47 protein-coding genes, 1 tRNA gene, 1 other RNA gene, 1 pseudogene and 1 CRISPR repeat array (1 of these 51 only partly in view) are annotated in these 45,945 nt (G+C 37.4%); of the genes and pseudogenes, 22 read left to right on the forward strand and 28 right to left on the reverse strand.

Going from position 1 to position 45,945, the window contains the following annotated elements; all coding sequences use genetic code 11:
• Both cobA and H6F45_RS03240 read right to left on the reverse strand, forming a co-directional pair.
• On the reverse strand, positions 1 to 161 hold the 5' end (the start) of the coding sequence (gene cobA, locus H6F45_RS03235; protein ID WP_096565043.1) for a uroporphyrinogen-III C-methyltransferase. It extends 586 nt beyond the left edge of the window; only the first 161 of its 747 coding nucleotides appear in the window; the start codon lies at positions 159 to 161; its stop codon lies off the left edge, out of view.
• Complete coding sequence (locus H6F45_RS03240) at positions 154 to 885, reverse strand: sirohydrochlorin chelatase (RefSeq protein ID WP_190346431.1); 732 nt, start codon at positions 883 to 885, stop codon at positions 154 to 156. Before H6F45_RS03240 ends, cobA begins: the two co-directional genes overlap by 8 nt.
• A gap of 48 nt (positions 886 to 933) precedes the next feature.
• On the opposite strand from H6F45_RS03240, the gene H6F45_RS03245 reads away from it, so the two are divergent.
• Positions 934 to 1,122 carry a hypothetical protein gene (locus H6F45_RS03245; RefSeq protein ID WP_096565039.1) on the forward strand — a complete coding sequence of 63 codons (189 nt, stop codon included), beginning with the start codon at positions 934 to 936 and terminating at the stop codon, positions 1,120 to 1,122.
• A gap of 105 nt (positions 1,123 to 1,227) precedes the next feature.
• Here H6F45_RS03245 and H6F45_RS03250 read toward each other — a convergent pair whose 3' ends face one another.
• Entirely contained in the window at positions 1,228 to 1,608 is a 381-nt protein-coding gene (locus tag H6F45_RS03250) for a DUF4359 domain-containing protein (protein WP_137666386.1), read from the reverse strand.
• 117 nt (positions 1,609 to 1,725) lie between these two features.
• Here H6F45_RS03250 and H6F45_RS03255 point away from each other — a divergent pair.
• Positions 1,726 to 1,798, forward strand: a tRNA-His gene (locus H6F45_RS03255).
• Between the two features lie 350 nt (positions 1,799 to 2,148).
• On the opposite strand, the gene H6F45_RS03260 is transcribed toward H6F45_RS03255, so the two are convergent.
• Positions 2,149 to 2,697 (reverse strand): peptidoglycan-binding domain-containing protein, encoded by a 549-nt coding sequence (locus tag H6F45_RS03260; RefSeq protein ID WP_096565035.1) that lies wholly within the window; start codon positions 2,695 to 2,697, stop codon positions 2,149 to 2,151.
• Positions 2,698 to 3,428: 731 nt separating this feature from the next.
• Between H6F45_RS03260 and glgB the strand changes: the two genes are divergently transcribed.
• The gene (gene glgB / locus H6F45_RS03265) at positions 3,429 to 5,720 is read left to right on the forward strand and encodes a 1,4-alpha-glucan branching enzyme (protein ID WP_190346432.1); all 2,292 of its coding nucleotides are present in this window, start codon (positions 3,429 to 3,431) and stop codon (positions 5,718 to 5,720) included.
• On the opposite strand, the gene H6F45_RS03270 is transcribed toward glgB, so the two are convergent.
• The 4 genes from H6F45_RS03270 to tyrS form a co-directional block, all read right to left on the reverse strand.
• A complete protein-coding gene (locus tag H6F45_RS03270) occupies positions 5,680 to 6,378 on the reverse strand; it encodes a hypothetical protein (protein ID WP_242052548.1) in 699 nt (232 codons plus the stop codon). The two genes, glgB and H6F45_RS03270, sit on opposite strands and share 41 nt — an antisense overlap.
• Positions 6,379 to 6,584: 206 nt before the next feature.
• Positions 6,585 to 7,298, reverse strand: a complete 714-nt coding sequence (gene pyrF / locus H6F45_RS03275; protein WP_190346433.1) for an orotidine-5'-phosphate decarboxylase — start codon at positions 7,296 to 7,298, stop codon at positions 6,585 to 6,587.
• Between the two features lie 443 nt (positions 7,299 to 7,741).
• A complete protein-coding gene (locus tag H6F45_RS03280; protein WP_190346434.1) occupies positions 7,742 to 8,362 on the reverse strand; it encodes a Uma2 family endonuclease in 621 nt (206 codons plus the stop codon).
• A gap of 134 nt (positions 8,363 to 8,496) precedes the next feature.
• On the reverse strand, positions 8,497 to 9,762 hold the full coding sequence (gene tyrS, locus H6F45_RS03285; protein ID WP_190346466.1) for a tyrosine--tRNA ligase: 1,266 nt from the start codon (positions 9,760 to 9,762) through the stop codon (positions 8,497 to 8,499).
• Positions 9,763 to 9,875: 113 nt separating this feature from the next.
• Here tyrS and H6F45_RS03290 point away from each other — a divergent pair, with 113 nt between their 5' ends.
• The gene (locus H6F45_RS03290) at positions 9,876 to 11,798 is read left to right on the forward strand and encodes a PBP1A family penicillin-binding protein (RefSeq protein ID WP_190346435.1); all 1,923 of its coding nucleotides are present in this window, start codon (positions 9,876 to 9,878) and stop codon (positions 11,796 to 11,798) included.
• 177 nt (positions 11,799 to 11,975) lie between these two features.
• Here the strand turns inward: H6F45_RS03290 and H6F45_RS03295 are convergent, their stop codons facing one another.
• From H6F45_RS03295 to H6F45_RS03305, 3 genes are all read right to left on the reverse strand, one after another.
• The gene (locus tag H6F45_RS03295) at positions 11,976 to 12,299 is read right to left on the reverse strand and encodes a DUF1825 family protein (protein ID WP_096565025.1); all 324 of its coding nucleotides are present in this window, start codon (positions 12,297 to 12,299) and stop codon (positions 11,976 to 11,978) included.
• Between the two features lie 127 nt (positions 12,300 to 12,426).
• A complete protein-coding gene (locus tag H6F45_RS03300) occupies positions 12,427 to 12,594 on the reverse strand; it encodes a hypothetical protein (protein WP_190346436.1) in 168 nt (55 codons plus the stop codon).
• Positions 12,595 to 12,630: 36 nt separating this feature from the next.
• Entirely contained in the window at positions 12,631 to 13,038 is a 408-nt protein-coding gene (locus tag H6F45_RS03305) for a universal stress protein (protein ID WP_137666379.1), read from the reverse strand.
• 89 nt (positions 13,039 to 13,127) lie between these two features.
• Between H6F45_RS03305 and H6F45_RS03310 the strand changes: the two genes are divergently transcribed.
• Positions 13,128 to 14,330 (forward strand): phosphoglycerate kinase, encoded by a 1,203-nt coding sequence (locus H6F45_RS03310; RefSeq protein WP_190346437.1) that lies wholly within the window; start codon positions 13,128 to 13,130, stop codon positions 14,328 to 14,330.
• Positions 14,331 to 14,393: 63 nt separating this feature from the next.
• Here H6F45_RS03310 and H6F45_RS03315 read toward each other — a convergent pair whose 3' ends face one another.
• The 3 genes from H6F45_RS03315 to H6F45_RS03325 form a co-directional block, all read right to left on the reverse strand.
• Positions 14,394 to 14,822, reverse strand: a complete 429-nt coding sequence (locus H6F45_RS03315; protein WP_190346438.1) for a PIN domain-containing protein — start codon at positions 14,820 to 14,822, stop codon at positions 14,394 to 14,396.
• The gene (locus tag H6F45_RS03320) at positions 14,819 to 15,187 is read right to left on the reverse strand and encodes a hypothetical protein (RefSeq protein WP_190346439.1); all 369 of its coding nucleotides are present in this window, start codon (positions 15,185 to 15,187) and stop codon (positions 14,819 to 14,821) included. The genes H6F45_RS03315 and H6F45_RS03320 overlap by 4 nt, the downstream gene beginning before the upstream one ends.
• A gap of 155 nt (positions 15,188 to 15,342) precedes the next feature.
• A complete protein-coding gene (locus H6F45_RS03325) occupies positions 15,343 to 16,419 on the reverse strand; it encodes a hypothetical protein (protein ID WP_190346440.1) in 1,077 nt (358 codons plus the stop codon).
• Positions 16,420 to 16,509: 90 nt separating this feature from the next.
• Here H6F45_RS03325 and H6F45_RS03330 point away from each other — a divergent pair, with 90 nt between their 5' ends.
• The 4 genes from H6F45_RS03330 (at position 16,510) to H6F45_RS03345 (ending at position 21,319) form a co-directional block, all read left to right on the forward strand.
• Complete coding sequence (locus H6F45_RS03330; RefSeq protein ID WP_190346441.1) at positions 16,510 to 17,094, forward strand: Uma2 family endonuclease; 585 nt, start codon at positions 16,510 to 16,512, stop codon at positions 17,092 to 17,094.
• Between the two features lie 52 nt (positions 17,095 to 17,146).
• Positions 17,147 to 18,334, forward strand: a complete 1,188-nt coding sequence (locus tag H6F45_RS03335) for an AAA family ATPase (RefSeq protein WP_190346442.1) — start codon at positions 17,147 to 17,149, stop codon at positions 18,332 to 18,334.
• Positions 18,331 to 18,888: a DUF4276 family protein gene (locus H6F45_RS03340; RefSeq protein ID WP_190346443.1), complete on the forward strand. Its 558-nt coding sequence runs from the start codon at positions 18,331 to 18,333 to the stop codon at positions 18,886 to 18,888. The genes H6F45_RS03335 and H6F45_RS03340 overlap by 4 nt, the downstream gene beginning before the upstream one ends.
• A gap of 388 nt (positions 18,889 to 19,276) precedes the next feature.
• Positions 19,277 to 21,319 (forward strand): serine/threonine-protein kinase, encoded by a 2,043-nt coding sequence (locus H6F45_RS03345; RefSeq protein ID WP_190346444.1) that lies wholly within the window; start codon positions 19,277 to 19,279, stop codon positions 21,317 to 21,319.
• A 132-nt stretch (positions 21,320 to 21,451) separates the two neighbouring features.
• Here H6F45_RS03345 and H6F45_RS03350 read toward each other — a convergent pair whose 3' ends face one another.
• The 6 genes from H6F45_RS03350 to H6F45_RS03375 all read right to left on the reverse strand — a co-directional run bounded on the left by H6F45_RS03350 (position 21,452) and on the right by H6F45_RS03375 (position 25,130).
• Complete coding sequence (locus H6F45_RS03350; RefSeq protein ID WP_190346445.1) at positions 21,452 to 21,886, reverse strand: type II toxin-antitoxin system VapC family toxin; 435 nt, start codon at positions 21,884 to 21,886, stop codon at positions 21,452 to 21,454.
• Positions 21,883 to 22,104 carry a hypothetical protein gene (locus H6F45_RS03355; protein WP_190346446.1) on the reverse strand — a complete coding sequence of 74 codons (222 nt, stop codon included), beginning with the start codon at positions 22,102 to 22,104 and terminating at the stop codon, positions 21,883 to 21,885. Before H6F45_RS03355 ends, H6F45_RS03350 begins: the two co-directional genes overlap by 4 nt.
• Before the next feature lie 39 nt (positions 22,105 to 22,143).
• Complete coding sequence (locus H6F45_RS03360) at positions 22,144 to 22,392, reverse strand: DUF5615 family PIN-like protein (protein ID WP_190346447.1); 249 nt, start codon at positions 22,390 to 22,392, stop codon at positions 22,144 to 22,146.
• Positions 22,389 to 22,721 (reverse strand): DUF433 domain-containing protein, encoded by a 333-nt coding sequence (locus H6F45_RS03365; protein ID WP_190346448.1) that lies wholly within the window; start codon positions 22,719 to 22,721, stop codon positions 22,389 to 22,391. Before H6F45_RS03365 ends, H6F45_RS03360 begins: the two co-directional genes overlap by 4 nt.
• Positions 22,722 to 22,787: 66 nt before the next feature.
• Complete coding sequence (locus tag H6F45_RS03370; RefSeq protein WP_096565013.1) at positions 22,788 to 23,105, reverse strand: hypothetical protein; 318 nt, start codon at positions 23,103 to 23,105, stop codon at positions 22,788 to 22,790.
• 327 nt (positions 23,106 to 23,432) lie between these two features.
• Positions 23,433 to 25,130: an NYN domain-containing protein gene (locus tag H6F45_RS03375; RefSeq protein WP_190346449.1), complete on the reverse strand. Its 1,698-nt coding sequence runs from the start codon at positions 25,128 to 25,130 to the stop codon at positions 23,433 to 23,435.
• A gap of 389 nt (positions 25,131 to 25,519) precedes the next feature.
• Between H6F45_RS03375 and H6F45_RS03380 the strand changes: the two genes are divergently transcribed.
• On the forward strand, positions 25,520 to 26,551 hold the full coding sequence (locus H6F45_RS03380) for a VOC family protein (RefSeq protein ID WP_190346450.1): 1,032 nt from the start codon (positions 25,520 to 25,522) through the stop codon (positions 26,549 to 26,551).
• Between the two features lie 209 nt (positions 26,552 to 26,760).
• Positions 26,761 to 27,576 carry a DUF1838 domain-containing protein gene (locus H6F45_RS03385; RefSeq protein WP_190346451.1) on the forward strand — a complete coding sequence of 272 codons (816 nt, stop codon included), beginning with the start codon at positions 26,761 to 26,763 and terminating at the stop codon, positions 27,574 to 27,576.
• Positions 27,577 to 27,817: 241 nt separating this feature from the next.
• A CRISPR array of direct repeats spans positions 27,818 to 29,617; the repeat unit is 37 nt; unit sequence GTTGCAACATTAAATAATCCCTATTAGGGATTGAAAC.
• On the opposite strand, the pseudogene H6F45_RS03390 reads toward H6F45_RS03385, so the two are convergent.
• From H6F45_RS03390 to H6F45_RS03405, 5 genes and pseudogenes are all read right to left on the reverse strand, one after another.
• Positions 29,618 to 29,950, reverse strand: a pseudogene (locus H6F45_RS03390) (XisI protein); the annotation flags it as partial.
• Positions 29,938 to 30,354 (reverse strand): XisH family protein, encoded by a 417-nt coding sequence (locus H6F45_RS03395; protein WP_137666372.1) that lies wholly within the window; start codon positions 30,352 to 30,354, stop codon positions 29,938 to 29,940. The gene H6F45_RS03395 and the pseudogene H6F45_RS03390, both read right to left, overlap by 13 nt.
• Positions 30,355 to 30,583: 229 nt before the next feature.
• Positions 30,584 to 30,706, reverse strand: a complete 123-nt coding sequence (locus H6F45_RS26870) for a hypothetical protein (RefSeq protein ID WP_265586260.1) — start codon at positions 30,704 to 30,706, stop codon at positions 30,584 to 30,586.
• Positions 30,687 to 31,055, reverse strand: coding sequence for a pentapeptide repeat-containing protein (locus H6F45_RS03400; RefSeq protein WP_096565005.1), 369 nt, complete (start codon positions 31,053 to 31,055; stop codon positions 30,687 to 30,689). Before H6F45_RS03400 ends, H6F45_RS26870 begins: the two co-directional genes overlap by 20 nt.
• Before the next feature lie 482 nt (positions 31,056 to 31,537).
• Positions 31,538 to 33,100 (reverse strand): hydantoinase B/oxoprolinase family protein, encoded by a 1,563-nt coding sequence (locus tag H6F45_RS03405; protein WP_190346452.1) that lies wholly within the window; start codon positions 33,098 to 33,100, stop codon positions 31,538 to 31,540.
• A 202-nt stretch (positions 33,101 to 33,302) separates the two neighbouring features.
• Between H6F45_RS03405 and H6F45_RS03410 the strand changes: the two genes are divergently transcribed.
• A complete protein-coding gene (locus H6F45_RS03410; protein ID WP_190346453.1) occupies positions 33,303 to 34,178 on the forward strand; it encodes a M48 family metallopeptidase in 876 nt (291 codons plus the stop codon).
• On the opposite strand, the gene H6F45_RS03415 is transcribed toward H6F45_RS03410, so the two are convergent.
• A complete protein-coding gene (locus H6F45_RS03415; protein WP_190346454.1) occupies positions 34,129 to 34,299 on the reverse strand; it encodes a hypothetical protein in 171 nt (56 codons plus the stop codon). The two genes, H6F45_RS03410 and H6F45_RS03415, sit on opposite strands and share 50 nt — an antisense overlap.
• Before the next feature lie 46 nt (positions 34,300 to 34,345).
• On the opposite strand from H6F45_RS03415, the gene H6F45_RS03420 reads away from it, so the two are divergent.
• The 10 genes from H6F45_RS03420 (at position 34,346) to H6F45_RS03460 (ending at position 45,019) form a co-directional block, all read left to right on the forward strand.
• Positions 34,346 to 34,972, forward strand: coding sequence for an alpha/beta hydrolase (locus H6F45_RS03420; RefSeq protein ID WP_190346455.1), 627 nt, complete (start codon positions 34,346 to 34,348; stop codon positions 34,970 to 34,972).
• Between the two features lie 159 nt (positions 34,973 to 35,131).
• Positions 35,132 to 35,344 (forward strand): DUF2555 domain-containing protein, encoded by a 213-nt coding sequence (locus H6F45_RS03425; RefSeq protein WP_096564997.1) that lies wholly within the window; start codon positions 35,132 to 35,134, stop codon positions 35,342 to 35,344.
• A gap of 253 nt (positions 35,345 to 35,597) precedes the next feature.
• On the forward strand, positions 35,598 to 36,725 hold the full coding sequence (locus H6F45_RS03430; RefSeq protein WP_190346456.1) for a DUF262 domain-containing protein: 1,128 nt from the start codon (positions 35,598 to 35,600) through the stop codon (positions 36,723 to 36,725).
• The gene (locus tag H6F45_RS03435) at positions 36,719 to 37,816 is read left to right on the forward strand and encodes a DUF3696 domain-containing protein (RefSeq protein ID WP_190346457.1); all 1,098 of its coding nucleotides are present in this window, start codon (positions 36,719 to 36,721) and stop codon (positions 37,814 to 37,816) included. The genes H6F45_RS03430 and H6F45_RS03435 overlap by 7 nt, the downstream gene beginning before the upstream one ends.
• 16 nt (positions 37,817 to 37,832) lie before the next feature.
• Positions 37,833 to 38,618, forward strand: a complete 786-nt coding sequence (locus tag H6F45_RS03440; protein WP_190346458.1) for a hypothetical protein — start codon at positions 37,833 to 37,835, stop codon at positions 38,616 to 38,618.
• Positions 38,618 to 39,844 (forward strand): bifunctional phosphopantothenoylcysteine decarboxylase/phosphopantothenate--cysteine ligase CoaBC, encoded by a 1,227-nt coding sequence (coaBC, locus tag H6F45_RS03445; protein WP_190346459.1) that lies wholly within the window; start codon positions 38,618 to 38,620, stop codon positions 39,842 to 39,844. Before H6F45_RS03440 ends, coaBC begins: the two co-directional genes overlap by 1 nt.
• Complete coding sequence (locus H6F45_RS26875; RefSeq protein ID WP_277876951.1) at positions 39,813 to 39,944, forward strand: hypothetical protein; 132 nt, start codon at positions 39,813 to 39,815, stop codon at positions 39,942 to 39,944. Before coaBC ends, H6F45_RS26875 begins: the two co-directional genes overlap by 32 nt.
• 257 nt (positions 39,945 to 40,201) lie before the next feature.
• Positions 40,202 to 40,591: a transfer-messenger RNA gene (gene ssrA / locus H6F45_RS03450) on the forward strand.
• 814 nt (positions 40,592 to 41,405) lie between these two features.
• A complete protein-coding gene (locus H6F45_RS03455) occupies positions 41,406 to 43,124 on the forward strand; it encodes a diflavin flavoprotein (RefSeq protein ID WP_137668904.1) in 1,719 nt (572 codons plus the stop codon).
• Between the two features lie 182 nt (positions 43,125 to 43,306).
• Positions 43,307 to 45,019 carry a diflavin flavoprotein gene (locus tag H6F45_RS03460; RefSeq protein WP_096572529.1) on the forward strand — a complete coding sequence of 571 codons (1,713 nt, stop codon included), beginning with the start codon at positions 43,307 to 43,309 and terminating at the stop codon, positions 45,017 to 45,019.
• Positions 45,020 to 45,047: 28 nt separating this feature from the next.
• Here H6F45_RS03460 and H6F45_RS03465 read toward each other — a convergent pair whose 3' ends face one another.
• Both H6F45_RS03465 and H6F45_RS03470 read right to left on the reverse strand, forming a co-directional pair.
• Entirely contained in the window at positions 45,048 to 45,251 is a 204-nt protein-coding gene (locus H6F45_RS03465; protein ID WP_096564985.1) for a proteinase inhibitor I4 serpin, read from the reverse strand.
• 303 nt (positions 45,252 to 45,554) lie between these two features.
• Positions 45,555 to 45,945 (reverse strand): RNA-guided endonuclease TnpB family protein (locus H6F45_RS03470; RefSeq protein ID WP_190346460.1); only part of this gene is annotated, 391 nt, incomplete at its 5' end.

Consider the following 45,945-nt stretch of genomic DNA (forward strand, 5'->3'; position numbering starts at 1 on the left):
GCGTTGATTTTTTCAGCTTGGGGATTGATCATTGCCAAAACCGGCGGACTTACCAAAGCATCATAAATAACTACATCCGCACATTCCAATAAACTTTTACCCTTGAGAGTCATGAGTCCAGGATCACCAGGACCAGCACCGATTAAATAAACCTTACCCAAAAACTTTTTCCCCTTCTGTTGCTAAATCCCAGATTATATCAGCTAGTTCTGCGCTGACTCCTAAAGGTGGTGCTAATTGCAACTTTACCCCAGGAAATTTTAATTTTAGCTTTTCTAAAGATTCGGCGATCGCATCAGTTATTCCCCCAGCGAATAAAAAATATGGCAAAATTGCAATCTGCTGATTACCAGCAGCTACTAATTCTTTTATCTTTGTTTCTAAACTGGGAGATACAGACCAATAAGCCGTTACTGCTCCCAAACTCCTAGCTATATCTTCTACTGGTTGTTGAGAACCAGAACGACGACTACCATGAGCTAAGAGAATTGATACTTCTGCTTTTATAGTAGCCATTGTTGAAGTCAGCAGTTTTGCTAAATTTCCATGACTTCCTACATAAGCTTTAATCTCAATCTGGATCTTTTCACCCAGTGCTGTTTGTGCAAGTTCCACTTCTGCGGGAATATCTGACATGACATGAACTCCCGGTAGCAGAAATAAAGGTATAATTTTTAGGCATTTGCAACCAAAAGCTAAAGCCTTTGGCGCGAAATCTTGAATTTGCTGGTTTAATGGTTGAGTATTTAGCTCTAGGGTAGCTATCCCTACTAAATGTTCACTATCTGGTAATTTCAGACTGAGCAGCTTTGCTAGTTGCTGCATAGCAATATTTGGACGCGGATCACGACTACCGTGAGATACTAAAAGATAAGCAGATGACATAGGCTGACGATGTGATTAACTAAAAATTTAGGTTAAGGAGTATTTATTATGAAAGAATTTATGCACTCTTTAGAAGAATTAGTGGACAAACTAACACTAGGTGCTATTTTAGAGATGTTAGAACGAATCTGCCACAAAAAAGCAGAAAATCTCAGAACTCACTGGAATGATGAAGAAAACGCCAAGTTATGGGAAAAAGCAGCTAAACAAATCGAAAATATCAATGTCGATATTTGAAAAATAGGGAGATGGGGAGGAAGGGGAAGTAGGGGAAGTAAGGGAGGTTAATAACCCAGTCACCAGTCACCAATCACCAGTCAGCAATCACCAGTCACCAATCCCCTATTTCTTTTCTGCTTTATAAGTATAAAAGTTGTCAAATGCGCCTACTGTTTCAAATTTGTAACCAGGTATTAAATTATCAATTTTTAAATCAGTAGTATAAAGACTAAAAATAATATAGTTCTGTCTTTTTGTGGTGGCAGAAATAATATCTCTAATTTTCGGTTGAGCGGAATCAACCAGCTGGTTGCAATTAAATTGTATCAGATTTTGCAAAAAATTCGGTGTTTTTTGACAAAAATCTGTTTTTAAGTAAGTTTTCAAACGTTGTACTGCATACTCTTCATATTTAGGCTGTTGTGGATTTGTGGTAGCCATCGTCACTCCCAAGACTGCTATTCCTGCTGCGCCTACAGATGCAATTAAAGTCAATACTTTCATATATACCAGGTTGTGATCTAATGACTACAGTTTAAAGACTACAAAAAAATTAGTCAATTTCAGTCAAAAAAAATCTTGATCATTTTTTAAAGTCGTGCTATGCTCAGAGAGTAAATGGCGAGCGTAGCCAAGTGGTTAAGGCAGTGGATTGTGGTTCCACCACTCGCGGGTTCGAGTCCCGTCGTTCGCCCTGGTAATAAATTATTATTTTCCGTGGGTTCAAGCAACGCGAGGAAAGAAAACAAAAAGGAAAGTAAATTAATATTGGCTCTGTTTTTACTCAGTGCTGACTAATACAATAGACCTCTCCAAAATAGAATGTATTAATTTGTCATAAGTTGTAGGGGCGAAGCTTATGGGTGATAATTTAACGGAAAAATCAGACATCTAGATATCCCATAAGCTTCGACCCGCCCCCATAAATAGGTTCCATAATTTCTTTTCTGGAGATACAGCATAAGTATCGTTAATTAGTAGGGGACTGGTGACTGGGGACTGGTGACTGGGGGGAATAAGATACTACTTCTTCCCTCCTGCCTCCTAAATTGACAACTCCCACCAAGTTTTTTGACCAACAATACCATCTACTAATAAATTACGTTGACTTTGAAAAGCTTTAATAGCTGCTTCAGTAAGAGGTCCAAATATACCATCAACTCGAATACCATAGCCATTAGATACCAATAAACGCTGCATAATTCTTACAGACATACCAGAACTACCAAAACGTAAAGTTGGCATGGGTTGTCTGTTATGTGCTGGGTATCGTGCTAATAGCTGCTCTTTTGTAGGGATATCCTGAGCATCAGCTAACTCAAAAGATATTGAGGACAGGTGCTTTTGTCGAATTTGTTTTAATATATGATCCCGCTGATGTGCCAGTGCTGAAATTTGAGGTTTGTCCCTTCCGTCTACTGTCATAAATTCAGGTGGTGTGATTTGAGAAATAGAAGTTAATTGAGATAACTGACTATTTTTTGAATTATGCACGCCATTTTCCGTTGTCAATGGTCGCTGCTCCGGCAAATGGGGCAAATTTGGTTGTGTGGTGCTTAATACGCCCGTCATTAGCAGGCCAATTTCAGTCATTTTAGTTTATCTGATATTTTGTACCTATAAGGATAAACCAGGAGTAGACAAACAAATAGTGTGAAACTGTAACTCTCGTCCAACAAATTATTTTATGTAAGCTAAAGTAATAAAGGAGACAAATAATTACAGTGTAAAAACTTATTTATTGGGAAATTTGATTAATGATAGTAAACGATGATTCTATCGAAGAAAAGAGGTTTTTAGGTTAATTTACTTTTCTTTACATACTTTGGTTGTTTCCTGTCTTTCTACTTATCAATTGTCAATTGTCAATTATCAGTTGATAACAGTAATATCTAAATGCAAATTGTCAATTTTTGTGTAGTATATATTACTATGTTGTATTTACACAATTAAGCTATTGCTGAGTCATATTTATAACGTTTTATCACTTTATCACTTTACCAGTCCAGGAATTATTAGTTAATTTTAGCAAAAAAAATATTGACAAAAAGTTTATTTTACCCATAGTACAGCAACATAATTGCAACAATTGGGTGTAAAACCGGACTGAGTCCCGCAAAGCTAACACCTTTTCAGGCAAAAATTTTTTGAAGCGGTTATCATCACCGTTACCAAAATACCTCTTCCAGTCCCCATTTCCCAATAAGATACATTCTGGTGTTAGGATAACCGTGACGACAAAAATGCAAATAAATGTAAACAATATATATTAAGTTCTTAAAAACTGAATTTAGTTAATCACCTTATTTCCAGTAGGTAGCTTCATGTCCATCAGTACCATCGCTCCTGAGCAGGTTAATCGCATTGTTGGGAATCAGCATCATGATCCGTTTGAGGTACTAGGTTCACATCTTATAGAACAGGAAGGTAAAAAAGTCTGGGCTGTGCGAGCTTACCTCCCAAATGCCAGCGCAGTTTATGTAGTAGTTCCAGAAGGACGCAAAGAATATCCCATGACAACGGTGCATCATCCCCATTTTTTTGAATGCACCATAGAAACACCAGAACTTAACAACTACCAATTACGAATCAAAGAAGGAGAGCATGAGCGAGTCATTTATGATCCTTATGCCTTTCGTTCTCCCCATTTAACAGATTTTGATTTGCATTTATTTGCAGAAGGAAATCATCACCGCATTTACGAAAAATTGGGAGCGCATCTTACAGAAGTTGATGGTGTCAAAGGTGTTTATTTCGCCGTTTGGGCCCCCAATGCTCGCAACGTTTCTGTTTTGGGAGACTTCAACCACTGGGATGGACGCAAACACCAAATGCGGAAAGGACACACAGGGGTTTGGGAATTATTTATTCCTGAACTGGGTGTGGGAGAACATTACAAATATGAAATCAAAAATTTTGACGGACACATTTACGAAAAATCTGATCCCTACGGTTTCCAACAAGAACCACGTCCCAAAACAGCATCTATTGTCAGTGACTTAAATGCTTACAGATGGACTGATGAAAATTGGATGGAAACCAGGAGACATACTGATCCCCTCACCCAACCAATTTCCGTTTATGAAGTGCATTTAGGGTCTTGGTTACACGCTGCTAGTGGCGAACCAGCAAAATTGCCCAACGGCGAAACAGAACCAGTAGTTATTGCTTCAGAACTCAATCCTGGGGCGCGTTTCCTTACCTATCGGGAACTAGCAGCCAAACTCATCCCCTATGTCAAAGACCTGGGATATACGCATATAGAATTGTTACCCATTGCCGAGCATCCCTTTGATGGTTCTTGGGGTTATCAAGTCACAGGTTACTTTGCTCCCACTTCCCGGTTTGGCAGTCCTGAAGATTTCATGTATTTTGTAGACCAATGTCACTTAAATGGTATTGGTGTACTGGTAGATTGGGTTCCTGGACATTTCCCTAAAGATGGTCATGGTTTAGCTTTCTTTGATGGTACTCATCTTTATGAACACGCTGATCCCCGCAAAGGTGAACATAAGGAATGGGGAACTTTAGTATTTAATTACTCCCGCAACGAAGTTAGAAATTTCTTAGTTGCTAACGCCCTGTTCTGGTTTGATAAATACCATATTGATGGCATTCGTGTTGATGCGGTTGCTTCGATGCTTTACAACGATTATTGCCGTAAAGATGGCGAATGGCTACCTAACCAGTACGGTGGTAGGGAAAATTTAGAAGCGGCTGATTTTCTGCGTCAAGTAAATCACAACATCTTTAGTTATTTTCCCGGAGTCCTTTCCATTGCCGAAGAATCTACTTCTTGGCCTATGGTGTCTTGGCCTACCTATACAGGTGGTTTAGGGTTCAACCTGAAATGGAACATGGGTTGGATGCACGATATGTTGGATTATTTCAGCATGGACCCTTGGTTTAGGCAGTTTCATCAAAACAATGTCACCTTTAGTATGTGGTACAACCACAGTGAAAACTTCATGTTGGCATTGTCACACGATGAAGTTGTACATGGTAAGAGCAATATCATCGGTAAAATGCCCGGTGATAGATGGCAGAAGTTAGCTAATGTGCGGACTTTATTTGCTTATATGTTTGCTCACCCTGGAAAGAAAACCATGTTTATGAGTATGGAGTTTGGCCAGTGGAGTGAGTGGAATGTGTGGGCGGATTTGGAATGGCAGTTATTACAACATGAACCCCATCAACAGTTAAAAGCATTTTTTAAGGAGATAAATCATCTTTACCGTTCTGAACCTGCTTTATATACTCAGGATTTTGCGCGGGAAGGGTTTGATTGGATTGATTGTAGCGATAACCGTCACAGTGTAGTTTCTTTTGTCCGTCGTGCTAAAGATTCTGATGAGTTTGTAGTTGTGATTTGTAATTTTACACCTCAACCCCATTCTCACTATCGCATCGGTGTACCAGAGAAAGGATTTTATACTGAGTTGTTCAATAGCGATGCGCGTAAATATGGCGGTAGCAATATGGGCAACTTAGGAGGAAAATGGACTGATGATTGGTCTTTACATAATCGTCCTTATTCCTTAGATTTGTGTTTACCACCTTTGGGAGTTTTGATTCTCAAACTGGATCAAGAAAAGACTGCGGAAGCACTGAGTTAAGGTTTAAACTGGGATGTTGCGGGGAGTAGTTTACACTTCCTGCTTCACAATCCCGTAACCAAAGTTTAACACCTTGAGCGATCGCCCCCTGACTACTATCTCTTGGTGGTGCTATAAGTGGTTTTACTGGATATTCACCAGTTTGAGTAAACATCATCACCACCTGCCAACCCAAAGTAGTTTTCGTCAAAAACAACCTGTGGAACTGTTGCAACTCCACCGCCTTTTTATCTATATACTGTCGTTCCAGAGTTGTAAAAAAAACCTGCTCAACCCCTTGGGAAGCATAATTATTAGTATTATTAGCAGTATTATTAGCAGTATCAATACCAGGGTTTAAAGGTAAAGGTTGAAACTTCGGCTTACCTGCCACCAAAATATAAGGATAGATATCAACACTGCGACTCAGACGACGGGATCTTTGAATAACACGGTTAGCATAGCTAGGTAAATCTAACATCAACTGAGTAGTTAAACCTTCTAAACCTTGCTGAGAACAAGAACTACTCATTTTGGAATCAACAGGTTTAGGAGAGAGTTTTTTGGCGAAAACAGGAGATATAAAGACAAAAGACAGAAAAAGCCACAAAGGAAAAAGAAATACTAAATCCTTAAAAACAAACCAGCCATTTTTTCTTCCTTCATCTTGAAAATTCATCAAATTCAAAAAATCACATCTTGTAAAAAATATTATCGCATAACTTGGGCGGGTAAGACTTGTACTAAGCTGATCGACGCTTGTACTGAGCAAAGTCGAAGTATGCCCACTCCACAAAAATCAGAAAACACCAGCAAAAAATCTCTTTAAAACTTCATCCTTCTGGGTTCTCTGCGCTTCTGCGTGAGATTTAACAAAGTTGTTCACTAACCCAAATTTAACTCCTCACAAATCTTATCCCAAGCCAGAACCGGATCAGCAGCAGCAGTAATAGGTCTACCGATCACCAAAAAATCAGCACCGGCTTGAAAAGCTTGAGAAGGGGTGAGCGATCGCTTTTGATCACCCTTATCAGCCCAACTCGGACGCACCCCAGGACAAACCAGCAAAAAATTCTCACCGCAAGTATTCCGCAACTGTGCCACCTCTTGGGGAGAACAAACCGCCCCATTCAAACCCGCATTTTTTGCCAAAAGTGCCATTTCTAAAGCAAATTCCGGCAATTCCAGAGGTATTTTCAAATCAAACGCCAAATCTCGCGCCGAAATGCTAGTTAACACAGTAATAGCAATTAACTTAGGCGGTTTAGTTCCCGCTTTTTCCGCTCCCACCTGCACCGCTTCTACAGCAGCCTTCAAGCAATCATTACCACAAGTGGCATGAATTGTCAACAAATCCACCCCATAACCAGCAGCAGCACGACAAGCACCGGCGACAGTATTGGGGATATCGTGAAACTTCAAATCTAGGAAAATCCGCTTTTGGCGAGATTTTAGCACATCCAGAATAGCCGGACCTGTGCTAGTAAACAATTCTAAACCAACCTTCCAGAACGTGACTTGGGGAAGTTTATCCACAAGAGCGATCGCACTTTCTAAATCTGATACATCTAAAGGTACAATAATTTTTTCATCATTCATAATTCTGGTTGTTACATTCAGTTATAGTAGTCCTATTAAGGGTGAAAATGTCAACATCTCATGATATCTTCCATCCGCGGAATTTATCTAACACGTAAAGACGGGTGTTCAAAACCGGATAATCATTTTTTGGCAAGGATTTGAGGATGTCTTTGACAATCTTGGGAAATGAATTTATAATCATGATCCAATCAATATTTTGATATAGCTTGCTCAAATTTTAATATATTTTGGGCTATTTTTATCACAGATTTCTTAACATTCAACACTTCTGACCTTAGAATTATCTTCCACTAATTTTATTAATGGGTTAGAATCTCTACAAAATGGGTTAGAATCTCTACAAAAAAGATATTTAATTAACAAAATTGTAGAAGATAACATATTGTTTGATTTATCTCCTATTTTCAGAGAATATGTGAGAAATTTTTGTGAAGATTAATCTACATCATCCCCGCCTGAAAAATCTGATTTGCAGTTAAATTTAATTCAGAAAAAACTTGAGAAATAACCCGTTCATCATCTCTAAATTTACTGATTTGATATTCTCCATCTACCAAATTACAAACAGAAATAGTAGGTTGTTTGGGATTACCAATAAAATTACGTCCTCCTAAAGCTGCATAATCTATAATCCAATATTCAGCAATACCCATTTCTTCATAATCAGCGTACTTTAAATAATAATCATCACGCCAATTAGTGGAAACAACTTCGATGATTAAAGGTATGGAAGCACCATGACTAATAACTGATTGTTTTTTCCATAATTGTTCATTAGCTAAATTAGCACGATTTAAAACTAACAAATCGGGAAAATAACCAGAATCTTTACCTTCTGGTCTAACTATAACTTGATTAGGTATCACATACGGAAGATTTAACCCATCAATTTTAGCACTAATTTTGATAGTTAAAAACCCTTTAACTTCTTCATGATCTCCCACCGGTTGCCCCATTGTGACAATTTCTCCATGATGTAATTCATAACGTATATCGGAATTGTCAGGAAGCCAGTTAACAAATTCCTCAAAGGTGACAATTTTATTTAGGGTTTGAATCATGACTGTGAACAATTATTGATGATGAAAATATTATAACAGCAGGGTGCGTCAGATATCAAAAGTATATTTATTGACATGACTTCTACCGTCTGACGCACTCTACGAGTCCCGTACGGGTGAACGGCTATTCTCTCCTACTTTACTAACCGCACAAAATTTTTTTTACCCACCTGTAACACTTTACCATATAAATCATCAGGCTGAGAAAAAATTAAATCCACATCATTAATCTTATCACCGTCTATCCTGACTCCACCCTCTTGAATTTTCCGTTTACCTTCGGCGGTACTTTTACACAAACCGGTAGCACCGAGAATATAAGCTAATTTAGCGGGAAATTGAGGAATAGCAGCCACAGAATACTCTGGTAATGCTCCCTCCTTACCACCACTTTTCGCCGCTTCTCTAGCCTCATTAGCCGCTTGTTCACCGTGATATTGACGGACAATTTCCCAGGCTAAAAATTCTTGGCGATCGCGTGGATTTTCTGGCAGACTATGCAAAGGTAAATCCGTCAACAACTCAAAATACTGTGACAGTAAATTATCTGGCACAGCTTGAAGCTTTTGGTATTTCTGGGAAGGGTGTTCTGATAAACCAACATAATTACCTAAAGACTTCGACATTTTTTGTACACCATCAGTTCCAATTAAAATAGGTAACAGCAAACCAAACTGAGGTTTTAAACCAAAATGACGTTGTAAATCTCGACCTACAGCAATGTTAAACTTTTGATCAGTTCCCCCTAATTCCACATCAGACTCCACAGCCACAGAATCAAAACCTTGCATCAGTGGATACAGGAACTCATGGAGGAAAATCGGATTCTCTTTCTTATAACGTTCAGCAAAACCTTCCTTGGCCAACATCTGTCCCACCGTCATCGTAGACAGCAACTCCAGAATTTTCCCCAAATCTAGACGGGAAAGCCATTCCGAGTTGTAGCGTACCTCCAACCTCCCAGGTGTGTCAAAATCTAAAATAGGACGCACTTGATCAAGATAAGTTTGGGCATTTTGCTTAACCTCTGTCTCAGTCAACTGACGACGGACATCAGACTTACCCGTAGGATCACCAATTCTTGCGGTAAAATCACCAATAATCAAAACCGCCGTATGACCAGCATCTTGAAACGCCCGCAGTTTTCTTACTGGTATACTATGACCCAAATGAATATCCGCACCCGTAGGATCAATACCCAACTTGATCCTTAAAGGACGGTCAGCATTGAGCAACCGCTTTTCCAAACTTTCAGTTTCACTATCAGCATCATGAGGTTGAGGAAAAATTTCTGCCACACCACGATGTAGCCAAGAGAAATTCTGCGCCATACTAGCCATACTATAAGATTCACTATTAACTACACTTTGCACTTTAGAAATTAGGTTGGTAAAGTCCACTGGCAAATTATCCGTTTTCTGTCCTGCCAAACTACTATAATTGCAAAAAATTAACCGACTTTTTTCATTTCATCAATTACATTTATATTTATTAGTGAGGAAGTAAAACCGCCGTGTCTTCTAGGACTTTTGTAAACAAGCAATCCCAAGACCAGGCTTCATCTGGGTTTGAATTTTTTAAAGGCGTAGGTCAGGTAACTGGCGCTACCCTACTATCGCTCACACTGCTGTCAAGTTCTATTGCAGCGGGGGGACTGGTGGGACTGGCCATAAGTTTCCGCAACTTGCCAGACGTGAGACAGTTACGCAGCTTTTCTCCCACAGAAACCACATACATATATGACATTAAAGGTAAACTCATATCAAGCATTCACGGTGAAGCAAACCGCGAAGTAGTACCCTTAAATAGAATTTCCCCGAACCTCAAACGCGCTGTACTAGCCAGTGAAGACGGTCACTTCTACAGTCACCAAGGCATTAACCCTTCTGGTGTAGGAAGGGCTGTAGTAGTAAACTTGGCAGCAGGTGGTGTAAAAGAAGGTGGTTCTACCATCACCATGCAGTTGGTGAAAAACCTGTTTTTGTCTCATCGGCGGGCTTTTACTCGCAAATTAGCCGAAGCAGTTTTAGCCATTCGTTTAGAACAAATTCTGGAGAAAAACGAAATTTTAGAAATGTACCTCAATCAAGTATATTGGGGTCATAATAACTACGGTGTACAAACAGCCGCCCGGACTTATTTTGATAAATCAGCCGAGTTTTTAACCTTGGGTGAGTCAGCAATGATGGCGGGTTTGATCCAAGCCCCAGAAGAGTTTAGCCCCTTTGCCAGTATGAAAAAGGCAAAACAAAAACAAAAAGAAGTGTTAGGGCGGATGTTAGACTTGCGGTGGATCACCCAAAAAGAATATGATGATGCCCTCAAGGAAGAAATTAAACTAGGGAGAATTAGGTCATTTCAAGGTAGCGCCCTACCTTATATTAGCAATACCGTAGCCCAGGAACTGGTGAAAAAGTTTGGAAGGGATACAATGCTTAAAGGCGGGATGCGGGTACAAACCACCGTGGATGCCAAATTCCAGATGATGGCAGAATCAACTGTGAGTAAGTGGCACAAAAATTTACTAGGTCAAGGGTTGCGTGGAAATCAAATTGCTTTAGTTGCAGTTGATCCCCGCACACATTTTGTCAAAGCTCTAGTTGGTGGGGTAGATTCTAGAGCAAGTGAATTTAACCGCGCTACCCAAGCACTCAGACAACCAGGTTCGGCTTTTAAACCTTTCGTTTATTATGCTGCCTTTGCCACTGGTAAATATGCTCCAGATAGCACCGTATTAGATACCCCTGTTAGCTACCGAGATGGCAATGGTTGGTACTTCCCCAGAAACTACGATGGTGGGTTTAGTGGTGCAATGTCTATTCGTACCGCTTTAGCTCAATCTCGCAACATCCCTGTAATTAAGCTTGGTAAAGCCATAGGGATGAATAAAGTTGTTGAAACCTGTCGGACTTTGGGTATCATGAGTCCAATGGAACCAGTTACCTCCCTGCCTTTAGGTGCTATTGGTATGACTCCCTTGGAAATGGCCAGTGCCTACGCTACCTTTGCGAATTATGGCTGGCAATCACCAGCAACAGTAATAGTCAGAATTACAGATAGTAGTGGTAATGTGTTACTCGACAACACACCAAAACCCCAGCGAGTGCTTGATCCCTGGGCATCAGCAGCAACTATAGATATTATGCAATCTGTGGTTAGTAGCGGTACGGGTAAGGGTGCAGATATAGGCAGACCATCAGCAGGAAAAACAGGAACAACTTCCTCAGAAAAAGATATTTGGTATGTGGGTACTGTGCCACAACTCACAACTGCTGTCTGGGTGGGAAGAGATGATAACCGACAATTATCCAGTGGTGCTACAGGTGGTGGTATGGTTGCTCCCATCTGGCGTGATTTTATGGAGCAAGCCCTTAAAGGAGTACCATCAGAGAAATTTAAAACACCTTCCCAGTTTCCACGTCCTAAAGCAAATTAGAGTGAGGTAATGGGTAATGGGTAATGGGTAATGGGTAATGGGTAATGGGTAATAGGTGATACAGTGAGTGGATTTAGGATTTTGGATTGTATTTCATGAACTCCAATCTAAAATCTAAAATTTAAAATCTAAAATTTTTCCCAATCACCAATCACCAATCACCAATCACCAATACCCTCATACCTGTTTTTCCAACTCAGCTTTCATTCTTTGCAGAGTCATATTCATCTGCTCAAACATTTGTTGTGGTGTAACACCAAACTGATTTAGCTGAGTTTTTAGTTGCTGTATGGTCATTTGCGCCATAAAATCTTCTGATAGCTCGAACCGCTTCATAAAGACGCGATATCGGTCCATCATAGATTCCATCTGCTCAATAAACAGCTTTTTGCCCTCGCGGTCAAATTTGCCGTAGTTGTTGCCAAGTTGAATCAGTGCTTGGTAATCTTCAAAAAGCTGTTTGGCTTCGTGTTGAACTATTTCAGAGTCAAAGAATCCCATTTTACTTATATTCAACTGAGTGCTTGTACTCAGTAGCTGAAAGTTTTGTCTCTAGTCTTATTTTAGTCTAGAGGACTAATCTAGAGAACAAAATTCGCTGGAAGTACGGTTTTTTACAGAAATTTCACTACTTGACTGGGGATTGGGGACTGGGGACTGGGGATTGGGGACTGGTGACTGGTGACTGGGGACTGGGGACTGGTGACTGGTGACTGGGGACTGGGGACTGGTGACTGGGGACTGGGGACTGGGGACTGGGGATTGGGGACTGGTGACTGGGAATAATATTACCCATTACCCATTACCCATTACCCATTACCTGTTCCCTGATCTAAGGCACAATCAAAACAGGACAAGGTGAAAGATTGATCACCCTGGTTGTGACACTATCATTTGCGCCTTCATCAGTTAAACCCAGTCCGCGAAAACCCATAATAATTAAATCTGCTCCTATCTCGTCAGCAACATCACAGATAGTAAAAGCGGGTTTACCCTGTCTTTCTAATACTTCAGCCGTAATACCTTGCTGAGAAAATAAGGTTTGGGCATTTTCTAGGAGTTTAGCAACCACCTCTGGAGAACCCATGATATCGCCAGCATCTCCATTTGGGGAGGGTTCTTCCACTACTGACAGCAATACCAAACGACTGTTATATTTCTGCACGATGTTGGTAACTACGTCAGCAGCTTCTCGCGCTTCACGACTTTGGTCAATGGGAAATAGAACTGTTTTAAACATAAATTAATCTTCACACCCCTTACTCCGGTAAAATCTGGATGGTGATACTTTCCAAACAATAACAAAAAGATAATCAGGAGAATTTGGCTGTGTCGAAAAAAAGTTTAGCAAGTTTATCTGCTGCTGATATTTCTGGAAAACGTGCTTTGGTACGGGTTGATTTTAACGTGCCTGTTGATGATCAAGGCAACATTACCGATGATACTCGGATTCGGGCAGCGCTACCAACTATCCAAGATTTGACCCAAAAGGGTGCTAAGGTCATTTTAACAAGCCATTTCGGTCGTCCCAAGGGTGTAGATGAAAAATTGCGTTTAACTCCCGTCGCTAAACGTCTTTCTGAGTTGTTGGGACAAGAAGTGGTCAAAACTGATGACTGCATCGGTGATGATGTAGCTGCTAAGGTTGCAGCTTTGGAAAATGGCCAAGTGCTGTTATTAGAAAACGTCCGCTTTTACAAAGAAGAAGAAAAGAATGATCCTGAGTTTGCTCAAAAATTAGCAGCAAACGCTGATTTTTATGTAAATGATGCTTTTGGTACTGCACACCGCGCCCATGCTTCTACTGAGGGTGTAACTAAGTATTTAAGCCCTTCCGTAGCTGGTTATTTGGTGGAGAAGGAGTTGCAATATTTACAAAGTGCAATTGAAGTTCCTCAACGTCCTTTGGCTGCTATTATCGGTGGTTCTAAGGTTTCCAGCAAAATTGGTGTGATTGAAACTTTGTTAGAAAAGTGCGATAAGTTGATTATTGGTGGGGGAATGATTTTCACCTTCTATAAAGCACGTGGTTTAAGTGTTGGTAAGTCTTTGGTGGAAGAAGATAAGTTAGAGTTGGCGAAGTCTTTGGAAGCTAAGGCTAAAGAACGTGGTGTAGCTTTGCTATTACCCACCGATGTGGTGTTAGCAGATAACTTTGCTGCTGATGCTAACTCTCAAACCGTCACCATTGAAGCAATCCCTGATGGTTGGATGGGTTTGGATATTGGTCCTGATTCTGTGAAGGTTTTCCAAGAGGCTTTAGCGGATTGTAAGACTGTGATTTGGAATGGTCCAATGGGTGTGTTTGAGTTTGATAAATTTGCTGCGGGTACAGAAGCGATCGCTCATACTTTAGCAGAAATCGGCAAAACCGGCACTACTACTATTATCGGTGGTGGTGACTCTGTAGCGGCTGTGGAAAAGGTTGGTTTGGCTGATCAAATGAGCCACATTTCTACTGGTGGTGGTGCTAGTTTGGAGTTGTTGGAAGGTAAGGTTTTACCTGGTATTGCAGCTTTGGATGAAGCGTAATTAAATAGGGGTGAAGGATGAAGTTTTTAGGCTTTGTCCTTCATTACTATTAAATTTTAACAACTATATATTTACTGTCCAATCTTCCATTTTTAAATCAGGAACTTTGATAAAATCTTGGTAATTTTGGGTTACTAAAATTGCATCATTAAATAATGCTATAGCAGCTATTCTTAAATCTTGTGTACCTATATTGATTTTTTGCTGACGTAGTTTTTTAAAACATTCACAAGCTCCCTCATTAAAATCTAATAATTTCATCTGACAAAAATAACGTTGAGTTGTTAGTAAATTCTGGTAAGCTCTTGGTAACAATTCTGGTTTAGTAGCACAGTTATGAATAATTTTTAATCTACCTTTTAATTGTTCTTCCAGTGTAACAGTCGTAATAAATATATTGTCAATTCCCACAACTTTGGCGCGTTGAGCGATATTAGAATTGCCGTGTTGAGAAAGAGTCACAATATTAGTATCAAGAATATATCTGCTCACGCTGTTTGGTTCTCCTCTAAAGAAGCTTCATAAGCAGCCATTTCTGCATCTAATTCACGGCGATTTTTAGCCATTTCTTCTACAAATTCGTCAAAAAAAGGATCGTCTTTGAAAATACCATCAAATTGTACAAATGGATCGGAAGTTTTCAGAGCTTTTTGTGTAATTTCTAACTGGGGTTCGACATATTTTTCAAAATATTGATCAAATAATTCTTGAATTACTCTTTGGCTTTCAATGTCTTCTGTTTCTACTTCCTTATCTTTAGAAAAACTGATTTTATTAATTTTTTCATCAACAATTCTATTAATCAATGATTCTAAATCTTGTAAAGTCATGTCGGTAATAGACTGATTATTTGGCATTTTAACCAACCCTCATAAATAGTTTTTTGTGAAACCAGTAACTAAACTTTACTTTATTGTAGCATACATCCTTACAAAAATCTAAACTATCTAGTAGTAATCAATAATTTATGGAACATAATGTTACTGTTAGGTAATATTTTTACTAGATTCGATCAATAAGTAATTGTTCCCAAGCATTCTTTGATAAAATCAACAATTATCTGAAAATCCTTAAAATCTTCAGTCTGTCTTCTTTCTTCACACATATATTTACAAAATCTCATCTTTTGAAATTCTTGAATTTTGTTTTCTTCTCCATACTCTCCATATTTAGTTTTTGGTAAATAAAATTGTTCTGTAAATAAATGATCAGGAAATAGATTTTCAATTCCTTTTTTAACTTTTCTATTTTTTTGCTGAGGTATTTTCCTAATTTTCAATAGATCATGATCTTCATTAGATTTATTAGTATCACAATCATACAGAAGTAATACTTTCCGAGTTAAAAATTTAGGATTAGAAAGTAAAACATCTCTAGTATTTTTCAAGCCACCATCACCAGTATTGATACTTTTACCTTCACCTATAGAAGTTCCTACCCATTCAATATCTACTTTTCCTAAAATTTCTTTTTCTCCTAATAATTCTAAGGCAGTTGTAATATAAATTGGGTCAGTTTCACCTTCTGTTAAAACAAGAGGTTTATCACCTTTTTCTACAGTTGCTTTCACCTCATCTTTAACAGCATTTATTTTTTTACAGTAATCATAAAACATCCCGTGTCCATGAACGGACATCAAGTAGCTACAGTAATCTTCCCAAACTTGAACCGTCCAATGATTTAATGTTTCTCGAAGATGTTGGTAGGTAGGATTTTGTTCGCCATAACGATCACTTAAAAAAAACTCAGGATCAGTGACTTCTGTATGAGCAGGTATATTATGATGTGCCATTATTTTTAATAAAGCGATTCCCTCTCCTTCCCACATTGTCAGGTGTTGAATTACATAAGATAAATTAGCGGGATTGGAAGAATCTGCAATAACAATTATACAAAATCCTAAATCATTTTCTTCTAGCGAATAACCTTTTTCAAACGCATCAATAATACCTTGCGCTTGATTTTCTTCTAAAACATTATCAATCCACCAATCAGGAAGTCTTGGTTGCGTTAATCCATAACCACACATAATCCAAAAACTACCCACTACATTTTGAGGATATTCTTCAAGTAATGATTTTGCTCTCAAGCAGCTAGTAATACCAATGTTAGGTAAATGCACTGTCATTTTCAAAAGTCCTATTAATATGTTATTATAATATCACCCAAGGAGAAAAATATGGAAGTACAAACCCGCATACATACTTACACCCCTGAAGAATATTTAGAATTAGAGGAAAAAGCACTTTATAAAAGCGAATATCGCAATGGAGAAATTATACCCATGACTGGTGGAACTGGTAATCATAATAAAATTACATTAGCTATTGCTGCTATTTTATTATATACACTCCGGCGCAAAAAATATGAAGTTTTTATGGCAGATATGCGTTTATGGATACCACAATTTAAAGAATATACTTATCCTGATGTAATTGTAACTGATGGACAAGCTACTTATACAGGTAAAAATAATACTACAGTGACTAATCCTTTATTAATTGTTGAGGTTTTATCTAAGTCTACAAGAAACTATGATCAAGGTGAGAAATTTACTTTTTATCGTTCTATTCCCCAATTTAAAGAATATGTTTTATTGGAACAAAATCAATATCAAGTCATGCACTATAGCAAAACTAATGAGGGTGAATGGATTTTTAGAGAATATAAATCGGAAAATGATATTTTTAAGTTAAAACATCTTGATATTGAAATTAGTTTAATTGATATTTATCAAGATGTTAACTTTGAAGATCAAGAATAAATTATGCTATTGACACAAATTGCTATTCAAAAAAATCTTTTAATGGTGAGTCATGAAAATCGAAAGTATCCATTTAAAAAACTTTAAAGCTTTCAAAAATGTGGAAATTAAAAAAATTCCCAAGATGTGCGTTTTTGTCGGTGCAAATGGTACTGGTAAAACAACACTTTTTAATGTGTTCAGTTTTCTCAAAGATGCTTTAACCGATAATGTTCATGTTGCTCTCACGAAATTAGGAGGAGGTCGAGGATTTCAGGAAGTAAGAAGCCGCAATTCAACCGGACCAATAGAAATTGAATTAAAATTTCGTCTAGCTGATAAATCACCCTTAATTACTTATTCTTTGAAAATCAATGAAGAAGATGGTCGTCCTATCATAGAAAGAGAGATTCTTCAATACCGAAGAGGTAGTAAAGGTCAACCTTGGAGGTTTATTGATTTTTCTAAAGGTAAAGGACAAGCTGTTATTAATGAACCTGATCAGATTATAGATGAAAAAGAATTAAAACGAGAAGACCACGAGTTAAAATCTCCAGATATTCTGGCTTTAAAAGGTTTAGCACAATTTGAAAAATTCCCTGCAAGTAAAGCAATTGGTGATTTACTTGAAAATTGGCATATTTCTGATTTTCATATCCAACAAGCGCGACTAGAACGGGAATCTAGTTATGCAGAACATCTTTCCAAAGAGGGCGAAAACTTAGCAATGGTGACAGAATTTCTCTATAAAAGACATCCTGTTATTTTCCAAAAAATTCTGGAAAAGTTAAAACAAAGAGTTCCTGGTATTAGTCAAGTTGATGCAAAAATTACTGAGGAAGGAAGAGTATTATTAAGGTTTAAAGATGGTGATTTTCATGATCCTTTTTTAGCAAGATATGTTTCTGATGGAACTATCAAAATGTTTGCTTATTTGGTGCTTTTATATGATCCTAAACCTCATCCTTTGTTATGTGTAGAAGAACCAGAAAATCAACTTTACCCTAAGCTTTTATATGAACTTGCAGAAGAATTTCGAGAATATGCACGTAAGGGAGGTCAAGTTTTTGTCTCCACTCATTCCCCTGATTTTTTAAATGGTTGCGAACTAGAAGAGGTCTTTTGGCTACAAAAAGAAAGAGGTTATACAGTAGTTAAACGAGCGAGTGATGATGAACAAATTACAACTTACATGAATCAAGGTGATCAACTTGGTTATTTATGGAGACAGGGTTTTTTTGAGGGAGCAGACCCACTATGATAGAACTTGTTTTCTTGCTAGAAGAACCATCTGCAAAAGCAATGATTGAAGGTATTTTATCTAAGATAATATTAGAAACAGATATAGTTGTTCGCTATATTGTTTTTGAAGGTAAACAAGATATGGAAAAGCAGATAATACGAAAACTTCAAGGATATAACAATCCTCATGCAAAATTTATAATTTTGCGTGATCAAGATTCTGGAGATTGTCAAGTTATTAAAACAAATCTGCAACAAAAATGTAAAGATGCAAATAAATTTCAATTTATTGTGCGTATTGCTTGTCGTGAACTTGAAAGCTGGTATATTGCTGATTTAGAAGCGGTAGAAAAGGCTTATAATAAAACCAATCTTTCTGTTTTGCAAACTAAAAAGAAATTCAGAAATCCTGATAATCTTGAAAGTCCATCAAAAGAACTAAAATCACTTGTACCTGAATACCAAAAAATAAACGGTTCACGAATGATAGCACCTTATTTAAATCTGGAAAATACACGCTCTCTAAGTTTTTTTCACTTTATCAATGCCATTAAAAGCATTATTCAGTCTTAAATTTTAACTTAGAAAAAGGTTATTTAAGATTGCTATACACCATGTTTCTGTTTCAAATAAAGCATTATTAGTCTACTGAATATCGGGATGGGGAAATTATAGCGATGACCGGGGGAACTGATAATCATAATAAAATTACATTAGCGATCGCAAACCAACACTTTATAACCCCTTGTTATCATATAGGAATAATACAGAAACTTGAACGGACTATGAGGGGTTTAGAAAATGATTATCTCCCAAAATACACAGAAGCGGATCTTATAGAAAAATGGCAATAACAGGTCAAATCGTATTATTCAAATTTCCCCAAACAATATTACCAATTTGTGCTACATTGTAAATACTTAATTATATTAATTATAAATGTATCTAACACTACATAGCCATGAATCAGATATGTTGTCTCAACCCAGGGTGTCATAATCCCTCAGTTCCCGAACATACCCAATTCTGTCCTAACTGCAACGTTGATATAGTCACACTGAAAGATCGCTATCGTCCGATTAAATCATTAGGTAGTGGGGGATTTGGCAAAACCTATTTAGCACAAGACATTGACAAACTTAACACCCAGTGCGTAATTAAACAATTTGCACCGCAGATTACTGGTACAAACGCCTTCCAAAAAGCCAAGGAATTATTTTTACAAGAAGCACAGCAACTACAAAAACTCGGTGAACATTCCCAAATTCCCACTCTGTTAGCTTATTTTGAACAAGATAACCGTTTGTATTTAGTACAACAATTCATTGACGGTGCAAATTTATTACAAGAATTAAAAAACCAGGGAATATTCTCAGAATTAAAAATCCGCGCCTTATTACAAGATTTATTAACAACCTTGGAGGTAGTTCACGAGTATGGCGTAATTCATCGAGATATTAAACCAGAAAATATTATGCGTCGTCGTAGTGATGGCAAATTAATATTAATTGATTTTGGGGCATCAAAACAACTCCAGGGAACAGTTATAACAGGAACATTAGTTGGTACTTTTGGTTATGCTTCCCTAGAACAAATGCAGGATGGGAAAGTATATCCTGCTAGTGATTTATATAGTTTGGGTGCAAGTTGTTTTCACTTATTCACAGGAGTTCATCCTTGGCAACTGTGGCAAGAAGATGGCTATGGATGGGTGAAAAATTGGCGTAGTCATTTACAAAAACCTATAAACTCTGACTTGGGGAGAATTTTAGATAAATTATTACAAAAAGATTATCAACAGCGTTATCAATCTGCCCAAGAAGTCTTACAAGATTTAAATCGTCCTCAAATACCGCCTACAGTACCTTATCAGCATCCACAAGTATCACCATCGCAACCGTTAAAAATAAAATCTTCCCGACGTGGTTTTTTGCAAGTTGCGGGTTTATTTTTTGGTGGTGTTGCTGTGTCCGTGGTTGGACAAAATTTATTGAAAAATCATCCAGATAAACCAATTCCTAAAGCAGAAACATTAACTCCTCCAGTCAAAGAAGAAACAGTAACTCCCTCCCCAATTGAAAAAACAGCACAATTACAGCAAACCCTCACTGGTCATTCTGGCGGGGTTAGTTCAGTAGCATACAGCCCCGATGGCCAAACCCTGGCCAGTGGGACTGGGGACAAGACTATCAAACTGTGGAATCCGCTCACAGGAGAGCTACTCCACACCCTCTCTGGTGATTCTAACTGGGTTAGCTCCGTAGCATACAGCCCCGATGGTCAAACCCTGGCTAGTGGGAGTTGGGACAAGACTATCAAACTGTGGAATCCGCGCACAGGAGAGCTACTCGACACCCTCTCTGGTCATTCTTACTCGGTTTATTCCCTAACATACAGCCCTGATGGTCAAACCCTGGCTAGTGGGAGTGGGAGTGGGGACAAGACTATCAAACTGTGGAATCCACGCACAGGTCAGCTACTGCAAACCCTCACTGGTCATTCTAACTCGGTTGTTTCCCTAGCATACAGCCCCGATGGTCAAACCCTGGCTAGTGGGAGTCACGACAACACTATCAAACTGTGGAATCCGCGCACAGGAGAGCTACTCCAAACCCTCACTGGTCATTCTAACGGGGTTTATTCCCTAGCATACAACCCCGATGGTCAAATCCTGGCTAGTGGGAGTGATGATAAGACTATCAAACTGTGGAATCCGCTCACAGGTCAGCTACTGCAAACCCTCACTGGTCATTCTTGGACGGTTAGTTCCCTAGCATACAGCCCCGATGGTCAAACCCTGGCTAGTGGGAGTGGGGACAAGACTATCAAACTGTGGAATCCGCTCACAGGTCAGCTACTCCAAACCCTCACTGGTCATTCTAGCTCGGTTTTGTCCCTAGCATACAGCCCCGATGGTCAAACCCTGGCTAGTGGGAGTGGGGACAAGACTATCAAACTGTGGCGGTTACGGTTTATAGCGCTGACGCACTCCAAGTTGAGATAAAAGTGCTGATTTTCTCATTCAACTTTCTAATTCGAGCATAATTGTAGACTATAAAAATAGTCTCATGTCTCTTGATACAAGTAAATATTTCCATCCTCAAGGAATTGCAGAACTTTGTGCGATCGCTCATACTTAAATCCAATCTTTGATCAGTTGAATATTTTGTATTTTTGGATAAATAGCATTGTACAATTTTGCATCAGCAGTGATAAATTTACAGTTTTCTCTAATGCTTAAAGCTAGGTAAAGACTATCGTAGACAGTTCTTTGATAATTCAGTGCAAACTGATAGGCATCTTTTAATAATTCATCGGCACGGAATACTTTTAATTGTATTTGTTGAAATAAATCAATTATCATCTCAGCGTCCTGATTTGTTAAACCTTGAAATCGCTGTATTTTCCAAACAATATTACCAATTTCTGCATAAATTAAGTCTGGAGCAATCAAGGTAATTTGTTGTGATTGATAAGCATCAAGAATTTTATTTGCCTCTAATGAATAATCTTGAGCAATAAACCATTTAATGGCTACACTACTATCAATGACAACTTTATCTGTGTTCATCTGTCTCTATCTTCTCGCAATAATTCTGTCAAATCAGAAAATTCACCATATTTTTGCTTTAAGTTTTCTTGAAAAATATGTATGTTTTTAACAAGTTCAGACTGTTCTATTTTGTTATGTTTAGCGAGACTTATTTGATTAATTTTTTCATCAACAATTCTATTAATTAAGGATTCTAAATCCTGTAAAGTCATTCCGGTAATAGACTGGTTTAGCATTTTGATCTACCTCCAGTAGTAATCTCAGTTTCTTTTAAGCTATAGTTTAACTAAACTGAGCTTTATTATAGTATACATTCGTATTAGGAAAAATTCATAAAACTTTTGGTATGTCACCAATAACCGTTGAGATACTTCCAGATAACGCAGCAGTTCTGGATCTAGTGTTCCTAGAGGGGGAGCATCTGGATCACCCACACGAACTATATCTATTGCTGGGTTAAGACGGAAGACAGCAAACTTTAGCTTTGGTGACAAATTTTCATCGAGTAAGAAACGGATCTTCATACAAGATTAAGTCGTTCCTGTTCTCGTTGCGCTTTAATTGCTCTCAAACGCTGTATCATTGGAGAGGGATTAGCAGCAGCTTCTTGATAACGCTGTTCCCTCCACCTAGCCAACCGCAGCATATAAGCATCTATTTCCGCACGATTATGGAGATAGTATGTAATAGTAGCATGAATTTTTTCTAAATTCAGTGATGGCAAATCTTCCAAAATTTGTTCTGGTGTAAACCCTTGCAAGTAATAATCAATCACATCATCAATACCGATTCTATGTCCCTTAATACGGATATCGTCTGGATCTAAAAATTCAAAATAATCCTCTATTTGCATAATTTCACCTTTATACTTGAGATTAGTTTAGTGGACATTTGATTTTCAAAATCAAGAATATCAGTTTTATTCGTCATTTTCACCTATTTCTCCATCTAATTCACGGCGATTTTTAGCCATTTCTTCAACAAAATCATCAAAGAAAGGATCGTCTTTAAAAATACCATCAGATTGAACTAATGGATGAAAATCTTTTAAAATTTCTTCACCGACACTTATAGCAGCATCAGTTGTCAATGATGCGACAATATTTTTCTCCATGTTGTTTTTAGCAACATTAATCTGATTAATTTTTTGATCAACAATTCTATCAATCAATGATTCTAAATCTTGTAAAGTCATTTCGGTAATAGATTGATTGTTTAGCATTTTTTCAATCTCCATAAATAGTATTTGTGAAAAAAGCAACTAAACTTGGCTTTATTTTAGCATACATCCTTACAAAAGCCTAAACCCTCTAGAACACCGATTCATTAATCGTAAGGGCGAAGCATTCGGGTGATAACCTATCACTGAAACCATTGATATTCTGTCCGAATGCTTCGCCCCTACAAGGTAAAAACAGATTACCTAGCATTACTGAATCGACGTTCTAGTAGTATTCAAAAACTTATTAGATATCTCCGAAAATTAAATATGCGTAATTTGAAAACCTTGGTATGGAAAATTCATGAATTGTCCCTACATTTTTTTCGGAGAGGTCTAATATACTTATCCTGATGTCATAGTGGCTGATGGTACTATTTTAAATTTATTCCCTTTCTGCTGGATCTGGAAAGAACTACAAGACTGTAAAAATTTGATAAAACTACCATTAATCTGTAACTCTTTCATTTGCTTAGTAATAGGTTTACCATATTGTTGATGAAATTTAATTCCTAAAATCCCAATATCAACATAGTTGTTGTTTGCTGCTTTCGTTAACTCTGTAAGAATCATTTTTAGTGCTTTTTCTAAGTCAGCAGCAGAATTGATCTTAGTTGATGAAACAGATGATAACACAGATGCAGGGCTGGGAGAATTAAGTTTACTTACTTGCCATTTATTATCTTTGAGTTGAACTTGAAAATCACTACAAGATTGTAAAAACTTGGCAAATGTACCACCTATTTGTAACTCTTTCATTTGTTCAGTAATCGGTTTACCATATTTTTGCTTAAATTTACTGGCTAAAATACTAATATCAAAACTTTCATTTTTAGATTCTTTGCTTAACTCTGTCCAAATATTTTTTATAGCCTTTTCTAAATCTAATTTGGTGGTTAAATTATTAGCTAATGAGTTATTTTGAATCTGATAATTTTTATGATTGTTCGCTGGATTAACATCTTCTTTTTGGGAAAAATGTTGTTGTTCAAAAAGCGTGATGTATAATTCTCCTACATCATCAACTTGATGAATTACAAAATCTGCTGGATAGCTAATAAAAATATCTCTCGCTCGTTTACCTGGTAAATATTTAGCAATGACATTACTAATATTTACTTGATATCTCGTTTTATATAATTTAGAAATTTGAGAGAGTTTAATCCAATAATTAGCTGTTTGCTTTTGTTCTTCTTTAATTAAATGTTTAACTTGCAGAACAAATTGATCAATAGATGGTATTTCTGGTAAGGGTTTAATGCTATGGATAATAGTTTTACCTGTGGCATTATTGAAGATATTGATATTTTCCCCGTGCTGACTCACTTGATATACTGTTAACCCATGCTGCTGTAAATTGTTACATAAATTCGTCATTACCTTATCAGATGAACAAACAAACACTTCTTTAGCTTTGGGATAAAGTTCATGAATAGAAGAACCAAAAGCAATCATTTTTCCATCTGCATTATCCCTACCAGCAGGAACATGAATCAAATCATAGCCACGTTCATGTAATTCTACATCTAGTTTACCCCGATTACTCCAATTAGCAAAGGCAATTTTCACTTGAATTGGACATTGACAAATAGTTGCTAAAAATTTTTCTGTATTGATCTTAAGTTGTAAATTTTCCGCATCTAAAAGTAAAACCCCTATTCCTACTGGTACTAAAGCAGGAAACAATGTAGAATTTAAACAGCTATTTAAATCAGATATAACAGGATTGTGATTTCTAATTTCAGCAATTAATTCTGATATGATTGGTACATTTAAAGCTGCGGGAACTAGGAAAGCTTTTAAATATAGTTGTAGCTTATTTATTAGTTCTTCCCTACTGCGAGTTTGACTGAGTAATTCTGTAAATTTAGCACTCAAAGCAGATTGATTAGCTGTTTTTTGCCATTGGACTTTTCTGTACTTTTCCATTAATAATTCTGGCTGCTGTTGTTGAATAGTAATTATGGCTTGGCAGACCTGAGAGACTATTTGATTTAATAAAGCAGAATCAGAGGTAGTAAGCGATCGCTCATGATTTGACATAACTTATACAATATAGTAAAGCATCCTTGAGGAAAATGCGTAAATTATTCTTCAAAAATCTATCAAAAATCTATCAAAAATCTATCAAAAATCTAATTTATACCTAATGTATATTTAGGTTATACCTAATTTATACCTAATTTATATCTAATTTATATCAAGTTTACAGTTTTAGATGTGGGAACATCTCTCAGATAGTATAAAAGTGTGAGTCTACTTTTGGGGAAATTTCCGCACTTGATATTCTCTCGCTGCTGACACTTCATAGGAAAAGCCCAAAGATTGGTGAACTTTTTAAGCGATCGCATTTAGTTCGCTTTCCGGGCTGGCTTTCCACTGTTCCCGACTTTGCCTATGTACTAACAGTTTACACCTAAATTGATTGAACCATGACTCAAGCAAAAACCACGACAATTGAAGGTATCTATGAAGTTTGTATTGGCGTTTCAGAGCCGATTTTAGCAATTCAATATTGGCAACAATTTGGTTATCGTATTGGATCAGTGGGAGAATTAAACGCAGAAACAGCGTATCAATTATATGGGGTAAACTCCTCTTTAAAAGCAATTCGTCTTAATCACCAAGATGCAGATCATGGTTTAATCAGATTGATGACTTGGGAAAATCCCATAAATCAAGGTTTGGGTATCAGTTCCATGAAAATCAAGGGTAATCGCTGGACTACGGCTTTAACTGCTGATTTATTAGGGATTTTAAATCATGCGGAAAATGCCAGAGCCGCAGGTCATACAATTAGATATACTTACCCTTACTGGGAAGTCATTTATCAAAAAGAACACAAAAGCCGTCCCTTTGTTGATCCAGCAGTGGGAGTGAGAGAAATGCTACTGCTGCAACCCTTAACGCGACAGGTGTTATTTCAACGCTTTGGTTATGTCATGCCCTACTATGGCAAAATAAATCACAATGCACCTTTTAGCACCAGTCAGTTTACCCATTTGGGGTTAGTAGTTCAAGACGACAGCAAAGAAACCCTGCGGTTTTATGAAGAAGTTTTGGGTTTGTTGCGTGTGCGAGATGATATAGAAACCAGCTATGAATCTTCTTTTGCAGGACGAGATTTTTTTGACCTCCATCCAGGGGAAAAGTTTATAGTTACGGCTTTTGATGATCCCCGTTCTTCTCAAACCAACTTAATGGAAGCTCGCAGTGGTAGACTTTATATTGTACGCTTTCCAGAAAATATCCCCTTAGAATCAAGTTTTACATTTGCTCAACCAGGAAGTTTAGGAATGTGTCTTTACACTTATCGGGTGCAAGGAATACACGATTATTTTGATAAAATTCGGGCAAGTAATGTACAGAAATTTACTAATATTGTAAATAATGAATTTGGAGAAATGAGTTTTTCTTTTGTTGCCCCAGATGGTTATTTCTGGACTTTAGTAGCAAAAAGTTAGGTCAGGAGTCAGGAGTCAGGAGTCAGGAGTTATGTATTTTGGATTTTGGATTTTGAATTTTGAATTTTGGATTGTTTTTGTCAACTCCAATCTAAAATCTAAAATATAAAATCTAAAATTTTCTTCCCCAGTCACCAGTCACCAGTCACCAGTCCCCAATCACCAGTCCCCAGTCCCTACTATAATCATAAGGAGAAAATATACAGAATATGGTAGCCCACATCCAAGAAGTTGATGCCCAACAATGGGTGAAAACTCGTTCTTCCTTAGATGCTAATGAATCTACTTTTTTAGTTTGGACAGGTAAAATTTATAGTTTTGTCCCTGGGGAAAAGCGACAACTTTTATTTAAAATTATCGGTATGAGTGTAAGTCGGTGTATTCCCACTGCGGAAGGTCGTTGGGATTTTACTTCTAGGGAACTGACTTATTACCTCAACCCAGAAACAGATGAAATTTTACGAAAATGGGAAAATCCCTGGACTGGGGAAACTGTGACGGTGATGCACGTAGCTAATAATCCCGTACAAGGTAAGTTTAAAGGTAAACTGCCTGTACAGGTGGAAGGTGAAAATACTACCTTTGTCTTTGATCTGTTTCCCCATTATCCCAACCCTTTGGCAAAAGATCCCCAGTTTGCTTCCTACAGTCCATCTCCAACTTATCAAGCGGCTGAGTTATTTAAAATTACTGTCAAGAGTGCAGATTTGCTCAACTCAGAACTTAATTCCGTTACAGAATTAAAATTAAGTTGGGATAGAATTGGTCAATGGTTGCCTTGGATGAAGATGGGTGAACAACCAGGACAACTTATATATAGTGCTATTGGTGGTAAGGTGGGCGGTTTTACAGAGTTACCCCCACTGTTACAAGCGGAAATTAATAACCGTTTGCCTTTGTATAAGCAAGCGCCGAATGCTTTTATGGAAGGGGAAGATATGACTTCTTGGTTATATTTTCAGAAGCATTTTTCTGATTATTTGGCTGGGGAAGTTTTTCCTTTACCAGCAGCGGAGGAAGGTTAGTTTGTAGCCCGAAATGCGCGGATGGGTGGGTGTAAATTTTGAGGTGTTGAAAAAAATGCCTGGATCTCTCTCTCTGCAAGGATTGGGAGTTATTTGTGTAGAACAACCACCCGCGCACCTTACCCTGTCTTGGTTTCAACGTTTTTCCCTCTTGACGCAATTCCTGAAATGGACTATCATTAGAACATCCGCGCAACCGAATCTTGAAAATTACATATATCTAGGCTTCCAGGATGCCGCTGTTGCAACATTAAATAATCCCTATTAGGGATTGAAACAAATCTATTGTGGCGCTATCTGCTGAATAGATGTGTTGCAACATTAAATAATCCCTATTAGGGATTGAAACGGTAGATTTAGCTCAGTAGATAGCTGATCTCTCGTTGCAACATTAAATAATCCCTATTAGGGATTGAAACAGCTAAATTAATCTTATCTGCCAGCCCTTGCCAGGTTGCAACATTAAATAATCCCTATTAGGGATTGAAACGTAACAGGTTGGGACTGGGGTTGAGGTAAAGGCTCGGACCGTGTGGTTGCAACATTAAATAATCCCTATTAGGGATTGAAACATCATGTGACCCGCATCCTTCAGTGATGCTTTTAGTTGCAACATTAAATAATCCCTATTAGGGATTGAAACCACATATCCTTAGCAGGTCATCACGTAGGGATATGTTGCAACATTAAATAATCCCTATTAGGGATTGAAACATTGATGGAATATATCAATACTGTGCCGCTTAGAAGTTGCAACATTAAATAATCCCTATTAGGGATTGAAACAATCCTCCCAACTGGAACGGTTGGGACGACGGGAGTTGCAACATTAAATAATCCCTATTAGGGATTGAAACATTTATCCCCTTAATATAAGGATCTGAAGGCTTGACCGGATGTTGCAACATTAAATAATCCCTATTAGGGATTGAAACTTTCAGCTAGTGCTGATAAATTTACTTTACCATAAAGTTGCAACATTAAATAATCCCTATTAGGGATTGAAACCCAAGTCGGGTCTGGAACTGCAAAGTTAAAGTTGTTGCAACATTAAATAATCCCTATTAGGGATTGAAACGATCAATAGCAACCAAACCGGATAATAGGATTAAGTTGCAACATTAAATAATCCCTATTAGGGATTGAAACCCTTGTATTGCGATCGCCCCAAACTAACCCCTTAAGTTGTTGCAACATTAAATAATCCCTATTAGGGATTGAAACCTGCTTTCCTTAGCAGCCCAAATTCTTAAATATTGTTTAGGTTGCAACATTAAATAATCCCTATTAGGGATTGAAACGCCTGTCTTCCCATTCTTTTTAATATTAAGAGAACGTTGCAACATTAAATAATCCCTATTAGGGATTGAAACAATTGAACCCGCTAATAAGTTTGGTGATATTGTTAGCGTTGCAACATTAAATAATCCCTATTAGGGATTGAAACTATATCCTTCACAAAGCAATCAGAATCATAGTTTGTTGCAACATTAAATAATCCCTATTAGGGATTGAAACTTCTACCAGTGAGAACCATTAACGCAATAGCCACTTCTTGGGTTGCAACATTAAATAATCCCTATTAGGGATTGAAACGATTCATCAGGAACAAAATCAAAAACACTCAAAAGTTGCAACATTAAATAATCCCTATTAGGGATTGAAACTAAAGCTTCGCAGACTTGCCATTCTGTTTCTGTCACAGCGTGACCAGGTTGCAACATTAAATAATCCCTATTAGGGATTGAAACACTGAAACTAGCTTGAACTGAGTCGTAAAACTGTTTAGTTGCAACATTAAATAATCCCTATTAGGGATTGAAACCCCTTCATGAGCAATTATATCTGCTGTTGCTAGGGTTGCAACATTAAATAATCCCTATTAGGGATTGAAACCATTTATCCCCTGACTAGCGCAGAAATCGGCAAGTTGCAACATTAAATAATCCCTATTAGGGATTGAAACTGGAGATAGTACCCAAAATCAATCTATAAAATTGCAAAGTTGCAACATGAAATAATTGTGATGAAGATACAATCAAGCAACTCCATAGTCTGTATATTCCCGCATTTCAGGAGCTTGAAAACCTAAAATAATATCTTCCTTTGCAACTCCTCGCGCTACAAGTTCTTCAGCCACCATCATTTCCGTCATATTTTGCTCAATCCAGATTTTTCCCTCTTTAATATCCAAATGTAAAACACAACCATAGACACGCCGATGGCCATCCCATCCAACATTCATGACTTGGTAATGATCTTGTTTAGTATCAAAAACAGTGTAACAATCAATCTTACCATTGGCTATTGGGATGGCAGCATAAGCAGTCAACAACGACTGAATGATATTGCGATAAGATGCTATGGTATCCATTGTAAAATTACCTCTTCAATTGGGTCATAAATAATTTGTTTAATCTGATATCTCTCTATTGAAATTTGGGCAAATTCCCGCTTAAAAAAAGATTCATAAACACCTATTGGTACTGCCAAATAGAGAATACGAGTTGGATCACTGATTTCTAAAGCAAGTCGATAATTCAAAAATTGCCCTAATGCGGCATGATAATCGGTTAGTGGCGAATCACTCAGGAAAGTTTTAATCTCAACTGCAATTTTTTCTTTGCCCCGCTCTGCGGCCAAAAGTTGCTCTGCACCTAAATCAATTTCAAACTTGGTTCCGCCAACTTCCAGTCGTAGGGGATCATCAGTTATCTTCCACTCCTCCTTTTCTAAAGCTCTTCTCACCACAGTATGAAACTTATCTTTAGCTGCCATTGTTGTCTTTCTAATGTTGATCCCAGAATCTCTACCCTTTTAGGGTGGGCAGTATTTCAATTACAATCTTAGAACAAATTATTGCAACATTAAATAATCCTTATTAGGGATTGAAACTTGCAAAAGTGGATTGCTCAATTGCTGAATTTTGGGTTAAAATTTTATATCGGTGGATAGGTTGGTTAGGACATTAACTAATTGATCATAAAACTGACACTAAAAGAAGGTTTTACCCCAATAATAAAAATAAAGTTGTGTGCGATCGCCCTCCTATCATCCAAGAGAATGCGATCGCCCAATTTATCCCCATCACCAACAATAAAACCAAAGTTTCACAACTTCCGCATACCATGACTAACGGGATCAAAACCCTTAGAAAAGCGCGTGCTGTCATCATAACAAGCGCCCTTCAAATTCGCACCATATAACTTAGTATAGTGCAGCCTCGCACCCCGAAGATTAGCTTCAGAGAGATTAACGCCACACAAATTAGCCCTAGTCAAATTAGCATCAGCTAAATTTGCCCTACTCAAATTTGCACCCCAAAGTTTAGCTTTAGCGAGATTAGCATCACTTAAATCTGCTCCCCACAAATTGATTCCCGGTAAATAAGCATCAATCAACTTGATTCCAACCAAGTGAGCAGATAGAAAATATCTCTCTCCAGCGGCATAGCGCCGTTTAATATCCTCCGCATCCATCTATATTTCACTGCCTTTAGCAACGACACAGTGATTTCTGTTCCTACCTATCATTTAACCACAAAAACCGCTAATCCGCTATTGATAGAGAGAGGAAAACTCTAACTTTTCTCCCCTTGCACCCTGCCCTGTATTTTCCCATCTTTTCCAGTACCATTACAAACGAACAAATTGATACCAGAAAAATCACCATTTTTTTTATACACGAAAAAGCGCCTGAGTCCTTTTTGCTTACTCAGGCACCCCCCGTATAACTTTATACCATTTCATCGTATGCAACCGATTAAATCTTCTACACTGCTATTAGGGAAAGCACTGTTAAGATAACCTGTAACAAACATGAGTGAAGTGGTATCACTCCTTGCATCAGATAAGAATATCTCTTTTGACACCAAATAGCCAGTGTAGAGAGTGACAGTTTATGAACTGACACTGGTGGAAAACATAACCCGCGTAGGCAGGTTTTGCCTGTGTAGCTTCATTTAACCACAACCTCCTCCTCCTGGAGTTTCGATCACAAAAATATCCCCTGGTTGCATCTCTACAGTAGCGGTACTACCTAAAATTTCCTCAGTGCCATTTTGTCTTTGTACCCAGTTGCGTCCTATTTTTCCCGCTTCAGCACCATTTAAACCGAAGGGAGGAACCAGACGATGGCCAGAGAGAATATTAGCAGTCATCGGTTCTAAAAATTTAATACGACGGATCACCCCATCACCCCCGCAATATTTTCCTTTCCCTCCACTATGGGAACGCAAACCAAAACTTTCCACTTGCACAGGATAACGAGTTTCTAAAACTTCAGGATCAGTTAAGCGGGAGTTAGTCATGTGAGTATGAACCCCATCAGTACCATCAAAATTTATTCCTGCACCAGAACCACCGCAAATAGTTTCATAATATTGATATTTTTGATTACCAAAAGTAAAATTATTCATTGTTCCTTGGGAAGCTGCCATCACACCCAAAGCACCATATAAAGCATCAACAATTGTTTGGGAAGTTTCTACATTTCCTGCTACTACTGCTGCGGGATAAGTTGGGTTTAACATACAACCTTGAGGGATAATAATTTCTAAAGGTTTGAGACAACCAGCATTCAGGGGAATATTATCATCAACCAAAGTTCTAAAGACATATAAAACCGCCGCTTGAGTTACAGCTTTGGGGGCATTGAAATTACTATTTAATTGTGCAGATGTTCCAGTAAAATCAATCTTGGCACTGCGGGTTTCTCTGTTGATTTTTACATTAACTTCAATTTTTGCACCGCTATCCATTTCATAAATAAATGACCCATCTTTTAAAACATCAATTGCTCTTCTCACAGATTCTTCTGCATTATCTTGAACAAACTGCATATAAAGTTTAACAGTTTCTAGTCCATATTGCTCAACCATTTTTAGCAGTTCTTGTACTCCCCTTTCATTAGCAGCAATTTGAGCTTTAAAATCTGCTATATTTTGGTCAGGATTACGACTAGGATAGGGATGATTTAACAAATAATTTCTGATTGCTGTTTCTTGAAATTCTCCCTCTTGCACTAAGAGAAAATTATCAAAAATAATTCCTTCTTCTAAAATTGTGGTACTATGAGGAGGCATAGAACCGGGAGTAATACCACCAATATCCGCTTGATGTCCACGTGAAGCAACATAAAATATAGGACTGAGAATATTGTTTTTATTTCCTATGTTAGTTCCTAAAAATACAGGAGTAATAGCTGTGACATCAGGTAAATGTGTTCCACCGTTATAAGGGTTATTGGATAAATAAACATTTCCTGGTTTGATTGTGTCCCCAACATCATTAATTAAACTGCGGACACTTTCACTCATTGAGCCTAAGTGTACAGGAATATGAGGAGCATTAGCAACTAATAAACCAGAACTATCAAAAATCGCACAGGAAAAATCTAGCCGTTCTTTAATATTAACTGATGCTGCTGTGTTTTGCAGCACAATTCCCATTTGTTCGGCGATAAATTGATAGAGATTTTTGAATATTTCTAAACGAACTGGATCAGGTTGAGTTGTGTTGTACATGATAATTTCTTCCTAATTAATTTTTGACATCTTTTTAGATACAGTCGTAGGGGCAAACCGCCGTGGTTACCCGTACTCCCAGGAGTGAGTTTGAGGCGATCGCCTGTACCCACAAGTATTGGGTTTTATCACGGGTCTGAAATCGCTATCCTAATCGCTATACTATCTGTGGGAATAATATTTTTTATTGATTGCCATCATTATGTCTTTAGTTAAAACTGCTCTAATTGGTTTAAAAGCTGACTCATTCCGTCATCCTCTAGACTTGGAAGCTACAAAAACTCTCAAGCAAATTCCTGGTATAGATATGATGGTCAGAAATTGGCTAGGTCCAATGGCAGAACAGGTTTTTTATGTAGAAAATATTGCTGCTAGTGTCTTGGTGGGTGAAAAACAATTACCGTATTTACACAATTTATTATTAGACGCTTGCAATATTTTAGATATTGAACCACCTCAACTATACGTGCGTCAACATCCCGCTCCTAATGCTTATACTTTTGCCATGCGGGGTAAACAGCCATTTGTGGTGTTGCATACTTCTTTAATTGATATGCTCACACCAGAAGAAATACAAGCGGTTATTGCCCATGAGTTAGGACATCTCAAATGCGATCATAGTGTTTATTTAACACCTGTGAACTTACTCATTTTAGCAGCTGCAATTTTACCTAATGTGGGTGCGGTTTTAGCTCAAACATTACAAGCACAGTTATTAGAATGGGTACGTTGTGCAGAGTTTACTTGCGATCGCGCTGCTTTGTTAGCTACCCAAAACCCCAAAGTTGTCATGTCTGTGTTAATGAAGTTAGCTGGTGGTTCTCCCACCTTAGCACCTCAATTAAATCTTGATGCTTTTGTTGCCCAAGCCCATGCTTATGATGACATCAGTAACACGGAACTGGGTGTAATGGTGAAAGAAGCCCGCACTGCCCAGTTAAGCCACCCAGTACCCGTATTGCGAGCCAGGGAAATTGATCGATGGGCAAGTAGTACGGAATACCATATACTTATGCAAAATCACGGTTTTAAAGGAGAAACTGAAACCGCACCCAAGGGAGGATGGAGAAATTGGTAAATATTGGGGACTGGGGACTGGGGACTGGGGACTGGGGACTGGGGACTGGGGACTGGGGACTGGGGACTGGGGACTGGTGACTGGGGACTGGGGACTGGGGACAGTTAAGAGTTTTTAGCAATTACCAATTACCAGCCCTAACTAAATAACTAACAACATAATTGATCATGATTTTAGATTTCATTAGAATTTCGCCAAAAACAAAGCAAAAACCAGCCGCCCTCATCGTCACGTTACACGGGTGGGGTGCAAATGCCCAAGATGTAGAATCTTTATCCTCTTATTTCAATTTACCTGATTGTGAATTTTTGTTTCCCAATGCCCCTTATCCCTATCCCTATTCCCCAGTTGGTAGGGCGTGGTATGACTTGCAGGAGGAAACTATGTATCAGGGATTAGAAGCAAGTCGTCAATTACTGATAGATTGGTTGCAGTCTTTAGAAAGCATGACAGGAGTGCCTTTGTCTCGCACCGTTTTGAGTGGGTTTTCTCAAGGTGGTGCCATGACGTTGGATGTAGGTTTAACTTTACCCTTGGCTGGTTTAGTTGTCATGAGTGGGTATCCACATCCTCAACTTGCTAACTTACAAAAAGGCAATTTTCCACCCACATTAATTATGCACGGCACACAGGATCAAGTTGTACCATTGTCAGCTGCTACCAAAGCTAAGGCAGTGGCAGAAGCATTAGGAGTGGTAGTCGAATATCATGAATTTGTGATGGGACATGAAATTAATTTAGAAATGCTGCAGGTATTGCGAAAATTTGTGATCAAGACAATTGCGGATGGTTAAGTTATCAATTTTTTACAATTGAGGAGAAAAATCAGCTAAATATTTACAAATTTCATGCCCACTAATTAGTAATATAGATTGGGTGGGATATTTTAGCTCATTTAGCTCAACTCCACCTACGGCTGAATGCGAGTGCTGCAAAAGGGAGGGGCAAGCATTATGACAACTCTAAGCGTTTCCAGAAAAGAAATTGCTGCTATGACAGCAACAGATGTAAAAGATTTGGCTACTCGTCTGGAATTGGATAATTATAGCAATGCTTTTGAGGGTTTAAATGATTGGCATTTACTGCGAGCGATCGCCTTTCAGCGTCCAGAATTAGTTGAGCCTTATATCTACCTATTAGATTTAGAACCCTACGACGAAGCATAGAGATTTTATCTAACAATTCAGAATTCTGTAAGGGTTTGGCCTTACTAAACCCTTATATAAATCATTTTATGCAAATAATCACTACATGATTCAAACAGATCCATACAAATAGATGCAATAATAATACAGGCTTATGCCAAGCGAGCCATGATATCAGTCAACACCTAAATGATTTGTGTAGATGAATTATTTGGTATCATTAGAGAATGATATACAGTTTTTTGTATCTAATTAATTAGGAACGGTTGTCATAATGATCACAAATAATCAACAGATGGAATTACTAGATCAAGAAAATGAATTAGATGACGATTCTAATTTTGAACAAGATGATGGTGATGAAAATTTAGAACCATTTGATCCTACTAAAATTAGGGTTAAAACTAAACCAATGACAATGGATGTACTACTAAGAAGAATCAAGCATGATGAAATTGATTTAGATACTGAATTTTACCGACAATCTGATATTTGGACACCTAAAGCCAAAAGTCGTTTAATTGAATCTCTGTTAATTCGGATTCCTATTCCCATATTTTATATAGATGCTACTAATGATGATAAGTGGTTAGTAATAGATGGTTTACAAAGAATTAATACATTTAAAAAATTTATTATTGATCAAGAACTTACATTAACTGAATTACAATTTCTTAAAGATTTAGAAAACAAGAAATATAATGATTTACCTCGTGCTTATCAAAGAAGAATAGAAGAAACAGAATTAACAGTATGTTTAATTGAACCTGGAACTCCTGATGAAGTAAAATATAATATTTTTCAAAGAATTAATACTGGTGGATTACCTCTTAATGGCCAGGAATTGCGCCAAGCAATGAATCCAGGTAAACCGATACAAATTCTGAAGAAATTAGCTAATTTACCAGAATTTAAAAGAGTAATAAATTTAACTAAAAAGAAAAATGAACGCCTCGAAGATCATGAACTTATACTATATTTTATTGCTTTTACTTTAACAAACTATCAAGATTATCCCGAAAATAAAGGTCACACTTATTTTTTAAATGAAGCAATGAAAAAATTAAATACAATAGAAGATAATTTAATCCAAGAAATAGAGAATAAGTTGATTATAGCTATGAAAGCAGCTTATAATATTTTTGGAAATAGGGCTTTTCGTAAATCTCAAAAGTCCCCAGTTAATAAATCTCTGTTTGAATTGTGGTCAGTTACTTTAAGCAAGTTAACTGCTCAAGAAATTGAAAAGTTAATCAATCATAAAGAAACTCTGAATGATAAATTTAAACAAAAAATGGAAAATGATCCTGATTTTTTGAAATCTATATCTCAAGCATCTAGTAAAGTTAAATATCGTTTTGAAAAAATTAATCAAATAGTTCAAGAGGTTTTATCATGCTAAGTTCTTTAACTTTAAAAAATTTTAAACCATTTGAAAATCAGTCTTTTTCTTTAAAGCCATTAACTCTACTGGCGGGTTTAAATAGCACTGGTAAATCGTCTGTATTGCAATCTCTATTACTGTTACGTCAATCCTATCAACAAGATTTATTAGATGATATAGGTCTGGCATTAAACGGTGATTTAGTATCTATAGGTACAGGAAAAGATGTACTTTTTAAACGAGCTAAAGAAGATTCAATCACATTTGAAGTTGGTATAAATAATAATATTCAAGGTACTTGGATTTTTGATTGTGATCGTCAATCAGATATAATGCAAATATCTCCATTGTCAGTTGCAGATGCAGCAATTTATAATTCAGGACTTTTTAATGATAACTTTCATTACTTAAAAGCAGAAAGAATCGCACCTAGAAATTATTTCCAAATGTCTGATTTTAAAGTTAGACAACATCAACAGATTGGAAGTCAAGGAGAATTTACTCCCCATTTCCTATCCATAAATGAATATAAAAAAATTCCCCATAGTCAACTATCGCATCCATTAGCACAGTCTGATATTTTAAAAAGTCAAGTTGAAGCCTGGTTAGGAGAAATTAGTCCTGGAACAAGAATTGATATAGAGCTACATTCAGCAATGGATTTAGTAAATTTACAATATTCCTATGAAGATAATAATTCCTATCGTTCAACTAATGTAGGGTTTGGAATTACCTATACTTTACCAATTATTGTCGCTATATTATCTGCTGCCTCAGATACATTGATTTTATTAGAAAATCCAGAAGCTCATCTTCATCCTAGAGGACAATCTAAGATGGGAGAATTAATTGCCTTAGCAGCAAGTTGTAGTATTCAAATAATATTAGAAACTCATAGCGATCATGTTCTCAATGGTATTCGTAAAGCAGTAAGACATAATAAACTTGAGGCTGATAAAGTGCAAATTAACTACTTTGAAAGATATTTAAAAAAAGGACAACCAACAACAGAAATTATTACTCCTCGAATTTATCCAGATGGAGGGATTGATAAATGGCCTGATGGTTTTTTCGATCAAGCTGAAAAAGATTTAATGGATTTACTATAAATGAGGTCTAATATAAATGCACTTTTTGATTAATGAGCTTTCTTTTATTGGACAAGCATCTAATAATTATGAAGCTGATGAATTAATGAAACATATTTTTCAAATTATTACAGAAATAAGTGTTATTCAAAATGGTGATCCGATTCAAACTCATAGTAGTTTTTCTTCTCAACAACTATCCTCTGAGTTAACTGTTAGTCAATGGATTTTTCAGAATAAAAATTCAAAAAATTCTGAACAACAAAAAATCGCTATGATTCTACTGAGACTTTTAAGTAAGGGACCCTTTATAGATGTACAGGATTTTTTCAATGATTGTAAATGTCACTATCAAAAACAAGATGTTTCTTCAAGTTCATTAGCTGGTGCTGTTAAACTTCCAGGAATATTAATTAGTTTACAAAATAACCCTGATTTTATTACAGAAAACATTGAAGTTAAATTTCAAGAAGGTACAAATGATTTAGAAAATAGAACTGTCAAGAATTTAACTCAAATTACCCAAGCTATCAAAATATGTCCTCGTTATAAACTTCATTCTAAACATGATCCTTCAGGATATTGGAAAAATGCTACACCTATGAATTTAAAAGATCAAGAAGCTCAAAAAGTGTTAAATAGTTCTGTATGTAATAGTAATGAAAATAGTGAAAAACGTTATGGATTTCATAAAGAAACAGATCAATTTTATGTGTTTCATTCAGACAATACCTTTGATGAACAAGGTTATCCAACCTATCATGGATTTCCAATTCCTGAAGATCAAGTCCCTAAAGAAGTATTAAATAAAATAAAGAGATAATGCCATCATTTATAAATCCCAAATCCAAAAAAGTTATTGTTGCTATATGCGGCGGTATTGCAGCTTATAAAGTTTGTGAATTGGTTTCTAGTTTGTTTAAATCTGGGGTAGAAGTGCGAGTAATTCTCACAAATTCCGCTCAAGAATTTATCAAACCTTTGACTTTTGCAACTTTATCCCGTCATCAAGCTTATACTGATGAGCATTTTTGGCAACCTGTTTATTCTCGACCCCTACATATCGAATTGGGAGAATGGGCGGATTTAATTGTGATTGCGCCTTTAACTGCTAATACTTTAGCTAAGTTAGCTTATGGGATGGCAGATAATTTATTAACAAATACTGTCTTGGCTTCTACTTGTCCCGTTTTATTAGCACCCGCTATGAATACGGATATGTGGGAACAGGTAGCAGTACAAAGAAATTGGCAGCAACTATTGACAGATAAAAGATTTTATGGTATGCAAACTGGTTCTGGGTTGTTAGCGTGCGATCGCATCGGTGCAGGAAGAATGGCCGAACCAGAAGAAATATTTGTTTATATTCAATCTTTATTGCATACCCAAGGAAAAAGAGATTTAAGCGGGAAGCGTGTTTTAATCAGTGCTGGGGGAACGAGAGAATATTTAGATCCGGTGCGGTTTATAGGCAATCCTTCCACGGGTAAAATGGGATTAGCATTAGCACAGGCAGCATTGCATAGAGGTGCAAAGGTAACATTAGTACATTGTCCAAGGAGTTGGGATGCACCTTTAGGAGTTAAAGCAATTTCCGTAGTGAGTGCGGATCAAATGCAGCAAGTAATGTTAGAACAGTTAGGAAATGCAGATATAATAGTCATGTCTGCGGCGGTTGCGGATGTGAAACCGAGAGATTATAGTTTAGAGAAATTACCTAAGCGATCGCTTCCCGAAAATTTACCCCTTACACCAGTACCCGATATAGTTGCTGAATTAGGGAAAATTAAACAACCCCAGCAATTATTAATCGGTTTTGCAGCACAAACCGGGGATATTATCACACCTGCGAAAGAGAAATTACAGAGAAAGAAATTAGATGCAATTGTAGCCAACCCTATTGATAAAATTGGCAGTGGTTTTGGGAGTGATCATAATCAAGCGGTATTTTTAGATAAAGAAGGAAGAGAAATAGAAATTCCCTCTTGTTCTAAGTTAGAAATGGCGCATTATTTGTTTGACTTTATTGTTTACAGCAGGAGGCAGTAGGGGCAAACCCCCTGTGGTTGCCCTCTTGAGGCAGGAGGCAGGAGGCAGGAGGCAGGAGTCAGTAGGCAGGAGGCAGAAGTTAGGAGGCAGGAGGCAGTAGGCAGGAGGCAGAAGTTAGGAGGCAGGAGGCAGGAGACAGGAAGCAGGAGGCAGAAGTTAGGAGGCAGGAGGCAGTAGGCAGGAGGCAGGAGGCAGAAGTTAGGAGGCAGGAGGCAGTAGGCAGGAGGCAGGAGGCAGGAAGCAGGGGGAAGTTAATAACCCAATGCCCAATAACCAATACCCAAAGACAAGAAAATTTTTTTGATCAACCCAACACAATTCCAAAACGGCATACTATAATAGAAATATAAAGCGCATGGGGCTTTAACGGTTTCGACAGGTTGGCGAAAGCTGCTCTGTGATTCAGGTCGAGAGTGAGTCTCCTCTCGCAAATCAAAGGCTCAAACAAAAAGTAAATGCGAACAATATCGTAAGCTTTGCTCGTAAGGAAGCCCTAGTTGCTGCCTAATAGCCTCTTATAGGTCCGAGCGTCTCTGGTTTGACTCCGTTAAGGACTAGAGACCTAACCCCAACGGATGCTCCAGTAAGCGTTCTCTGGTTGGCTTGCTGGCTAAGACTAAATCAGAGCATCCTACGTTCGGGACAATGAACGATTCCCGCCTTGAGGGTCAGAAAGGCTAAACCTGTGAATGAGCGGGGGGTAAATACCCAATTTGGACATGGGTTCAATTCCCATAAGCTCCACTTAAAATAATTAACAAGTCCACTTACATATCAAAATGTAAGTGGATTTTGTTTTTGAGGTTTAAGTAAGTGGGTGTTAAAAATTTTTTCTGTTTCTTGTAGGGGCGAAGCATTCGGGTGATAACCTATCGCTGAAACCAGTTCATATTCTGTCCGAATGCTTCGCCCTTACGATTAATGAATCGGTGTTCTAGTTAGGGGTTGCTGAGAAAGTCTTTCCGTGAGGGCATAGGAGTCAGGAGTCAGGAGTCAGGAGTCAGGAGGAGATTTGAAAATTTCTTTGCCATCTCTTGAAATCCCCAAAAATGCACACTTTTTCCGGTATACCCTTCAAAACCCTTGCACTAATTTCTGTGTTTATCAGCCTCTAACCTTTGATACATCAAGGTTTTAGGTTTATTCAGCAAACCCTAAGTAAGTGGGTGTTAAAAATTTTTTCTGTTTCTTGTAGGGGCGAAGCATTCGGGTGATAACCTATCGCTGAAACCAGTTCATATTCTGTCCGAATGCTTCGCCCTTACGATTTAATGAATCGGTGTTCTAGTTACTGTTTTCCTAAAATAAACTAACAGATACTCACAAAATTTTCCCTTAATATTGTAGGGGTTTAGCATTGCTAAACCCCTACATAATTCTGTTGATATTATGTTGATGGCTATAACTATAGTAGATTTTCGTGTCAAAAAATATGCTGAAAAATAGCATTGTTTGATACCACTTTAATTTTACAAAATATATTCTTAATTACAGCTTTAAAAAGATTTTAGGAAGAAAATGGTGGGGAGAAAAGAATATTATTTAGAATCGGATACAAATCATGGTAGCAATATCAGAGAAAGTTGAACCAAGGTTAACTATACAAACTGTAGAAATTGCTCCTAATACAACAGCGATACGCTCTCTTGATTGGGATCGGGATCGCTTTGATATTGAATTTGGATTGCAAAACGGTACAACCTATAATTCTTATTTAATTAGGGGTGAACAAACAGTTTTAATTGATACTTCTCATCAGAAGTTTCGTCAATTATATTTAGACACTCTCAAAGGTTTAGTTAATCCGAAAACAATTGATTATATAATTGTCAGTCATACAGAACCAGATCATAGTGGTTTGGTAGAAGATGTATTACAATTAGCACCAAGAGCAACTGTTTTAGCTTCTAAAGTAGCATTGCAATTTTTAGAAGGTTTGGTACATGATCCTTTTTCCAAAAGAATTGTTAAAAGTGGCGATCGCATAAATATTGGTCAAGGACATGAAATAGAATTTGTCAGTGCGCCAAATTTACACTGGCCTGATACAATTTTCAGTTTTGATCGCAAAACCCAAATTCTTTATACTTGTGATGCGTTTGGGATGCACTTTTGTGATCATCGCACCTTTGACGAAGATTTAGAAGCAATTGAAGCTGATTTTCGGTTTTATTATGATTGCTTAATGGGTCCCAATGCTCGTTCTTTATTGAATGCAATGAAGAGAATGGGTGAACTAGGTAACATTCAAATTATTGCCAATGGACACGGACCATTATTATATCATCACCTCGATGTTTTAACCGAATATTATCAAAATTGGAGTCAAAGACAAGCGAAAACAGAAACTACTGTTGGTTTGTTTTATGTTTCCGGTTATGGTTATAGTGAGCAATTAGCTCATGCAATTGGTGATGGTTTGCAAAAAGCTGGTGTGGGTTCAGAAGTAGTTGATTTACACACAGCAGATTTTCAAGAAATTCAAGAATTAGCAGGTAGAGCATCAGGTTTAATTATTGGAATGCCACCTACTTCTTCGATTGTAGCACAAGCTGGTATTAGTTCTTTATTAGCTGTAGCAAAAAATAAACAAGTTGTAGGTTTATTTGAATGCTATGGTGGTGATGATGAACCGATTGATACTCTACGTCGTAAATTTATTGACTTAGGAATTAAAGAAGCATTTCCCGCAATTCGTATTAAAGAAATCCCCAACGAAGCAACTTATCAAATTTGTACAGAAGCGGGTACAGATTTGGGACAAAAGGTGGTGCGAGAACGCAACATCAAACAAATCAAATCTCTCGACGTGAACATGGAAAAAGCGTTAGGGAGAATTAGCAGCGGATTATATATTGTTACTGCTAAAAAAGGTGAAATTAGCGGTGCAATGATGGCTTCTTGGGTAGCACAAGCTAGTTTTCAACCATTAGGATTTACCATTGCTGTTGCTAAAGATCGAGCGATTGATAACTTATTACAAATAGGCGATCGCTTTGTGATCAATGTGTTAGAAGAAGGTAATTATCAAGACCTGAAAAAACACTTCCTCAAACGTTTACTTCCTGGTGCGGATAGATTTGCAGGTGTGAAAACTCAAACTGCTAAAAACGGTTCACCAATTTTAACCGATGCACTTGCATACATGGAATGTGAAGTAGTCAGCAAAATTGAATGTAGCGATCATTGGATTTTATATTGCATTGTTGAAGATGGCAAAGTTTCCAAACCAGATGCGCTGACAGCAGTACGTCATCGCAAAGTAGGAAACTACTACTAATTGATAATTGATAATTGATAATTGATAATTAATTGTCAATTGTCAATTATCAATTACCTACACAGATATTTTCATGAGAATAATATTTGATAAATATTATGCCTTTTCCTGACTCTATTTCTAACGTTTTCACCTCAGCTAAAAATTGGGTTTCTCAAGTTTTTTATTCACAAGAAAAATCTATGACAGATTCCAAACCACGGGACGTACAAATTTTACCGATCGCCACCAATACCAAAGTTCTCAGAGCTAGGAGTTGGTCACGTCTAAGGTTTGAAGTTGAATATGCACTTTGTCGAGGAACTACCGCAAATTGCTATTTAATAGAAGCCGATAAAACTGCATTAATTGATCCTCCGGGAGAAGGATTTACTAATATTTATTTTGCAGCATTGCAGAATACAGTTAATTTGAGAAAGTTAGATTATGTGATTTTGGGTCATTTTAGCCCTAATCGTATACCAACTTTAAAAGCACTGTTAGAACTTGCACCGCAAATTACTTTTGTTTGTTCTATGGTTGGTGCAAATAATTTGCGTGCATCTTTCCCAGATCAAGATATTAAAGTTTTGATTATGCGGGGGAAAGAAACTTTAGATTTAGGTAAAGGTCATGTTTTGAAATTCTTACCTACTCCTAGTCCCCGTTGGCCAGAAGCACTTTGCACCTATGATCAACAAACCCAAATTCTCTATACTGATAAATTATTTGGGTCGCATATCTGTGGTGATGAAGTTTTTGATGATAATTCAGAAGCTTTTAAAGAAGATCAGCGTTATTACTTTAATTGTTTGATGGCTCCCCATGCAACTCATGTCGAAGCTGCATTAGAAAAAATTTCTGATTTGCAGGTGAGGATGTATGCAGTAGGTCATGGTCCATTGATTCGCACTGGGTTGATAGAATTAACTAAAGCTTATTCTGAATGGAGTCGCGCTCAAAAAGATCGGGAAATTTCCGTAGCGTTACTTTATGCTTCTGCTTATGGTAACACTGCCACTTTAGCACAGGCGATCGCTTGGGGATTAACTAAAGGTGGTGTTGCGGTAAAATCTATTAATTGCGAATTTGCATCCCCTGGAGAAATTCGTGGTACTGTAGAACAGGCAGATGCGTTTATTATTGGTACTCCTACCATCGGTGGTCATGCTCCCACACCCATACACACTGCTTTAGGTATTGTTTTAGCTATTGGTGATAATAGTAAATTAGCAGGTGTCTTTGGTTCTTACGGTTGGAGTGGAGAAGCTTTAGACTTGGTAGAAGGAAAACTGCGAGATGGGGGATATCGGTTTGGGTTTGACACTTTGAAAGTCAAGTTTAAACCCGATGAAGTCACCCTGAAAATGTGCGAAGAAATAGGTACAGACTTTGCACAAAGTTTGAAAAAAGCGAAAAAAATTCGTGTACCACAACAACCTGCAACCCCTGTAGAACAAGCAGTAGGAAGAATAGTTGGTTCTGTATGTGTAGTTGCAGCGAAACAAGGGGAAGTTTCCACAGCAATGCTGGGAACGTGGGTATCTCAAGCTACCTTTAATCCTCCAGGAATTACAGTGGCGATCGCCAAGGAAAGAGCCGTTGAATCATTGATGTATCCTGGTGGTAAGTTTGTCCTGAATGTTCTTCCAGATGGTGTTCATGTAGACTACATGAGACATTTCCGTAAAAATTTCGCCCCTGGAGAAGACAGGTTTGCTAATTTCCAAACGGTAGAAGCTGATAATGGTTGTGCAGTCCTGACTGATGCTGCTGCATATTTAGAATGTTCCGTTAACCAACGTCTAGAATGTGGTGATCATTGGGTAGTATATGCCACTGTAGATAATGGTAAATTACTCAAACCGGATACTGTAACTGCTGTTAATCATCGCAAAACCGGTACACATTATTAAAAGGAGTTAGGTAGCATCATAATTGATACTAATTATCTCCAGCTAAGAGAGATTCAGTGTTGCTTGGGGAAGATTTACTGATTAAATTTGTATTGTTATCTACTGCTGAATATCCCAATACACTCAGCATCACAATACTAGCTGCTGCTAAAACGTAGCGTCTACCCAAACTGACTCCGTAGCGCCTTTGTAAAAAATTTTCTTGCACAACATTAAATTTTTGTCGGTTCATCTACTACCTCATTTTTTGTTCTAGCTTTCTGTTTAGTTAGACGTTAATGATGTGTTAGATGTTCACTATCGCATAGAAAATACATAAATCCTTGCTGGTTACAGTTTTGGTAACGGATTTTTACGTTATGTTTTCATAACTTAATTTAAGAGTCAGGAGTTATTAATTTTGGATTTTGGATTTGGGATTTTAGATTTTGGATTATTTTTGTCAGATCCAATCTGCTATATAAAACCTAGACAAAACTAGACTTTACTTTCTACTTCAACGGGAGCATGGGAGCAGTTATCCCTCAGTAGACTTTCACGCCTTAGCCAGACGCGATAAATTAATTGCAGCGTTTAGATCCCTATCTATCTCAAAACCGCAGTTCTCGCAGCAATAAATTCTTTCGGATAAAGAAAGATTTTCTTTTTTATGCCCACAACGAGAACAGGTTTTGCTTGATGGATAAAATCTATCAGCAATTATAATTTCACAGCCAAATTTTTTAGCTTTATATTCTAGCTGACGCTTAAACTCATAAAATCCACAATCAGCTATTGCTTGAGCTAATTTATGATTTGACAACATCCCTGAAACATTTAAATCTTCTACTACTATCTTGGCGTGGTTTTTGCATAAGTAAGTAGTAAGTTTATGAAGAGTGTCTTGTCGCAGGTTTGCTATTCTTGCATGATGTCTAGCTAGTTTA

Source organism: Sphaerospermopsis sp. FACHB-1194 (assembly GCF_014696235.1).
In the GTDB taxonomy this organism is placed as follows: Bacteria; Cyanobacteriota; Cyanobacteriia; order Cyanobacteriales; family Nostocaceae; genus Sphaerospermopsis; species Sphaerospermopsis kisseleviana.

Bases quoted from the DNA above. Each gene is read 5' to 3' on its own strand.
- H6F45_RS03410 (WP_190346453.1), top strand. From the start codon at position 33,303: ATGTCTTTAGTTAAAACTGCTCTAATTGGTTTAAAAGCTGACTCATTC.
- H6F45_RS03405 (WP_190346452.1), bottom strand. From the start codon at position 33,100: ATGTACAACACAACTCAACCTGATCCAGTTCGTTTAGAAATATTCAAA.
- H6F45_RS03240 (WP_190346431.1), bottom strand. From the start codon at position 885: ATGTCATCTGCTTATCTTTTAGTATCTCACGGTAGTCGTGATCCGCGT.
- H6F45_RS03440 (WP_190346458.1), top strand. From the start codon at position 37,833: ATGCACTTTTTGATTAATGAGCTTTCTTTTATTGGACAAGCATCTAAT.
- H6F45_RS03305 (WP_137666379.1), bottom strand. From the start codon at position 13,038: ATGTTTAAAACAGTTCTATTTCCCATTGACCAAAGTCGTGAAGCGCGA.
- H6F45_RS03340 (WP_190346443.1), top strand. From the start codon at position 18,331: ATGATAGAACTTGTTTTCTTGCTAGAAGAACCATCTGCAAAAGCAATG.
- H6F45_RS03370 (WP_096565013.1), bottom strand. From the start codon at position 23,105: ATGGAGATTGAAAAAATGCTAAACAATCAATCTATTACCGAAATGACT.
- H6F45_RS03350 (WP_190346445.1), bottom strand. From the start codon at position 21,886: ATGAACACAGATAAAGTTGTCATTGATAGTAGTGTAGCCATTAAATGG.
- H6F45_RS03375 (WP_190346449.1), bottom strand. From the start codon at position 25,130: ATGTCAAATCATGAGCGATCGCTTACTACCTCTGATTCTGCTTTATTA.
- H6F45_RS03360 (WP_190346447.1), bottom strand. From the start codon at position 22,392: ATGAAGATCCGTTTCTTACTCGATGAAAATTTGTCACCAAAGCTAAAG.
- H6F45_RS03430 (WP_190346456.1), top strand. From the start codon at position 35,598: ATGATCACAAATAATCAACAGATGGAATTACTAGATCAAGAAAATGAA.
- coaBC (WP_190346459.1), top strand. From the start codon at position 38,618: ATGCCATCATTTATAAATCCCAAATCCAAAAAAGTTATTGTTGCTATA.
- glgB (WP_190346432.1), top strand. From the start codon at position 3,429: ATGTCCATCAGTACCATCGCTCCTGAGCAGGTTAATCGCATTGTTGGG.
- H6F45_RS03320 (WP_190346439.1), bottom strand. From the start codon at position 15,187: ATGCCAAATAATCAGTCTATTACCGACATGACTTTACAAGATTTAGAA.
- H6F45_RS03245 (WP_096565039.1), top strand. From the start codon at position 934: ATGAAAGAATTTATGCACTCTTTAGAAGAATTAGTGGACAAACTAACA.
- H6F45_RS03280 (WP_190346434.1), bottom strand. From the start codon at position 8,362: ATGATTCAAACCCTAAATAAAATTGTCACCTTTGAGGAATTTGTTAAC.
- H6F45_RS03455 (WP_137668904.1), top strand. From the start codon at position 41,406: ATGGTAGCAATATCAGAGAAAGTTGAACCAAGGTTAACTATACAAACT.
- H6F45_RS03400 (WP_096565005.1), bottom strand. From the start codon at position 31,055: ATGGATGCGGAGGATATTAAACGGCGCTATGCCGCTGGAGAGAGATAT.
- H6F45_RS03395 (WP_137666372.1), bottom strand. From the start codon at position 30,354: ATGGCAGCTAAAGATAAGTTTCATACTGTGGTGAGAAGAGCTTTAGAA.
- H6F45_RS03435 (WP_190346457.1), top strand. From the start codon at position 36,719: ATGCTAAGTTCTTTAACTTTAAAAAATTTTAAACCATTTGAAAATCAG.
- H6F45_RS03295 (WP_096565025.1), bottom strand. From the start codon at position 12,299: ATGGGATTCTTTGACTCTGAAATAGTTCAACACGAAGCCAAACAGCTT.
- H6F45_RS03335 (WP_190346442.1), top strand. From the start codon at position 17,147: ATGAAAATCGAAAGTATCCATTTAAAAAACTTTAAAGCTTTCAAAAAT.
- H6F45_RS26870 (WP_265586260.1), bottom strand. From the start codon at position 30,706: ATGGTATGCGGAAGTTGTGAAACTTTGGTTTTATTGTTGGTGATGGGG.
- H6F45_RS03270 (WP_242052548.1), bottom strand. From the start codon at position 6,378: ATGAATTTTCAAGATGAAGGAAGAAAAAATGGCTGGTTTGTTTTTAAG.
- H6F45_RS03355 (WP_190346446.1), bottom strand. From the start codon at position 22,104: ATGCTAAACCAGTCTATTACCGGAATGACTTTACAGGATTTAGAATCC.
- H6F45_RS03300 (WP_190346436.1), bottom strand. From the start codon at position 12,594: ATGGGTAATATTATTCCCAGTCACCAGTCCCCAATCCCCAGTCCCCAG.
- H6F45_RS03460 (WP_096572529.1), top strand. From the start codon at position 43,307: ATGACAGATTCCAAACCACGGGACGTACAAATTTTACCGATCGCCACC.
- H6F45_RS03425 (WP_096564997.1), top strand. From the start codon at position 35,132: ATGACAACTCTAAGCGTTTCCAGAAAAGAAATTGCTGCTATGACAGCA.
- H6F45_RS03250 (WP_137666386.1), bottom strand. From the start codon at position 1,608: ATGAAAGTATTGACTTTAATTGCATCTGTAGGCGCAGCAGGAATAGCA.
- H6F45_RS03380 (WP_190346450.1), top strand. From the start codon at position 25,520: ATGACTCAAGCAAAAACCACGACAATTGAAGGTATCTATGAAGTTTGT.
- H6F45_RS03330 (WP_190346441.1), top strand. From the start codon at position 16,510: ATGGAAGTACAAACCCGCATACATACTTACACCCCTGAAGAATATTTA.
- H6F45_RS03345 (WP_190346444.1), top strand. From the start codon at position 19,277: ATGAATCAGATATGTTGTCTCAACCCAGGGTGTCATAATCCCTCAGTT.
- H6F45_RS03420 (WP_190346455.1), top strand. From the start codon at position 34,346: ATGATTTTAGATTTCATTAGAATTTCGCCAAAAACAAAGCAAAAACCA.
- H6F45_RS03465 (WP_096564985.1), bottom strand. From the start codon at position 45,251: ATGAACCGACAAAAATTTAATGTTGTGCAAGAAAATTTTTTACAAAGG.
- H6F45_RS03260 (WP_096565035.1), bottom strand. From the start codon at position 2,697: ATGACTGAAATTGGCCTGCTAATGACGGGCGTATTAAGCACCACACAA.
- pyrF (WP_190346433.1), bottom strand. From the start codon at position 7,298: ATGAATGATGAAAAAATTATTGTACCTTTAGATGTATCAGATTTAGAA.
- H6F45_RS03365 (WP_190346448.1), bottom strand. From the start codon at position 22,721: ATGCAAATAGAGGATTATTTTGAATTTTTAGATCCAGACGATATCCGT.
- H6F45_RS03385 (WP_190346451.1), top strand. From the start codon at position 26,761: ATGGTAGCCCACATCCAAGAAGTTGATGCCCAACAATGGGTGAAAACT.